The organism is Actinophytocola xinjiangensis (assembly GCF_001921215.1).
GTDB classification, from domain to species: domain Bacteria; phylum Actinomycetota; class Actinomycetes; order Mycobacteriales; family Pseudonocardiaceae; genus Actinophytocola; species Actinophytocola xinjiangensis.
Map to the genome: position 1 here is coordinate 171069 of NZ_MSIF01000011.1, position 57671 is coordinate 228739.

Here is a 57671-nt window from a genome sequence, read left to right on the forward strand (position 1 = left end):
CCGGGCCGCTGCTGTCGATGACCATCCAGGACATCCGCGTCGAGCTGACCGCCGAGGGCGGCACGCTCGTCGCCGACGTGGTGTCGAAGTCGCTGTCCTCCGGGGAGAACGTCACCTACGACGACGTCGAGTTCGCCACCGTCGCGGCCACCGACCTCACCGGCACCGACACCGTCACCGGCGGCCCGTCGGCCACCACCCTCACCGCGGCCGGCGCCCCCGCGTTCGCCGACTTCTACCCCGAGGGCACCGCCCTGGACCCGGTCACGCTCGCGGTCACCACCGCCCCGGAACCGGTGTGGGAGCCGGCCATCACCGCCAGCGCGACCACCGGCCTGGACCCCGACGGTGAGACGATCACCGTGTCCGGCAACGGTTTCGACCCCGCCGCCAACATCGGCACCCGCCCGCCGCTGGCCGACCGGCCCACCGGCGTGTACCTGGTGTTCGCCAAGCTCGGCGACCCGTGGCGGCCCTCGCAGGGCGCGCCGTCGGGCGCCCGCACCGTGCTCGACCAGAAATGGGTACTGCCCGCCGGGTCCCGCGCGGTGCTCGACCCGGCCGGCACCAACCCCGACTACGCGGTACTCGGCGAGGACGGCACCTTCACCGCCACCCTCGACGTCACCGCCACCACCGACGGCGTGGCCGACTGCGCGGTCGACACCTGCGGCGTGATCACCTACGCGGCCGGCGGCCCGGTCAACGCCGCGCACGAACTGTTCGTCCCGCTGGAGTTCGCCGACCCGACCGAACCGACCGAACCGACGGAGCCCACCGAGCCGACCGAGCCCGGCACCCCGCCGCAGGCCGGTGAGGTCACCGACGCCCGGCTCTCCTGGGGTCTCAAGGAGTCGTTCCGCCAGTACGTGCGCGGCCCGATCGCCCACGGCAGCTGGACCCTCGACGGTGTCACCGGCGACGGCCCGTTCCACTGGGAGAACCTGACCGCCGGCACGTTCGACACCGACGGCCCCGAGGGGCTGCTCGACTTCGCCGGCTCGGTGCGGTTCTCCGGCCACGACCAGGGCGCCGGCCCGCTGCTGGACCTGACGATCTCCCAGCCGCAGGTCCGGATCACCGGCGGCACCGCCGAACTGCTGCTCGACGTGCGCAGCAAGGGCCTGGACACCCCCGGCTACGTGGAGCTCGACGACGTGGTGTTCGCCAGCCTCGACCTGTCGGCCGTCACCCCCGAGATCTCCGGCGGCGTGGTCAGCTACGCGTCGGTGCCGGCGACGCTGACCGACGCGGGCGCCGAGGGCTTCGCCGGGTTCTACGAGGGCGGCACCGTCCTGGACCCGGTCAGCTTCACGGTGGCCAGTGACGGCGCCGCACTGCCCCCGGTCCCCGCCCCGCCGGGCGACGGCGGCCAGGACCCGCCGGCGCTGACCGCCCCGGCGAACAACCTCGCCTACACCGGCTCCGACCCCTGGCCCCTGCTCTGGGGCGGCGCCGTCCTCGTCGCTCTCGGCGGCGGCCTACTGCTGTTCCGCCGCCGCCGCGGCAGCATCGTCTGATCCCGCTGCGCCGGCGGTGGTCCCCGACCGCCGCCGGCGCAGCACCACCGCCAGCCCCACCAGCAGCACCAACGCCACCACGAACGGCGCCGGCCCGACCGCGTCCAGCCAGCCGACCAGCGTCGCCTGCACCGACCCGGCCGCCCGCACCACCGGGTCGCCGACCTGGCCGCCGAGGTGGAACAGCCGCAGCTCGTAGAACCCGTAGTAGCCGACGTACGCGCCGGTGAGCACCAGCAGCACACCACCGGCCCTGGTGACGTGGGGCATCGCCCGGCGCACCCCGCCCGCCACCGCCGCACTGGCCACCGCCGCGGCGACCGCCAGGACGGCGACGACCAGCCCCATACCCAGCGCGTAGGCGCCGAACGCCGGCAGCGCCCCGGTCCGCAACGCCACCCCGGCCGCCGCCAGGAACGGCCCGATCGAGCACGACAGCGACGCCACCGCGAACGCCACCCCGTACCCGACCATCGACACCAGTGCCGTGCCCGGCGCGCCCCGCACCGGTGCGGGCACCAGCAACCCGATCTGCCGCCCGGCCACCAGCAGCGCCCCCAGCACGACCATCACGACACCCACGACGACGGTCACCACCGGCAGCCACCGCTGCACCGCCCCCGCCAGCGACGAGCTGAGCAGCCCGAACACCCCGAACACGGCGACGAACCCCACGGTCATCAGCCCGCTGGCGGCCAGCGCCCGCCCCAGCCGCGACCCCCGCGACCCACCGGCGACGACCAGCGTCAGGTAGCCCGGCAGCATCGCGAAACCGCACGGGTTGACCGTCGCCAGCATGCCGGCACCGAGCGCGAAGGCCAGGTCGCCGGCGTTCACCGCAGCGCGTCGACGCGCTGGCGCAGCTCGTCGGGTTCGAGCAGTTCCTTCTCCACCTCGACCGCGCCGTCCGCACTGACGAACGCGTAGGCCGGCTGGTAGTCGACCCCGAACCGCTTCCAGATCGAGGCGTCCCGGTCGGCCAGGTGCGGGAACGTCCCGAGCCCGAACCTGTCGACGAACTCCCGCATCGCCGGCACCTCGTCCTGCGCGGCCACCCCCACGAACCGCACCCCCTCGGTCTTCGCGACCTCGGCGATCGTCGGGGCCTCGGCCTGACAGGTCGGGCACCACGGCGCCCAGAACCACAGCATCGCCGGCGCCCCGTGCAGGTCGGCCCCGTCGAAGGTCTCCCCGTCGATGGTCTTGGCCTGGAACCGCAGCAGCTCCGGCACCTCCCCGGGCACCGGCGCCTCGGACAGCCCGTCCACGCCGTCGGGCCCAGTCGGCGTCGACGCCACCGGCTGCCCACCCTCGGCCGGTCCGGCGGCGTCACCAGCGCCGTCACCGGCCCCGCACCCGGCGATGCCCAGCCCGAACAACACGGCGATCAACACCGGCAACCGGCGAGTCATGGGTCTGCCTCCTCGAAGGGCGTGGTCGGTCCCCCGCATCATGCCCTGCCCCCTCCGGCAACGACCCTTACGAGCCGGTGACGTCCCGGCCCGCCCACTCCAGGCGCTGCGACCAACGGCCCCCGGTACCCATCCGCCACGCACCCCGCCCACTCCAGGCGCTTCGATCCGCAGCCCGGCGCCCGTTCCGGCACCGAGGACCCGTCCGCCCCCGTGCCGGCCCCGGCGCGTCAGACGGCGGAGAAGGCCACGACCGCGCCGGACCGTTCCAGGTGTTCGATCCGCAGCCCGGCCGCCGCGCACCACGCGCGCAGCTCGGCCACGGTCCCGCCCTCGCCGAAGATGCCCAGCCGGCGCAGGGCGGCGATCGCCGCGTCCTGGCGGCGACCGGCTCCCCGCACGATCAGGTCACCCACCAGTCGCCCGCCGGGGGCGAGGCAGCGGGCCAGCTCGCCGACCGCGCCGGCCGGGTCGGGGACGCAGTGCAGGCCGTTGAACGTGACACACACGTCGAAACCACCGTCGGCGAAGGGCAGGCGGGCCAGGTCCGCGGCCACCACGTCGGCGGGCAGGCCGGCGCGTTGCGCGCGCCGGCGCGTCCGGCGCAGCATCGCCTGGGACAGGTCGGCGCCGACGTAGCGCAGGCCCTGACCTGGGCGGAGTCCGCGCAGCGCGACGCCGCCACCGCACGGCGCGTCCAACAGCGAGGTCCCGACGGGCAGGTCGGCCAGCCTCCGGAGCGTGTCGTACAGCGGGCGCACGTCGGCGCCCCAGAGCAGGCGGGCCACCGGGCGCGCCAACCATTCCCGCTCGACACCGAGGTCGTAGGCGGCGCCGAACAGGCGGCTGTCCCAGGCACTCACCCCGCCAGTGTCCACCGCGCCGTTTCCCGGGGCCTTCCACCGTCTACCGCGTCGCCGGTGCCTGCCGCGGCCCGGCAGTGTCTACGCGCCTGTGTCAGTGCCTGCCGCGCGCCGGTGCCCGCGGCCCGATGCCGCTGGCCGAACCGTCGGCGCCGGCGAGCACCGTGCCGGCGCCGGCACGGCCGCGCCGTCCGTGTCTACCGCGCCGTCCGTGTCTACCGCGCCGTCCGTGTCTGCCGGGCCGTCAGTGTCTGCCGCGCGCGACCGCCTCCAGTGCGTGGACCAGGGCCCGCACGTCGTGCGAGGCGAGGCCGTAGCAGCCGTCGATGCCGGCGGTCACGAGTCCGGCGGCGCCGAGGACCTCCAGGTGGTGGAAGATGTCGCCCTCTCCGGTCCGGGCGACGAGTTCGGTGGCCGAGGCGTTGCCGTCGGCGAGGACGAGCAGGACCGCGAGCCGTTGCCGGGACGCCAGCGCCCGGCCGACGTCGTAGAGCCGCTCGTCCAAGGCAACCACCGCGGTCGACGGGAGGCGCCCTTCCGGCCCGGGTGGGGCCGGGGAGGGCGCCGGGTGGTCCAGCGACGTCACTTCCAGCCGAAGTCGGTGAGGTCGAGGATGGTGCTGGCGGCCGGGGTCTGCCCGCCCTTCGGCGCGACCACGACGACCTGCTCGTCCTTGGCCACCGAGTCGATCTTCGCGTCCCCGTTGACGGTGGTCTCGGCAGTGACCGCGTAGGTCCTGGCGAACCCGTCGGCACTGCGCACCGCGACCGACTTCCCGTCGACGGCCGTCACGGTGCCCTTCTGCACCAGCATGGTGGTCGACCCGCCGCCCTCGGTCGCCAGCACGACCTCGGCACGCGAGAGGTCCTCGACGTTGAGCTGGTCCAGCGTTTTGAACAGGCCGCCGGCGCCCCAGCCGCCCTTCCAGTCACCCTTCCCGTCACCGTGCCCGCCGGCCCACGGCGGCCCGTCGTGCTCCTCGGTCGGTGCGGGCTGGGTCGGTGCGGGCTCGGTCGGCTGCTGTCCGCCCGCCGCCGCGGCGATCCCGAAGGCGCCGACGCTGACCACGCCGACCACCGCGACCCCGAGACCGACGCGCCAGCCGAGGCGTCTGGTCCGTTCGCTCATGCTGTCACTCCCCGTCGGTTGTCCGCTGCCATCAATGATCGCGACGGACGGCCCCGCTGACGTCGCCTCGCGGGCGAGACCTCACCTACCGACAGGGCGGTACCCCGACGCCCCCGCCCTACGCCCCACGCGGTACCTCCCTCGGCCGAGTGCCCCGCCGGCAACCCGACCGGGCACCCGACCAACGACCCGACCGGCCATTCAGCCGACGCCTCGGCTCGCCGATCGACCGGCAACCCCAGCCGCCGACACCAGCAGCAACCCCAGCCGAAAACCCGACCGACTACTCCAGCCACCAACACACCAGCCAGCAACAGCCAGCCAACGACACCAGCCAGCAACAGCCAGCGGGCGACACCAGCCAGCAACCCCCAGCCCACAACTCCCAGCCGGCGACTCCAGCCAGCAATCCGGCCCACAACCCCCAGCCGGCGACACCAGCCAGCAACCCCGGCCACAACCCCCAGCCGACGACACCAGCCAGCAACCCCGGCCACAACCCCAACCAGCAACTCCAACCGCCGACACCAGCCAGCAAACCCAGCCGGCCGACCCAGCCGCCGACGCCAGCCGGCGACTCAGCCCGTAACCCAGTTCGCGGCTCAGCTGATGGCTCAGCTGATGGCGATGGCCATGACGCCGGCCAGCACGATGACCGCGCCGCCCAGGCGTCGCGCGGGGTTCGGTTCGCCGAGCAGGAGCCAGGCCCCCACGCTGCCGATCACGATCGACAGTTCCCTGGCCGGCGCGACCATGCTCACCGGCGCGTAGCGCATGGCGAACAGCACGAGCACGTAGGCCAGCGGCGAGAGCACCGCGACCGCGAGCACCGGCGCCCGGTGCCGTGCCCAGATCCCCGCGACCTCGGCCCGCCGCCGGTAGGCGTAGGGCCCCAGCAGCATGGTCTGGACGGCCGACGACCCGGTCATCAGCACGAACGGCGACACGGCCAGCGCGGTCACCGCGTGCGCGTCCCAGACCGTGTAGGTGGCGATCATGGCGCCGCAGCCCAGCCCGTACCCGACGCCGGTCGCCCAGGACCGCCCGCCGCCGGATCCGAGACCGCCGATGACCCACACCCCGACCACGACCCCGGCGGTGCCCAGCAGCACGGCCAGCCCCGGCCGTTCACCGAACAGCAGGATCGCCGCGCCGACCGAGAGCATCGGCCCGGTGCCCCTGGCCAGCGGGTAGACCACCGACAGGTCGCCCACGGCGTACCCGCGTTGCAGCAGCACGAAGTACCCGGTGTGCACACAGCCGCTGACCAGCACGGCGATCCACCACGCCCCGGCCACCCCACCCTCGACGGCGATCGCGACGATCGCCACGGGTAACTGGAAGACCGTCGACCAGACGCCGGTGAGCCAGACGAACAGGGCGCCGCCGTTCGGTACCGCCTTGGCGCACAGGTTCCAGCCCGCGTGCGCCATCGCCGCTCCCAGCACGAGCACCACCGCCGCGACCTGCACCCACCCACACTGCCTGGTTCCCCCCGACCGGATAATGTGATATCACTTTGATAGTAGCTGAGGATTCGCGAGGGGAATCGACATGAACGACACGTTCCAGACCGCCATGCCACCGCCACACATCCGCGAGCGGGTCGCGTTCAACACCTCCGGGATGCCGGTGTTCGCCGCCTCGGCGGTGCTCATGCTGGGTGGGCTCGCCCTGACCCTGATCGGCATCATCGACCTGGCCAACCGCGAGGGCGGGCTGGCGCTGGTGATCATCGGCGGCCTGGCGCTGGTGGCCGGCGTGCTGGTCGCCTCGGGCCTGATCATGGTGGCGCCCCGCGAGGCCAGGGTGATCCAGTACCTCGGCCGGTACACGGGCACCGTGCGCATCGACGGCCTGCGCTGGATCAACCCGTTCACCCTGCGCCGGAAGATCTCCACCCGCATCCGCAACCACGAGACGGCGGTGACGAAGGTCAACGACGCCGACGGCAGCCCGATCGAGATCGCCGCGGTCGTGGTGTGGCGGGTGACCGACACGGCCCGCGCGGTGTTCGAGGTCGACGACTTCCTGGAGTTCGTCAACATCCAGACCGAGACCGCCGTCCGCCACATCGCGACGACCTACCCGTACGACGCCCACGGCGACGAGACGCTGTCGCTGCGCCAGAACACCTCGGAGATCACCGACAAGCTGTCCGCGGAGGTCGGCGCCCGGGTCGAGGCGGCGGGCGTGGAGGTCATCGAGTCACGAATCACGCACCTGGCGTATGCGCAGGAGATCGCCGGTGCGATGCTGCGACGTCAGCAGGCCGGCGCGGTGGTCGCCGCACGACAGCGGATCGTCGAGGGGGCGGTGGGCATGGTGCAGGCGGCCCTGGACGCACTGGCCGAACACGAGGTCGTCGACCTGGACGAGGAACGCAAGGCGGCGATGGTGAGCAACCTGCTGGTCGTGCTGTGCGCCGACCGCGACACCCAGCCCGTGGTGAACACGGGCTCGCTGTACAACTGAGCGACCCGTGTCCGAGCGCAAGAAGATACTCCTGCGGCTCGACCCGGCCATCCACGACGCGATAGCCAGGTGGGCGGCCGACGAGCTGCGGAGTACCAACGCGCAGATCGAGTTCCTTCTCCGCCGGGCGCTGTCCCAGCAGGGCCGCCTCCCCGGCAACGCCGGGGGCCTCCCCCGCCGGGGACGACCCCCCAAGTCCCCACCCGCCGACGACGAGCCCCCGGACCAGTGACCCGCCCCGGCACGCGGCGTGACCGATCCCGCACACCGCCCTGACGCCGACGAGGTCAACGCCGGATGCCCGGGTACACCGCGCGACTGGCGGCGGACGGGCTGACCGAGCTCGGTGTCCGCCGGTGCCGGCGAGGTGCCGGCGAGGTGCCGATAGGTGTCGATGAGTGTCGACACGGTGCCTGTTAGCATGGCTCGTCGTGCCGTGTGGCGTTCCGCCCAGGAGGAAACTCGCTGACCAGCGAGGCCACCCACATCGCGGCACGGACCTTCCGTGATCGACGTCGAGGAGTAACTCGTGGCCAACATCAAGTCCCAGATCAAGCGCATCCAGACGAACGAGAAGGCGCGACTGCGCAACAAGTCCGTCAAGTCCTCGGTGAAGACCGCGATCCGCAAGTTCCGCGAGGCGGCCGACGCCGGCGAGAAGGAGAAGGCCGTCGAGCTGCTCCAGGCCGCCAGCCGCCAGCTGGACAAGGCCGCGAGCAAGGGCGTGATCCACGCCAACCAGGCGGCGAACAAGAAGTCCGCCATGGCCAAGCGCGCCAACCAGCTCTGACCCCAGAACTCCCGACGATGCCGGCCGCTCCCCGCGGCCGGCATCGTCGTGTCCGGGGCCCCCGCCCAGATCGAACGCCCGACGGCGAGCACCGCCAGCTCAGCCCACTGTCGACCCCGGCACGTTCCACCCGGTGATGAACGGGCGGTGCCGGTTGGCCCGGGGGTGTCCGGTGCCGGGGGCGGTGCGAGGATGGCGGGGTGAAGTCACCCGCCGTGACCCCGCCGGCTCTTCAGCTCGTGCTGGGCGAGGAGGAGCTGCTGGTGGAACGCGCGGTTCGCGCCGCGGTCGACGCCGCCAAGCTCGCTGATCCCTCCGCCGAGCTCACCCGGGTGAAGGTGTCCGACATCAGTCCGCCCGAGCTGGCCGAGTTGGTCAGTCCGTCGCTGTTCGCCGAGCGGCGGGTCATCGTGCTGGAGAGCGCGCACGATGCCAACAAGGACATCGCCGCGGCGGTCACCGCGTACATCAGGGATCCGGCGGACGGGGTCCAGCTGGTCGTGCTGCACACCGGCGGCGGACGCAAGCCCGCCAAGGACCTCATCGCCACGTTGCGCTCGGCCGGGGCGAACGTGGTGGACTGCCCGAGGATCACCAAGCCGGGCGACCGGGAAGCCTTCGTACGCAACGAGATCCGCCGCGCCGGCGGCAAGACCGACGCGGAGGCGGTCAGCGTCCTGATCGACTCCGTCGGCTCCGACCTGCGTGAGCTGGCCTCGGCCGCCGCCCAGCTCGTCGCCGACACCAGCGGGCAGGTGACGGCCGAGGAAGTGCGTCGCTACCACCGGGGCCGGGCCGACGTCACCGGGTTCGCCGTGGCCGAGAAGGCTGTCACCGGGGACGTGTCCGGCGCGCTGGAAACGCTGCACTGGGCCCGGCAACTCGGCGTCCCGCACGTCCTGATCGCCGACGCCCTGGCCGACGCGGTCCGCACCGTCTCCCGCGTGGCCGGCGCCGGGCGCGCCGACCCGTTCCGGCTGGCCTCCGAGCTGGGGATGCCGGCGTGGAAGATCCGCAAGGCCCAGTCCCAGTCCCGGGGCTGGCACCCCGCCGGCCTGGTCGCCGCCATGCAGGTCGTCGCCGAGGTGAACGCCGACGTCAAGGGCGTCGCCGCCGACGCGGACTACGCACTCCAACGCGCGGTCCTTCGCGTCACCGAGGCCCGCCGGCTCGACTGACCCCGGCCACGATCCCGCACGACTCCCAGCACGGCTCCCACCGGACTCCCGCCGCGCACCCGAACAGGCGGTGACACGGCGCCTTCGCGGGGTCACCGCCACGAGGCCGGGACGTGGTCGGACGCGGTCGTGGTTCAGTCACGCTGAAGTACCTCTCGAATGATGGACCTCACATTGGCCTCGTCAGCGGGTTGTGCCGTAACGTGTTCGGGAGACAACTGAATACCGCTCATCCAGAGGGGCAGAGGGATCGGCCCGAAGAAGCCCCGGCAACCGGCGTTCGCCATTTCGCACACAGCGAGGACGGCGACGCACACGGTGCCAATTCCGACCCGCACGCGGGACAGATGAGGAGACACCTCGCGATGACAGTCACTGCCCACGCCACCACCACGTTCGACCTCGGGCCGGCGCGCGCGCTCAGCTGCCGGGAGTGCGGCCACCAGGTACCGCTCGCCGCGGAGTTCGCGTGTGTCGAGTGTTTCGGCCCCCTTGAGGTCTCCTACGAGTTCGGTGAGATCACCCGTGCGGCCATCGAGTCCGGCCCCAACTCGATCTGGCGCTACCGCGACCTGCTGCCCGTTCCGTCTGATGTGGACACCCAGCCGAACACCGAGCCGGGGCTGACCCGGCTGGTGAAGGCCGACCGGCTCGCGGCCGCGCTCGGCGTGAAGTCCTTGTGGGTCAAGGACGACACCGGCAACCCGACGCACTCGTTCAAGGACCGGGTGGTCGCCGTCGCGCTCGCCGCCGCCCGCCAGCTCGGGTTCACCGTGCTGGCCTGCCCGTCCACCGGCAACCTGGCCAACGCCGTCGCCGCCGCCGCTGCCCGCGCCGGCTGGGAGTCGGTGGTGCTGATCCCGTCGTCGCTGGAGCGGGCGAAGGTTCTCACCACCGCCGTCTACGACGGTGCCCTGATCGCCGTCGACGGCAACTACGACGACGTGAACCGGCTGGCCACCGAACTCGCCGCCGAACACGAGGACTGGGCGTTCGTGAACGTCAACGTCCGCCCGTACTACGCGGAGGGCTCCAAGACGCTGGGCTACGAGGTCGCCGAGCAGCTCGGCTGGCGGCTCCCCGACCAGGTCGTGGTGCCGGTGGCCTCCGGCGCCCAGTTGACCAAGGTGGACAAGGGTTTCCGCGAGTTCACCGAACTCGGCCTGGTCGAGGCCAAGCCCTACCGCGTGTTCGGTGCCCAGGCGACCGGCTGCTCGCCGGTGTCCGCCGCGTTCAAGGCCGGCCTGGACGTGGTGAGCCCGGTGAAGCCGGACACGATCGCCCGCTCGCTCGCGATCGGCGCCCCCGCCGACGGCCCGTACGTGCTCGACGCGGTGCGCCGGACCAACGGTGCCGTCGAGGACGTCACCGACGAGGAGGTCGTCGAGGGCATCCGCCTGCTGGCCAGGACCGAAGGCATCTTCGCCGAAACCGCCGGCGGCGTCACCGTCGCCACGGCCAAGAAGCTGATCGACACCGGCCAGCTCGACCCGGACGCCGAGACCGTCCTGTTCATCACCGGCGACGGCCTCAAGACGCTCGACGCCGTGCAGGACAGGATCGGCCCGCGCGCCACCGTGCCCCCGTCGGCCGCGGCCGTCCGCAAGGCCCTGGAGTCCTGACCGTCCACGATCCGCGGTAGGCGGACCGCGCGCGTGGCCTCTGGTCGTCGCGCGTGGTCCGCGCTCGCCGGCGACGATCGCCGTGTCGCCGTGGGTGTCGGTGCGCACGATCACCGCGCCGAGGCGTTCGAGCGCCCGCAACGTCGTACGGCTGGGATGGCCGTACCGGTTGCCGGCGCCGACACTCACCACCGCGATCCGGGGCCGGATCGCGGCGAACAGGTCCGGCGAGGTGTACCGACTGCCGTGGTGGGGCACCTTGACCACCTCCGAGGACAGGTCGACGTGCGCGCCGAGCAGGCTGGCCTGGGCCGCCAGCTCCACGTCCCCGCTGAGCAGGATCCGCCCGGCCGGGGTGGCCGCGCGCAGCACCAGCGACGCGTTGTTGATCTCCGTACCCTCGGCGTCCGCCGTGGGCATCAGCTCCTTTCCTGTCGGGGACAACACCTCGATCGTCAGGCCGGGCCACGACAGCTGGCGCCCGGCGTCCAGTTGGACGACCGGCACGCCGGCCGCGCCGGCCGCGTCCCGCACCTCCTTCCACGCCCAGGCCGGTTCCCTGGCGGGACTCACGCCCACCGCGCCGACCTCCCGGTCACCGAGGACCGCGTCCAGGCCGCCGATGTGGTCGGCGTGCAGGTGGCTGAGCACGACCAGCGGCACCCGGGACACACCCAGCCGGTCCAGGCAGCCGGCGAGCGGCCCCGGTTCCGGTCCGGTGTCGACGACGACCGCCCGGCCGGCGTCGCCGGTGGCCAGCACGAGCGCGTCGCCCTGGCCGACGTCGCAGGCGACCATCGCCCACCCGGCCGGCGGCCAGCCGGGCGAGATCACCCGGATCGGGACGACGACCACCAGCGTCCCGGTCAGCAGCGCGCCGACCAGCACCCGCAGCCGGCGGCGCCGTAACGCCGCGACCACCAGCAGCAGGCACGCGACCAGCAGCAGCCCGCCCCACCAGCCGTCGGGCCAGCCGATGGTGGCACCGGGCAGGCCCGCCGCGTGGCGGGCGACCAGGATCAGCCAGTCGGCCTCGGGTCCGGCCAGGCGCACCAGCAGCTCGGCGAGCCACGAGGACGCCGGGGCGACGAGCGCCGCCACGACTCCCAGCACCGTCGCCGGTGCCACCACTGGCGCCGCCAGCAGGTTCGCCAGCACGGCCACCAGGCTGACCTCGCCCACCATGCCGGCCACGACCGGCGCGGTCGCCAGGTGCGCCGCGGCGGGAACCGCCACCGCCTCGGCCAGCCCGCGAGGAACCCCACGGGCCGACAGACCCCGCGCCCAGCGTGGTGCGAGCAGCACCAGCGCCAGCGTGGCCAGCACCGACAGCGCGAACCCGAAGCTCACCGCCATCGCCGGATCCCACAGGACCAGCGTGATCACCGCCGCGCCCAGCGCCGGCAGCGCGGCCCGTTGGCGACCGGCGGCCAGCGCGAGCAGTCCGACCGCGCCCATGACACCGGCCCGCAACACGCTCGGCTCGGCCCCGGCGAGCACGACGAACCCGACCAGCGCGCCCATCGCACCGAGCGCCGCGCCGCGCGGGCCGACCCGCACCGCCTGGAGCAGGAACAGCACCGCCACGCACACGATCGCCAGGTTCGACCCGCTCACGGCGAGCAGGTGCGCCATCCCGGCCGCCTCGAACTCCTCCGCGACCCGCTGGGACAGCCGGTCGGTGTCGCCGACGACCAGGCCCGGCAGCAGCCCGGCCGGCTCGGGGTCCAGGACCGCCGTGGCGTCGCGCAGGCCCGTGCGCAGCGACTGCGCGACCCGCTGCCACCAGGTCGCCTCGCCCAGTTCCTCCGGCGGGCCGCGCACCCGCAGCACGGCGACCGTCAGCTCGCCGGAGCGTGCCGGCACGAGCCGGGCGGTGGCGGTCACGTCCTGGCCGGGCAGCAGCGCCGACCAGCGGTCGACCGGGGCGAGCAGTACCACCCGGCCGGTCGAGGCCACCGGGGCGCCCTCGACCACGGCGTCCCGCACGCTGGCCGGCACGAGGACCGTCCGCACGCCGCCGCGCTGACCGCCGAAGCCGGCGGAGAACACCGGCCGGGGACGTTCGTCGACCGTCACTCGGAACACGCCCTCGGCGCCGGCCGTCGCGAGTGCCCGCAGCGGGTCGTCCTCGGCCGCGCGCAACCGCCCGGCGCCGACGACACCGACCAGCAGACCGCTGACCAGCAACGACCAGCCGACGCCCAGACGCCACCAGCGCGTCACCGGTTCCCGGTGCCGGGCGCGGGCCACCACCAGGACACCCACGCCGACGGCGGCGGCGCCCCCGACGGCGGCCCACCACCAGCCGAGCAGCAGCCCGGCCATCGTGGCGAGCCAGACGGTGAGGGCGGCCGGGGCCAGGCGCCAGTCCGGTGCGTCGGCCGGATCGGCCCAGGCCCTGATCACGCTCACCCGGCCACCACCAGGTCCTGGAGCTTGCCGAACCGGCTGGGGCCGATCCCCTCGATCTCCCGCAGCTGGTCGACCGAGGCGAACCGGCCGTGCTCGGTGCGCCAGTCCAGGATCCGCTGGGCGGTGACCGGTCCGACGCCGGGCAGGGTGTCCAGCGCGGACAGGGACGCGGAGTTCAGGTCGACGCGCGCGGCGGCCGGTTCTCCGCCAGCCTCGGCAGGCGCCTGCGCCCCGGGTGGGGTCGGGACGCCGACGTAGAGCTGTTCCCCGTCGCCGAGCCGGCGGGCGAGGTTGAGGCCGCCCAGGTCCGTGTCGGGAACGGGGTTGCCGGCGGCCTTGAGGGCGTCCGCCACGCGGGAGCCCTCCGGCAGGGTGACCAGGCCCGGGGCGGCGACCCGGCCGACGACGCTGATCACGATCGAACCCTCGTCAGCGGCACTGCTGGGATGTCGCGCTTCGCTGACCGACGCCGCCGGCAGGGCGGCCGGCAGCGCCGGTGGCGGCTCGGGGACCTCGGGTGAGCCGGACAGGGTGAAGACGAACGCCAGGGCGATGCCGATCACGACGCCGGCGCCGGCGAGGACGGCGAGGCGCCACCGCGGTGGGCGCGGCGGCCGGTCGAACCAGTGGTCGGGGAGCCAGCGCTCGGACAGGCGGTCCACGACCCGGCGCCACCAGGGCCGGTCGGTCGGCCAGTTCTCCGGGTGGGGTACCGGGGGCAGGGCGGCGAGGTGGACCGTTGGCGGGTCGTCCGGGGATGGGACGGTGGCCTCCGGCGGCGTGGGTTCGCGGGATCGTCGACGCGTCGACAACCAGGCACCTGACCCAGACACGGACACGGACGACAGATCGAGGCCATCCGAAGGCGGATCAGCGACCTCCAGCGAAGCCGGCTCCCGGGACCGACCACGCGCCGACAACCAAGCACCTGACCCAGACACAGACACGGACGACAGATCGAAGCCATCCGAAGGTGGATCAGTGACCGGAGCGGGTTCGCGGGATCGTCGACGGATCGACAACCAGGCACGTGGCCGGGACTCGCGCGCGGGTGACCGGTCGGGGTCGTCCGGAAACGGCTCTGGAACGGGAAGTGTGCCGCGGAGGGCGGACGAAGCCGGTGGGGGAACTGGGTGAACGTCGGTGCCCGGCGGGGAATCCGGTTCGGGGAACAGGGATGCGGCGAGCGCGGACGCCGGAACGGGGTCCGGTCTCGACGATCGGGCCGGCGCCGGTCCGAACAGCGACCCGACCGGACCCGGCGAACGGCCGGGTGGGGACGGGACGTGGACGTCGATCGAGGGCGAGGTGTCCGGAAAGGACGTGGGCGGTGCGGGGGAAGTGTTGGGCGACAGGACGTGTGGCGGCTCGGTCGGCAGTGGATCCGGTGGCAGGAACCGGGATTCGGGGACTTGTGGACTGGGGTGGGCGGCGGTCAGGAGGGACAGTCGGGTGCTGGGTCGGCGGTCGCGCCGGGTCGTTTCGATCACGCTTTCGACGCTAGGCGGGAATCGCGGGCAGCGGGAGGCGACGGTGCTCCGCTGTGGACAACTCGCGGTGGTGTGGACAAACAAGCGCCGCTGGGGATCGAGCGGAGACGAATGTCGGTGGGGTGTGGGAATCTGGAGGGTTCAGGGTTGCGTCGGGCAGACCACGACGCCGAGCATGCCGGGACCGGTGTGGGCACCGATCGCGGCGCCCAGTTCGGACACCACGCAGCCCGCCGAACCGGCGATGCGTTCGTCGAGACGGGTGGCCAGTTCCACCGCGCGGTCGTGGGCCGCCAGATGGTGGACGGCCAACTCCACCGCGCTCGCGCCGGTCGCCGTCGCGGCCTGTTCGGCCAGGTCCACCAGGCGCAGCATCGCCCGATGCGTCGTGCGGACCTTCTCCAGGGGCTCGATGCGACCCTGCGCCACGTGCAGCACCGGCTTCACCGCCAGCGCCGTGCCGAGCAACGCCGCGGCGGAGCCGATCCGCCCGCCCCGGCGCAGGTACTCCAGCGTCTCCACGACGAAGAAGGTCGTGGTCCCGGCGGCGGCGGAGACGGCGAGTTCCTCGACCTTGTCCGCCGGCGCGCCGTCGATCGCGGCCGACGCCGCGCGCAGAACCGCGAAGCCCAGGCCCATCACCGTCGTTCGCGAGTCGACGACACGGACGAGGTCCTCACCGATCTCCCTGGCCGCCAGGCGGGCCGACTCCCAGGTGCCGGACAGTTCCCGCGACAGGTGCACCGAGACGATGCCCTCGGCGCCCGCGTCGAGCAGCGACCGGTAGACGGCCGCGAACTCGTCCGGGTTGGGCCGCGACGTCGTGACCCGGTGTTTGCCGGCCAGGGCCGCCGCGACCTGGGCCGGGCCGATGTCCACACCGTCCAGACCGGACCTGTCCTCGATCACCACGTGCAGCGGTACGACATGGACCGCGTGCCGGGCGGCGAAACCATCCGGCAGGTACGCACTGGAGTCGGTGACCACGGCGAGCGGCACGGTCGGTCAGCCTACGTGGTGCTCGTCGACTTTCCGCACGACCAACGGCGACACCACGTCAGCCAGCGCGGCGCCCACCCTCGCGTGCGCCTCCCAACCCCAGTGGATGCCGTCCGGGTTGCCGTGCCCGCCCAGCACGTGGTCGCCGGTCAACTCGCCCAGGTCGAGCAGCGGCACCCCCGCCCGCGCCCCCCACGCCCGGATCTCGAACATCGCGTCCGCCCGGCCGGTGTGCACCAGCCCGTAGGACCTCGCCCGGTGCACCGGGGGCAACACGCCGACCGCTGGCAGGTCGGGGCGCAGCGCGCGGATGGACCCCAGGATCCGGTCCAGGTAGTGCACGGTCAGCGTGGGTGGCAGCGCGACCGGCCGGCCGCGGGTCGCCCTGGCCAGCCAGGGCTGCGCGGCGACGTAGCGGTCGCGGACGAACCGGCGCAGCGGCTCGGGGCGCAGGTAGCGCAGGCCCTCCCGCAGGAAGGTCGGCAGCGGTGAGGGCAGCGTGTCCATGCTGCCGACCGCCAGCACCAGCACGTCGGCCTTGGGCAGCGTGGTCCACACCCGGGGGTCGCCGGCCAGCGCCCAGAACGCGTCCCGGGAGGTCCAGCCGAAGCGGGCGAACAGCTCGGTCCTCGCGCCCAGCGCGTTCGCCGCGACGTTGGGCCACAACCGTTCGTCGTCGGACGGGTACGGACCGTCCGGGCCGTGGAAACTCAGCGAGTCGCCGAACATCAACAAGGTTGGCGCGGTCATCGTCTCAGCCGGTGATCCCCGCGTTGTACACGCGCAACCGCCACGCCAGACCGCTCGTGCCGCGCCTGGCCAGCACCGTCCAGTGGCAGTTGCCGATGCCGCCGATCTTCGCCCAGGACGCCACCGGCAGCTCCAGCAGGTGCCCGACGAGCGCGGCGATCAGGCCGCCGTGCGCGCACAGCACCGCGGTGTCCTCGGTCGACTCGTCGAGGTCGCCGACCACCTCGGCGGCACGCGCGGCGACCTCCAGCCGGGACTCGCCGCCGGGCGGGGTCCAGGTCGGGTCGGTCTGCCAGATCTGCCGCGCGCCCGGCCACTGCTCGTCGACCTCGGCGCTGGTCAGGCCCTGCCACAGGCCGAGGTTGGTCTCCCGCAGCCGCTTGTCCACGCGCATCGGAACCCCGGTGACCTGGGTGAACGTGGTGGCCGTGTCCATCGCGCGGCGCAGGTCGGAGGTCACCACGATGTCCGGGGAGAACCGGGCCAGGGCCGGCACCGCGAACCGCGCCTGGTTGCGGCCGACCTCGGTGAGCTGGGAGTCCAGGTGGCCCTGCATCCTGCCGGTCGCGTTGTAGTCGGTCTCGCCATGCCGCCACATCACGAGCCGGCTCAGGGTCACGTCGGACCGCCCTCGACGCCGCCGGAGTCGACGGCCGCCGGGTCCGGGTCGAACTCGATGCGCGGGCAGTCCTTCCACAGCCGCTCCAGGCCGTAGAACGCCCGCTCCTCGGCGTGCTGCACGTGCACGACGACGTCGACGAAGTCCAGCAGCACCCACCGGCCCTCGCGCGCGCCCTCACGACGCACCGGCTTGGTGCCGGCCGCGCGCATCTTCTCCTCGACGTTGTCGACGATCGCTCCGACCAGCCGCTCGTTGGGCGCGGAGGCGATGACGAAACAGTCGGTGATGACCAGTTGCTCGGACACGTCGAGCACGATCACATCGCTGGCCTTCTTGTCGGCCGCGGCATTGGCCGCGACCAGTGCCAGTTCGCGTGCGTGGTGCGTTGCGGCCACGTCACTCCTCGTCGTTGAAACCTGCCTTTTACCAGACCATGAACCACAGAAGCGTACCGGTGTCAGGAAGTGCCTTCCCGGTACAGGTCTGTCTTGGAGATGTACTGAACGACCCCGTCGGGCACCAGGTACCAGACCGGTTGCCCGGCCAGGACCCGTGTTCGGCAGTCGGTGGACGAGATCGCCATGGCGGGGACGTCGACCAGGGTCACCGAGCCCGACGGGAGGTGGTCGTCCTCCAGGACGTAGCCGGGGCGGGTGACCCCGACGAAGTGGGCCAGCGCGAACAGCTCCCCCGCCTCGCGCCAGGACAGGATCTGTTCGAGGGCGTCGGCGCCGGTGATGAAGAACAGCTCGGCGTCCGGGTGGGCTTCGCGCAGGTCGCGCAGGGTGTCGATGGTGTAGGTGGTGCCGCGCCGGTCGATGTCGACGCGGCTGACCGAGAACCGGGGGTTGGACGCCGTGGCGATCACGGTCATCAGGTACCGGTCCTCGGCGGCGCTGACCTCGCGATGGCTCTTCTGCCAGGGCTGGCCGGTCGGGACGAAGACCACCTCGTCCAGCTCGAACCTGGCCTGGACCTCGCTCGCCGCGACGAGGTGTCCGTGGTGCACGGGATCGAAGGTGCCGCCCATGATCCCGATCCGCCGTCTTGACATGGGACGGGAGCCTACGGGGAGATCAGGGCCCTGACCTGCGACACAGCGAACTTTTCGGCGAAAGGTGGACGTGTGGCCCACCCCTGTCCTGGCCGTTGTCGGTGTCATGCGCCACTGTGGGGGCGTGGATGAGCACGCCCTTCGGACATCGGCCGAACAACAACTCCGCGCCCTCGCCGGCGACGGGGCCCGCCTGCGCGAGGACCAGTGGACCGCCATCAGGGCGCTGGTCGTCGACCGCCGACGGGCCCTGGTCGTGCAGCGCACCGGGTGGGGGAAGTCGGCCGTCTACTTCGTCGCGACCTCGCTGTTGCGCCAGCAGGGCCACGGCCCGACGGTGATCGTCTCCCCGCTGCTGGCCCTGATGCGCAACCAGATCGAGGCGGCGGGTCGGGCGGGGGTGCGCGCCGCGACGATCAACTCGGCGAACCTCGACCAGTGGCACGAGGTGCAGGACGACGTGCTCGCCGGGCGTGTCGACGTGCTGCTGGTCAGCCCGGAACGGCTCAACAACCCCGAGTTCCGCGACACCGTGCTGCCCGAACTCACCGCCGCCGCCGGCATGCTGGTGGTGGACGAGGCGCACTGCATCTCCGACTGGGGCCACGACTTCCGCCCCGACTACCGTCGGTTGCGCACGCTGCTCGGTGAGTTGCCGGCCGGGGTTCCGGTGCTGGCCACCACCGCCACCGCCAACGACCGGGTGGTGCGTGACGTCGCCGAGCAGCTCGACCTGGGCACCCGGGACACGCTCGTGCTGCGTGGCCAGCTCGACCGGGAGAGCCTGCGGCTGGGCGTGCTGGCGCTGCCGACCGCGCAGGCCCGGTTCGCGTGGCTGGCCGAGCGGCTCGACGGCCTGACGGGGTCGGGGATCATCTACACGCTGACCGTGGCCGCCGCCCAGGAGGTGGCATCGTTCCTGCGCGAGCGCGGCTATGCCGTGGCGGCCTACTCGGGCAAGACCGAGCCGGCCGAGCGGGAACGCATCGAGCAGGACCTGCTGGCCAACCGGATCAAGGCGGTGGCGGCGACCTCGGCGCTGGGTATGGGTTTCGACAAGCCCGACCTCGGGTTCGTGATCCATCTCGGTGCCCCGGCGTCGCCGATCGCCTACTACCAGCAGATCGGCCGGGCCGGCCGTGGTGTCGAGCGGGCTGAGGTGTTGCTGCTGCCCGGAACCGAGGACAAGGACATCTGGGCGTACTTCGCGTCCCTGGCGTTCCCGCCGGAGCGGGTGGTGCGCCAGGTGTTGGACGTGCTGGCCTCGGCCGACCGTCCGCTGTCGACGGCGGCGATCGAACCGGCGTGCGACCTGTCGCGAAGCCGGCTGGACATGGTGCTCAAGGTGCTGGACGTGGACGGCGCGGTGCGGCGGGTCAAGGGCGGGTGGCTGGCCACCGGTCAGGGCTGGGAGTACGACGAGCAGCGGTATCTGGGCATCGCCGGTTCCCGCCGGACCGAGCAGCAGGCGATGCTGGACTACCAGCGGACCGACGGGTGCCGCATGGAGTTCCTGCTGCGCCAGCTCGACGCGCCGGGGGCGGCGCCGTGCGGGCGGTGCGACAACTGCGCCGGCACCACGTGGAGCGACACGGTGTCCGAGACGTCGGTCGCGCAGGCGCGGCAGCTGTTGAGCCGGCCGGGCGTCGAGATCGGCGAGCGCCGGATGTGGCCCAGCGGCATGGCCGGGCTGGACGTCCCGCTGTCCGGCAAGCTCGCCGCCGGCCAGCGGGCCGAGCCGGGGCGGGCGCTGGGCCGGCTCACCGACATCGGGTGGGGCAACCGTTTGCGTGAGCTGTTCGCGCAGGCCGGCGACGGCCCGGTTCCCGACGACCTGGTCGACGGGTGTGTGCGGGTGTTGGCGTCGTGGGAGTGGGCGGTGCGGCCGGTCGGGGTGGTGACGGTCGGTTCGGTGAGCCGGCCGAAGCTGGTGGCGAGCATCGGCGAGCGGATCTCGACGATCGGCCGGCTGCCGCTGCTGGGCGAGATCGGGGCGGTGGCGGCGGGTGAGCGGCAGGCCAACAGCGCGCGCCGGCTGGCCCAGGTGTGGCGGTCGCTGCGGCTCGGGCCGGAGTTGGCGCAGCGGGTGGCCGGAGTGGACGGTCCGGTGCTGTTGGTCGACGACCGGGTGGACACGGGTTGGACGATGACGGTGGCGGCGAGGTTGCTGCGGGAGGCCGGCGCGCCGGCGGTACTCCCCTTCGCCCTCGCCTCGACGACGTGACCCACTGTCCGTTGAGGACAGTGGGGAGTCGTTGTGGCCCAGGACGTTCGGACCGGCGGCGCGTCAGTCGGACGGTTGGCGCAGGGGCACCAGGTCGTCGGCGTGCACGACCTCGCGGCGGTGTTCGGGAGCGAGGTCGTGGGTCTTGCGGCCGATGATCGCCGGCAGTTCGACGGCGTCGTAGGCGACCATCCCCCTGGCCACCGTCGTGGCGCGGGAATCGGTCAGCTCCACCACGTCACCGGCCTCGAAGTCGCCGTCCACGGCGGTGATACCGGCGGCCAGCAGCGAGCGGCGACGGCCCACGACCGCGGCCACGGCACCGTCGTCCAGACGCAGCCGGCCCTTCGGGTTGGCCGCGTAGGCGAGCCAGAACCGCCGGGGCGTGAGCCTGCGCGGGCTCGCGGCGAACGCCGTGCCCACGTCGGCGGTGTCCAGGGCGCGGGCCGCGTCGGCCGCGGCGGCGATCAGCACCGGCACCCCGGCCGTCGACGACAGCCGCGCCGACGCGAGCTTGGAGGCCATGCCGCCGGTCCCGACCTCGGTCGCCGGCTCGTCGGCGCGGACGTGCTCGACGTCGGCCTCGCCGGCCACCTCGTCGATGCGCCGCGCCCCGCCGAGCCGGGGATCCCCGTCGTAGAGGCCATCCACATCCGACAGCAGGACCAGCGCGTCGGCGCCGACCAGGTAGGCCACCAACGCGGCCAGCCGGTCGTTGTCGCCGAACCTGATCTCCTCGGTGGCCACCGTGTCGTTCTCGTTCACCACCGGCACCACCCCCAGCGCCAGCAGGCGCGACAGGGTGCGCTGCGCGTTGCGGTAGTGCGCCCGCCGCACCACGTCGTCCGAGGTGAGCAGGACCTGACCCACCCGCAGCTGGTAGCGGGCGAACGACGACACGTAGGCGTGCCCGAGCACCAGCTGCCCGACGCTGGCCGACGCCTGCTGGGTCGCCAGGTCACGCGGCCGGCGCCCCAGCCCCAGCGGCGCCAGCCCGGACGCGATGGCCCCCGACGACACCAGGACCACCTGGCTGCCCGCCGCGCGGCGAGCCGCCAGGGCGTCCACCAGACCGTCCAGCAGCGACGGGTCCAACCCGCCCGACGCCGTGGTCAGCGACGACGACCCGACCTTGACCACGATCCGCTTCGCGGCGGCGATCCGTGTTCGCGTGTCGGGCAGGGCGCGGGTCACCGATCCTCCGGCGCGGGCTCGGCCTCCGCGTCCGGCTCGGGGTCGTCGGTCGGACCGTCGGTCTGGCCGTTGGTGAGACCGTTGGTCAGGCCGCGGCGGGCCCGCTTGGCGGCTTTGCGTTCGGCCGCGCCGACCCGGTCGTTGCGGTCCAGGCGCGGGTCCTCGCCGCGCTCGTAGAGCAGGATGTTCGTCCCGGCCGGGGTGGACGGCTCCCAGTCGAAGGTCACGTCGCCGATGGTGACCGGACAGCCCGGTTTCGCCCCGTGGTTGGCCAGCGCCTGCTCGACGCCCAGGCGCGCCAGCCGGTCGGCCAGGTAGCCGACGGCCTCGTTGTTGGCGAACGCCGTCTGGCGCACCCACCGCTCCGGTCGCTCGCCGCGCACGATGAACGCGCCCGGCTCGTCCGGGTCCTCCAGCACGGTGAACCCGGCCTCGTCGACCGCCGGGGGGCGCAGCACGATCCGGCTCGCCTCCATCGACGGGCGGCTGGCCCGGTCCTGCGCGACGATCGCGGCCAGGGCGAACGACAGCTCACGCAGGCCCTCGTGGCTCGCGGTCGACACGGCGAACACCGGCAGGCCCCGCGCCTCCAGCTCCGGGCGGATCATCTCGGCCAGGTCGCGGGCGTCCGGGACGTCGATCTTGTTGAGCACCACCACCCGTGGCCGGTCGGCGAGGCTGCCGCCCAGCGCCGGGGTGTAGCGCGCCAGCTCCCCCTCCAGTGCGTCCACGTCGGACACCGGGTCGCGGTCGGACTCGTAGGTCGCGCAGTCCACGACGTGCACCAGCACCGAGCAGCGTTCGATGTGCCGCAGGAAGTCCAGGCCCAGGCCCTTGCCCTGGCTGGCGCCCGGGATCAGGCCCGGCACGTCGGCGACCGTGAACGTCGACTCGCCGGCGGTGACCACCCCCAGGTTGGGCACCAGCGTGGTGAACGGGTAGTCGGCGATCTTCGGGCGGGCCGAGGACAGCACCGAGATCAGCGACGACTTGCCGGCCGACGGGAACCCGACCAGGCCGACGTCGGCCACCGAACGCAGTTCCAGCACCAGGTCACGCTGGTCACCCGGCTCGCCGAGCAGCGCGAAGCCGGGGGCCTTGCGGGCCTTGGACGCCAGCGACGCGTTGCCCAGCCCGCCCCGGCCGCCGCGCGCGGCGACGAACCTGGTGCCGTTGCCGATCAGGTCGGCGAGCACCTCGCCGTCCTCGGTGAGCACGACCGTCCCGTCCGGGACCCGCAGTTCCAGGGTCTCGCCGGCGGCGCCGTCGCGGTTGCTGCCCTGGCCCTGCTTGCCGTTGGTCGCGTGGGCGTGCGGCCGGAAGTGGAAGTCGAGCAGGGTGTGCACGCCCGAGTCGACCACGAGCACGACCTCGCCGCCGTCGCCGCCGTTGCCGCCGTCGGGGCCACCGAGCGGCTTGAACTTCTCGCGGTGCACCGAGGCGCACCCGTTGCCGCCGCTGCCCGCGGAGACGTGGATGACCACGCGATCGACGAATCGGGACACTGAGAACCTTCCAGAGAAAGCACGGGAGGGGCGGGCCGCAATCGCCGGCCCGCCCCTCCCGTGGGGGTCTTGCGTCAGTCGCCGGGCGTCAGCCCTCGACCGGGACGATGTTCACGGTCTTGCGACCGCGCTTCTCGCCGAACTGGACCGAACCCGCGGCCAGCGCGAACAGCGTGTCGTCGCCGCCACGGCCGACGTTGACGCCGGGGTGGAACTTGGTGCCCCGCTGGCGGATCAGGATCTCGCCGGCGTTGACGACCTGGCCGCCGAACCGCTTCACGCCCAGGCGCTGAGCGTTGGAGTCGCGCCCGTTGCGGGAGCTGGACGCACCCTTCTTGTGTGCCATTGCTGTTCAGCTCCTACTTGGTCTTGATGCCGGTGACCTCGACGCGGGTCAGCTTCTGCCGGTGACCCTGGCGCTTGTGGTAGCCGGTCTTGTTCTTGAACTTGTGGATGCGGATCTTCGGGCCCTTGGTCTGCTCGACGACCTTGCCGGTCACCGACACCTCGGCCAGTGCGGCGGCGTCGGTGGTGACAGCCTCGCCGTCGACGACGAGCAGCGCGGGGAACGTGAGCTCGACGCCCGGCTCACCGTCGAGCTTCTCGACCTCGACGATGTCGCCGACGGCGACCTTGTACTGCTTTCCGCCGGTCTTGACGATCGCGTACATCGGGACGGAACTCTCCTGCTGCTCGATGTTTCTCGACTAGGGCTACGCGGCCGGACTTCGTGGTGGCTCACCCCGAGCCAGCGCCGGTCCCGCGCACGAGTCGACCCACCGCACGGGCGGACCGACCTACAGGTTACGTGGCCTCCGAAATGAGGGTCAAACCGGGGTCAGCCATCGTGGCCCGCGTTCACCGGGGGCCCGGCCGGCCGGGACCCGCCCCGCCGGACGGTCCGCCTGACCGGTGGTGTGACGGCCGGCACGTCCGGCGTGTCGACCGGTTCGGGGGCGCGACCGTTGGCCTGCTCGTGGGCACCGTTGCGCTCACCGGCGGCCAGCCGCACGTCACCGTCACCAGCGCCGTCACCAGCACTGTCACCGACGGGCTCGACGACGACCGTGGACGCCGCCGGCTCACCGGCGGGAACGGTGTGGGTCGCGGCGGCCGGCGCGGCCGGCTGCTCGACGGTGGCACTCGGCGGCGCGGTGCTGCGCCGCGAGCGGCGACGGGTCCGCCCGGTGGTCTGCTCGGCCGGCTGCTCAACCGGCTGCTCGGCCGGCGTCCCACCGGCCAGGGTGGACAGGTCGGCGTCCGGGTCGGTGGCCGACGCGCGGACCACGTCCGAGCGCCCACGCACCGCGGCGACCGGCGCCTCGGCCGTGGTCTCCGCGTCTGACGTCACGTCAGATGTGGCGTCGACTGTGGTGTCGGCGACACCGTTGGACTTGGTGGTCGCGGCGGCGATCCCCCGCACGGCCTTGGCCGCTTCCTTGGCCGCGGTCTCCTTGGCGGAGTCCCGCGAGGAGTCCCGCGAGGACTCCTTCGCCGAGTCCTTCTGGGAATCCTTGGCCGAGTCCTTGGTCGAGTCCTTCTGGGAGTCCTCGTTGCGGTTGCGGTTGCGCCGGCCCCCGCCGCCACCGCCGCCGTGCTGGGAGCCGTGGCCGTTGCCGCCACCGCCGGCCGGCTTGCCGACCGGGTCGATGGAGATCAGCACGCCCCGGCCCTTGCAGTGCTCACAGGTCGTGCCGAAGGCCTCCAGCAGGCCGGTGCCGACACGCTTGCGGGTCATCTGCACCAGACCCAGCGACGTGACCTCGGCGACCTGGTGGCGGGTGCGGTCGCGGCCAAGGCACTCGGTCAGCCGGCGCAGCACCAGGTCACGGTTGGACTCCAGCACCATGTCGATGAAGTCGATCACGATGATGCCGCCGATGTCGCGCAGCCGCAGCTGGCGGACGATCTCCTCGGCCGACTCCAGGTTGTTCCTGGTGACGGTCTCCTCGAGGTTGCCGCCCGAGCCGGTGAACTTGCCGGTGTTCACGTCGATCACGGTCATCGCCTCGGTGCGGTCGATGACCAGGTAGCCGCCCGAGGGCAGCCAGACCTTGCGGTCCAGCGCCTTCAACAGCTGCTCCTCGATGCGGTACTCGGCGAACACGTCGTTGGCGCCGACGTGCTTGCGGACCCGGTCGGCCAGCTCGGGGGCGACGTGACGCACGTAGGCGTCCACGGTCTCCCACGCGCCGGCGCCCTCGATCACCAGCGCCGAGAAGTCCTCGGTGAACAGGTCGCGCACGACCTTGACCAGCAGGTCCGGCTCCTCGTAGACCAGCGCGGGCGCGTTGGCCCGGCGCACGCCGTTGCCGCCCTTGGCCTTGTCCTGGATCACCTGCCACTGCGCCTGCAGGCGGCGCACGTCGCGGGCCAGCTCCTCCTCGCTGATGCCCTCCGACGCCGTGCGGATGATCACACCGGCGTCCTCGGGGACCACGCGCTTGAGCACGTCCTTGAGCCGGCGGCGCTCGTTCTCCGGCAGCTTGCGGGAGATGCCGGTGGCGCCGCCGCCCGGCACGTACACCAGGAAGCGGCCGGGCAGGGAGATCTGGGTGGTCAGCCGGGCGCCCTTGTGCCCGACCGGGTCCTTGGTGACCTGCACCAGGACGCTGTCGCCGGTGGACAGCGCCTGCTCGATCTTGCGCGCCTTGCCCTCCAGGCCGGCGGCGTCCCAGTCGACCTCGCCGGCGTAGAGCACGGCGTTGCGGCCACGGCCGATGTCGACGAACGCGGCCTCCATCGACGGCAGCACGTTCTGCACGCGGCCCAGGTACACGTTGCCGACCAGCGAACCGCTGCCCGAGGAGGTCACGAAGTGCTCGACGAGCACCCCGTCCTCCAGCACACCGATCTGGATCCGGTCGCCGCGCTCCCGCACGACCATCGCGCGGTCGACGGCCTCGCGGCGGGCGAGGAACTCGGCCTCGGACAGGATCGGGGCGCGGCGCCGGCCGGCCTCGCGGCCGTCGCGGCGGCGCTGGCGCTTGGCCTCCAGGCGCGTGGAGCCCCGCACGCTGCGGACCTCGTCGCGGCCGTCGGAGTCGCCGCCCTTGTCCTTGTCGTCGCGGGCCTCGCGGACGTGGACGACCGTGTTCGGCGGGTCGTCCTCGGTCGGGGCGCCGTCCTCGCCGTCGCCGCCCTTGCGCCGGCGGCGACGCCGGCGGCGACGGTTCCCGTCGGAGTCGTCGGACTCCGGCTGGTCGTCCTCGGCGGCCTCCGGCTCCTCGGCCTTGGCCTTGGACCGGCGCCTGCCCTCGGTCTTCTCCGGCTTGTCGGCCGGCTTGTCACCGGACTTCTCGGCGGGGGCCGCGGCGGGCTTGTCCGACTTGTCCGGGGCCGGCTCGTCGTCGCCCGCCTCGTCGGCCTCGTCCTGGCCGCCCTTGCCCCGGCCACGGCCACGGCGGCCACGGCGGCGGCGCGGCCGGGAGTCGTCGTCGTCACCATCGGCGTCGGCCGGGTAGTCCTGGGACTCGTCGGCCGGCTCGTCCTCCTCGACCTCGGCGACGACCGGCTCCGGCTTGCGGACCGGTGCCGGCGCTGCCGGTGGCTCGGGCGGCAGGAACAGCGGAGACGCCGAGGCGAACACCGGGGTCGGCGGTACCCGCCGGGTCGGCTCGGCGGCCGGCGCCTGCTCGGGCTCCGGCTCCGGTTCCGGCTGTTCGACCAGGCCGAACGCCTCGGCGACCCGCAGCGCGGTGTCCCGGTCGATGCTCGACTGGGCGCTGCGCCCGTCGCCACCGAGGTCGCTGACCGCGGTGAGCACGTCCCGGCTGCTGCGGCCGAGCAGTTTGGCCAGCGCGTGCACGCGGATGCGTGCCGGCAGCTCCGCCAGCGCGGCGGAGATGGATGTGGTGGTATCCCCGCCGGCGTCGCCGGCAGGTGTCGTCGTATCCGACATGTAGCTCCTTCGCCCCCGGGCGCGTCCATCCGGACGCGGCCGCGCAGGGGCCTCGTCGTCCTGCCCCACCGTGCTCCGACGGTGAGGCGTTGGTCAGTTCCGCCGCCGGGCGGCGGGAATCCTCGCCTCTCACCGTGTGGCCGCCGAGCGAGCTCGCCGGCCGATCACGGCAGGTCTGTCAACAACGTCACGCCGAGCAGGGCTGTTATCAGCCCTGGGTCACAGCCCTGTCCTGGGCCAACGGGTCAGCCAGGCCTCCGCCGTCGTCGAGCCGGCCCTGGGCCATCCGGGTCGCCTTCGCGGGCACCGGCGGTTCCAGGTCGGCGACGACTCGAAGCGCGCTCAGCACGTCGTCCGGTCGAACGGCAGGAGTTGTCTGCCGGACGACCACCTCGAGTATCCCACACGTGACGTCGGGGGGTGGTGAGTCGGATGCGACTGTGGCGGTCGCAACGGTCGCGTTGACGATCGCCGCGCGGGCGTCGATGGTGCGCATTCCCTGCTTGGTCAACCGTTCGACCTCGACGACCGGGGCCGCCAGCAGTGCGGTCACCGCCGCCGAGAGGTCGCCCGGCGACACGCCGGGCAGTTCGATCCGCCAGCGGCCCGCCTCGACCCGGTCGGCCAGCGCGCCGCCGCCGGGCGCGGCGACGACCGCCTCCAGCAGGTCCAGCCCCGTGGGCATGGCGCGGTCGAGCACGGCCACCAGTTCCGCCGGTTCGACCGGCGTGACCAGCTGGATCTCGACGTACTCCGCCTCGCTCGCCACCCCCGTCGGCGCCGCGCCGATCCAGGAGATCTTCGGATGCGGGTTGAACCCCTGCGAGTAGGCCATCGGCACGTGCGCCCGGCGCAGCGCGCGCTCGAACGCTCGTGCGATATCACGGTGCGAGGTGAACCGCAACCTGCCCCGTTTGGCGTACCGCAGCCGCAGGCGCTGCACCGCCGGGGCCGATGGATTCGGTCGATCCTGCCTGGTCAGCTTTACTCCTTCTGGTGGGATCGGGCTACTCCGGTGGTGCTCACCGGTGCCTGCTGGCACGGTACCCCCAGATCCAATCCACCCGATGAGCTTGTCTGGTCGTCGCCCGAGTGGTTACCGTCCGGACATTGGACAGCCGGTACCCCCGACCGGCCGCCCCCACCACTGGAGGTCAGCCCCGTGCCTCTGCCGCGCCGACTCGCGGTGGCAGCGGTAAGCGCCGTGATGATCGCGACGGCGCTGGTCACGACCGGTGTCACCGGTGTCGCGGCCAGCGCGCAACCAGCCGGCAAGCCGCCCGCGTGCTCGACCTCCCTCCCCGACCCGCGTTACCTGGTGCTGTTCGACGGCGGGACGGCGCGCCCGGCGGCCGCCCAGGAGATCAGCGACGCGTGCGGCACCCTGACCGGGTACTACCCGGAGATCGCGGTGGGCGTCGCCACCTCGGCCGACCCCGAGTTCGACCGGCGCCTGGGTCACGACCGGGCGTTCAGCGCCCAGCGCGCGGTCGAGTCCCAGCGGGGCGAGCCGCGCCAGGACGACACCGGCGCCGACGGCACCCAGGCGATGATCACCACCTCTCCCGCCGCCGTGTCCACCGCCGACCGCACGGGTGAGCAGTGGGACATGGACCTGATCGGCGCCGACCGGGCGCGGCGGGCCAACCCCGGCAGCCGCGACGTCGTGGTCGGCGTGCTCGACTCCGGGATCGACCCGCGTCACCCCGACCTGGAGGCCGCGCTCGCGCCGGCCCTGTCGGCCGGGTGCCTGTCGGGGGTGCCGGACACCTCCCCGGGGGCGTGGGCACCGACCGCGTCGCCGCACGGCACGCACGTCGCCGGGACGATCGCGGCCGCCGACGACGGCCGGGGCACCGCCGGCGTGGCGCCCGGGGTGCGGATCGCGTCGGTCAAGGTCGTCGACGACGACGGCTACATCCTTCCCGAGTACGCGGTGTGCGGGCTGATGTGGGCCAGCGCCACCAGGATGGCCGTCACCAACAACAGCTACTTCGTCGACCCGTGGCTGCTGACCTGCAACCGCGACAACGAGCGGGTGGTGTTCGAGGCCGTGCGGCGCGCCGTCGACCACGCGACCACCCACGGGGTGCTGACCGTCGCCGCCGCCACCAACGAGGCGACCGACCTCGCCGACCCGACCGGCCGCACCGACGGCGTCCGGACCATGGACAGCAGCTGCAAGGTGCTGCCGGCCGGGTTGCGCGGTGTGGTCGCGGTGTCGGCCGTCGGCCCGGACGAGGTCAAGTCCAGCTACAGCGCCTACGGCCTGGGCGTGATCGACCTGGCCGCGCCGGGCGGCGAGTCCAAGACCACGCGGGAGCCGGCCGAGTCCGACCCCGCGCCCGACCAGCCCGACGGGTGCGTGCTCTCGACCGTGCCCGGCGGGTACGACCGGTACTGCGGCACGTCGATGGCCACGCCGCACGTCTCGGGAGTGGCGGCGTTGCTGGCCAGCGAGCACCCGAGCGCCTCGCCGCAGAAACTGGCGAAGCTGCTCACCGAGCAGGCCGACGCCCTCCCGTGCCCGGCCGACTACGACCTCGACGGCACCGGCGCGCAGGACGCCTACTGCGAGGGCTACGCCCCCTACAACGGCTTCTACGGCCACGGCCTGGTCGACGCGGAGGCCGCCGTCGACGACAGCGCTCTGCCCAGGGCCCTGGCCCTGCCCGGCCGCTGAGCCCGGCTCAGTTCACCGGGGTCAGCGGCAGCAGCGTGCGGCCGGTCGGGCCGATCTCGATGTCGGTGCCCATCGCCGGGCAGACACCGCAGTCGAAGCACGGGGTCCAGCGGCAGTCCTCCAGCTCACGCTCGTCCAGCGCGTCCTGCCAGTCGTCCCACAGCCATTCCTTGTCCAGCCCGGAGTCCAGGTGGTCCCAGGGCAGTACCTCGTCCTCGGTGCGCTCGCGGGTGGTGAACCAGGCCAGGTCGACCCCGAGCGGCGCCAGCGCCTCGGCCGCGGCGGTGACCCACCGCTCGTAGGAGAAGTGCTCGCTCCAGCCGTCGAAACGGCCACCGGCACGCCACACGCGCTCGATGACCCGCCCGACCCGCCGGTCGCCCCGGGAGAGCAGGCCTTCGATCAGGCTCGGCTTGCCGTCGTGGTAGCGCATACCGATGTTGCGGCCCAGGTTGCGGTCGGAGTTGACCGCGGCCCGCAGCTTGCGCAGCCGGTCGTCGACGGTGTCCGGGTCGCACTGCGCGGCCCACTGGAACGGGGTGTGCGGCTTGGGCACGAACCCGCCGATGGACACCGTGCAGCGGATGTCCTTGCGCCCGCTGGCCTCCCGGCCCGCGCGGATGACCTCCTTGGCCATCGCCGCGATCTGCAGGACGTCCTCGTCGGTCTCGGTCGGCAGCCCGCACATGAAGTACAGCTTCACCTGGCGCCAGCCGGCGGCGTAGGCGGCGCTGACCGTGCGGATGAGGTCCTCCTCGGACACCATCTTGTTGATCACGCGCCGGATCCGTTCGCTGCCGCCCTCCGGGGCGAAGGTCAGCCCGGAGCGGCGCCCGCCGCGCGAGAGCTCGTTGGCCAGGTCGATGTTGAACGCGTCGACCCTGGTCGAGGGCAGCGACAGGCCGGTGTTGGTGCCCTCGTAGCGGTCGGCCAGCCCCTTGGTGACCTCGGCGATCTCGGAGTGGTCCGCGCTGGACAGCGACAGCAGGCCGACCTCCTCGAAGCCGCTGGCGTCCAGGCCGCGCCGGACCATCTCGCCGATGCCCTCGATGGACCGCTCCCGCACCGGGCGGGTGATCATCCCGGCCTGGCAGAACCGGCAGCCCCGGGTGCAGCCGCGGAAGATCTCCACGCTCATCCGCTCGTGCACGCTCTCCGCCAGCGGCACCAGCGGCTGCTTGGGGTAGGGCCAGGCGTCGAGGTCCATGGTGGTGCGCTTGGCGATCCGCTCGGGCACCCGCTCGCGGTTGGGCCGCACGTACTCGATGCCGCCGCCGCTGGCGGGGTCGAGGTAGCCGACGTCGTAGAAACGCGGCACGTACACGCCGCCGGTCTCGGCCAGGCGGGTGAGGATCTCGTCCCGGCCGCCGGGCGAACCCTCGGCCTTCCAGGCGCGCACCAGGTCGGTGATCTCCAGGACCGCCTCCTCGCCGTCGCCGAGCACGGCGGCGTCGACGAAGTCGGCGATCGGCTCCGGGTTGAACGCGGCGTGGCCGCCGGCGACGACGATCGGGTGCTCGGTGGTGCGGTCGGCGGCGTGCAGCGGGATGCCGGCCAGGTCCAGCGCGGAGAGCAGGTTGGTGTAGCCCAGTTCGGTGGCGAAGCTGACGCCGAGCAGGTCGAACGCGCCGACCGGCCGGTGGCCGTCGACGGTGAACTGCGGCACGCCGTGCTCACGCATCAGCGCCTCGAGGTCGGGCCAGATCGCGTAGGTGCGCTCGGCCAGCACGTCCGGCTGCTCGTTGAGCACCTCGTAGAGGATCATGACGCCCTGGTTGGGCAGGCCGACCTCGTAGGCGTCGGGATACATCAGGGCCCAGCGGACGGTGGTGGCGTCCCAGTCCTTGACGGTCGAGTTGAGCTCCCCGCCGACGTACTGGACCGGCTTGGACACCCTGGGCAGCAACGGCTCGAGCCGGGGAAAGACGGACTCCATAATGCGCCCCAGCCTAGCTCGCGGCCCCGGTGGCTCAGCGCAGCAGGAGGGTGCCCACGCGGCGGGCGGCGATCACGACCCCCAGCGCGGCCATCACGGCGAAGTACGCGAGGTGACCGAGCAGTGACAGGTCGACGAACCCGGAGCTGAGCGCCCGCATGATCTCGATGGCGTGGTAGAGCGGCAGGCAGCGCACCGCGACCTGGAGGACCTCGGGGTAGACGGTCAGCGGGAAGAACGTGGTGGAGAACAGGAACATGGGCATCAGCGCCAGCTGGACCAGGTCGAAGTCCTGCCAGGAGCGCATGAACGTGGTCGCGGCCATGCCGATGGCGGCGAACGCGAACGCGACGAACAACGCGGCCGGCAGCGCCAGCAGCGCCCACGGCGAGGCGATCAGGCCCAGGCCGAGCATCACCGCGAGGAACCCGACCGCGTAGAGCCCGCCGCGCAGCAACGCCCAGGCGATCTCGCCGACGGCGACGTCGACCGGGCCGAGCGGGGTGGCCAGCATGGCGTCGTAGAGCTTGGCGTACTTGAGCTTGGAGAAGATGTTGAACGTGGCGTCGTAGACCGCGCCGTTCATCGCCGAGGCGGCCAGCAGGGCGGGCGCGACGAAGGCGACGTAGCTCATCGGCTCGCCGGTCGGCCCGACGACCTCGCCGACCAGCGCGCCGAAGCCGACACCCATGGCGAGCAGGTAGAACAGCGGCTCGCAGAACCCCGACACGATCGCGAGCCACGCCCGCCGGTTGACCAGCAGCGACCGTTCGACCAGGACCCGGGCGCGGCCCGCGTACAGGCCGGGTGGCAGGACCCGCAGCAGCAGGCCGCCGTGGCGCGCCGGGGCGGTGCGGTCGAGGGTGCCAGTCATGCGCTCAGCCGCCTTCGGTAGCGCCGGGCGGCGATCATCGCCCCGGCGAGGAAGAGTGCGACCAGGAACGCGACGTGGCCGAGGGCGGGCAGCCACTCCAGGGTGCCGAACGCGGCGTCCCGGCCCAGCTCGGTGCCGTGCCACAGCGGGGTGATCCAGGCGATCGGCCGCAGCCACACCGGCAGTTGTTCGACCGGGAAGAACGCCCCGGCGAACAGCGTCATCGGCATCACCACGAACCGGAACAGCGCGGTGAACTGCTGGCCCTCGGACTCGATGGTCGCCGAGAACGCGGCGACCGGCGCGGCGAAGGCCATCCCGGTGAGCACCGCGACCAGCAGCGTGATCAGCACCCCCGGCCCGGTCAGGGTGCCGAGCAGCGCGGCGACCAGCAGGTAGGCGGCCCCGGAGCCGGCCAGGCGGATCGCGACCCAGGTCAGGTGGCCGCCGAGGATCTGCGCCGGGGTGACCGGCGAGGCGGCGATGGCCAGGTAGGTCCGCTGCCACTTGAACGCCGAGAGCACCGGATAGGTGCACTCGAACGCGGCGATCTGCACGGACGTGGCGACCAGCAGCGCGGGCGCGAGGTAGACGACGTAGCTCAGGCCCCCGGTGGCCTCGCTCGGCTCGACCTGCGACCCGAGCCCGAACCCGAGTGCGAGCAGGTACAGCACCGGCTGCACGACACTGGACACGACGGTCGAGCGCCAGTTGCGCCGGTACCACGTCCACATGGCTTCGACCACGATGAACGCGGCGCGCACCGGGCCGAGCACCTGTCCGCTCGCGCGTAGCTCTGCCACCACTCCCGCAGACTAGATCGCCACCCCGACAGTTCGGGTAGTGGTCGGCTCAGGCGCTCCACGGGTCGTACAGGACGACCCGGGTGCCGCTGAAGTCCTTGACGTTGCGGGTGGCCAGGGATGCGCCGTGCCGCCGGCAGATCGCGGCGATCTGGGCGTCGGCCAGGCCGATCGGACGCCCGGCGCGCTCGCGCGCGGTGACGATCCACGCGTAGTGCGCGGCCTCGTCGGCGCCGAAGGGCAGGATCTGGTCGCGGAAGTCCTCGGTGAGCAGGCCGTCGACCCTGGTCGTCATGGTTGTTCGGCGGGCGCCGGCCGGGAGCCGCTCGACGCCGTACCGGAGTTCGGCGGCGGTCACCGCCGTGAGGTACACGTCCTCGGCGGGGACCCGGTCGATCCAGGCGACGACCTCGGGGTCGGGAGATCGCCGCATCAGCTCGGAGACGACGTTGGTGTCGAGAACGATCACTCAGGCAGCTCCGCCGCGCGGGCGGGATCGGTCCTCGGTGGCTGTTCGAGCGCCAGGTCCTCGGCGCCGGCGAACCGCTGGCGGATGCGTGTGCCCATGCCGGGTCCGGCGGCGGGGCGGGTCAGCACCGCGCGCAGGATCTCCCGGACCTCGGCCTCCATCGAGCGACCGTGCTCGGCCGCCCGGATCCGCAGTTCGGCCTTCAGGGTGTCGTCGAAGTCCCGGATCGTCAACGTCGCCATCACACACCCCCTGAGAGCATTGCTGTCAATGCTAGCACTCAGTCGACGAGGGTGCGGCCGGTGAGACGGAGGAAGACGTCCTCCAGGGTGGAGCGGCGGACCAGGCTGGACACCGGGCGCACGCCCCGGCCATGGGCGGCGGCGAGCACGGCCTCACCGTCGGTGGCGTAGAGCAGCAGACGGTCCGGGAGGGCCTCCAGCCGGTCGGCGAGCCCGTCGAGCTGGTCCAGCGGCGGGGCGACGTCGGGCGGGAAACGCAGTTCGAGGACCTCGCGGGTGGAGTAGCGGCCGATCAGCTCGCTCGGGCTGCCCTCGGCGACGATCCGGCCGTCGTCCATCACCACCAGACGGTCACACAGCTGCTCGGCCTCGTCCATGTAGTGCGTGGTGATGATGAGGGTGACGCCGTTCTGCTTGAGCCGGAACAGGCGGTCCCACAGAAGGTGGCGGGCCTGCGGGTCGAGGCCGGTCGTCGGCTCGTCGAGCAGCAGCAGCTCGGGGTCGTTGATCAGCGACCGGGCGATGGTCAGCCGGCGCTTCATGCCGCCGGACAGCGGGTCGACCTCGTCGTCGGCGCGCTCGGTGAGCTGGGCGAAGTCGAGCAGCTCGTCGGCCTTGGCCCGGACGTGGGACTTGGACAGGCCGAAGAACCGGCCGTACACGTGCAGGTTCTGCCGGACGGTCAGCTCGGCGTCGAGGTTGTCCAGCTGCGGCACGACCCCCAGCCGCGCGCGGATCCGGGGGCCGTCACGTTCCGGGTCGAGTCCGAGGACCCGCAGCTCGCCGCTGGTGCGGGGGGACACACAGCCCACCATCCGCATGGTGGAGGACTTGCCGGCGCCGTTCGGCCCGAGGAAGCCGAAGGCCTCCCCGCGCCGGACGTCGACATCGATCCCCCGCACCGCGGCGAAGTCACCGAAGCGCTTGACCAGGTCCCGTGCGTGGACCAGTGATCCGTTGTCAGCCACGTGCGCAGACTAGATCGCCGGACCGACAGGGTCGAAAACTCAGACGCCGGGGAACCACAGGTCGATCTCGCGCTTGGCCGACTCCGGGGAGTCCGAGCCGTGCACGATGTTGTACTGCACCTCGACGGCGAAGTCGCCGCGGATGCTGCCGGTGGCGGACTTGACCGGGTCGGTCGCGCCGGCCAGCTGACGGAACGCGTCGATGGCCCGCTCGCCCTCGACGACCATCGCCACCAGCGGCCCGCCGGTGATGAACTCCAGCAGCGACCCGAAGAAGGGCTTGCTGGCGTGCTCGGCGTAGTGCTGCTCGGCCACCGAGCGCTCCACGTTGCGCAGCTCCAGCGCGACCAGGCGCAGGCCCTTGCGCTCGATCCGCGAGATCACCTCGCCGACCAGACCGCGACTCACACCGTCCGGCTTCACCAGGACCAACGAACGCTCACTCACGACTGCCCCTACTCCTTCACCAGCGATCCCCGCACCCACGTACGAGGTGCGGACAGCATAGTCGCGGCAATCGGGCCTCTTGCCTGTCGGGCGGCCGCAGGGCACGGCCACCTGAGCAACTTCCGGGCAGAACTCGTCGCGCGGCTCGTGGCGTTCCTGGCCGCGCTACCGTGAACGCCGTGCCAGCGGACCTGATCAGGATCGACGACGACTCCGGCCTGCCCCCGTTCGAGCAGGTGCGCTCGCAGTTGGCGCGCCAGATCAGCGACCGCACGCTGGCCGTCGGCACCCGGCTGCCGACGGTCCGGGCGCTGGCCACCGAGTTGGGTCTGGCGGCGAACACGGTGGCGCGGGCCTATCGGGAGCTGGAGGAGGCCGGCATGGTCGAGACGCGGGGCCGGGCGGGCACGTTCGTCAGCGCGTTGGGCGATGCCAGCCGCACGGAGCTGCGGCACGCGGCCACCCGGTACGCGGCGACCGCCAGGGCGTTGGGCATCGGGGCGGACGAGGCGGTGCAGGCCGTGCGCGCGGCGTTGCGCTAGCCGGCGGAGTCCGCGGAATCCTCTGTGGACTGTTGGCTGGGCAGCGTGCCCTGGGCCATCCGGCGGGCGACGTCGAAGCGCATCCACAGCAGCGCCGCCCACACCACGCCGAACACCAGCCCCAGCACGCCCAGCGCCGGCGCGGCGACCCAGCACGCGATGAGCACCAGCTGCAACCCGGCGGCCACCCACAGCCCCCACGGCCGACGCAGGAACGCGCAGGTCACCAGCATGGCCAGGGCGACAACGCCGACCAGCACGCCCTGCCAGGTCGCCAGCCCCGACCCCAGGTTCTCCACCACCGGGATCGACAGCAGCACCACCAGCACCTCGAGCAGCAGCGTCGCGGCCGCCACCCCGGCGAAGGACTTCATCGGATCCGTCGGCTTCGTGCGGTTCACGACGGGTCCTTCCCGAACAGCGCCCGCGCCTCGCCGGCGGTGACCACCGAGCCGGTCACCACGACGCCGACCCCGGAGAGCTGGCCGTCGGCGTCGGACTCGGCCAGTTCGATCGCCGTCTCCAGGGCGTCGTCGAGGCGGGGGCGGACGGTGACCCGGTCGACGCCGAACACGTCGGTGGCCAGGTCGCCCAGATCCTCGGCGGCCATCGCGCGCTCGGTGGAGTTGGTGGTGACCACCACCTCGTGCAGCGCCGGTTCCAGCGCCGACAGGATGCCCCGCGCGTCCTTGTCGGCCATCACGCCGACCACGCCGACCAGCTTGGTGAAGCCGAAGTCGGCCTCCAGCGCGGCGGCCAGCGCGAGCGCGCCGTGCGGGTTGTGCGCGGAGTCGACGAACACGCTGGGCGCCGAACGGACCCGCTCCAGCCGGCCGGGCACCACCAGCGACCCGAAGCCCTCGCGGATCGCCTCGGCGTCCAGGCCGCGTTGCGCTCCGGCGCCGAAGAACGCCTCGACGGTGGCCAGCGCGAGCGCGGCGTTGTCGGCCTGGTGCGGGCCGTGCAGCGGCAGGAAGATCTCGTCGTAGGCGCCGCCGAGACCCTGGAGCTTGAGCATCTGCCCGCCGACGGCGACGTCGCGGCGCAGCACCCCGAACTCCAGGCCGGCGCGCGCCACGGTCGCCCCGACCTGCGCGCAGCGGGTCAGCAGGACCTGGGCGACCTCGGGGGTCTGCTCGGCGAGCAGCGCGATCGCGCCCTCCTTGACCACCCCGGCCTTCTCCTCGGCGATGCCGGCGAGGTCGGAGCCGAGGTACTCGACGTGGTCGACGCCGATCGGGGTGATCGCGGCGACCCGCGAGTCGGCGACGTTGGTCGAGTCCCACCGCCCGCCCAGGCCCACCTCCAGCACGGCGGCGTCGACCGGGGCGTCGGCGAACGCGGCGAACGCCATCCCGGTGAGCACCTCGAACTTGCTCATCGTGACCTCGGCGTCCCGGTCGACCATGGCGATGTAGGGCTCGATGTCGCGGTAGACCTCGACGTAGCGCTGCGCCGAGATCGGCGCGCCGTCCACGGCGATCCGCTCGGTCACCACCTGCAGGTGCGGGCTGGTGAACCGGCCGGTGCGCAGGCCGATCCTGGTCAGCAGCGCGTCGATCATCCTGGTCACCGACGACTTGCCGTTGGTGCCGGCGACGTGCAGCGTCGGGTAGGACTTCTGCGGGTCACCGAGCAGGTCGACCAGCGCCGCGATCCGCGCCAGCGTCGGCTCGATCTTCGTCTCGGGCCAGCGGGTGTTCAGCTCCGCCTCGACCTGGAGCAGGTCGTCCCATGTGGACTCGGGGGTGGACTCGTGGTCAGCCATTCGACATCGCGGACAGCCGCGCGGAGATCCGCTCGATGTCGGCCACGGCGATCTCCCGCCGGGCCGTGATCTTCGCGACGACCGGGGCCGGGGCCTTGTCGGTGAAGTTGGGGTTGCCCAGCTTCGCGTCGCAGCCCGCCAGCTCCTTCTCCGCGGCGGCGAGGTCCTTGGCCAGCCGCTTGCGTTCGGCGTCCAGGTCGACCGTGCCGGACAGGTCCAGCTCGACGGTCACCGTGCCGCCGGCCACCGCGACCTCGATCGACGCGCTGGCCGCGAAGTCATCGCCCGGGTCGTTGAGCCTGGCCAGCGACGCGACGGCCGGGCGCAGCGCCGACAGGCCAGCGTCGTCCACACCGGAGAGCCGGGCGGAGACCCGCTGGCCGGGCTTGACGCCCTGGTCGGAGCGGAACCGGCGGATCTCGGTGACGAGCTTCTGCACGGCGACGACGTGCCGCTCGGCCTCCGGGTCGCGCGGCTGGCCGGAGGCGGCTGGCCAGGGCGCGACGACCACGGACTCGCCGCCGGTCAGGGTGGTCCACAGGCGCTCGGTGACGAACGGGATCAGCGGGTGCAGCAGCCGCAGCACGACGTCGAAGACGTGCCCGAGCACGGCCCGGGTGGCCTCGGCGCGGTCACCGCCCTCGGCGAGCTGGACCTTGGCCAGCTCCAGGTACCAGTCGCACAGCTCGTCCCACGTGTAGTGGTAGAGCGCGTCGGAGAGCTTGGCGAACTGGTACTCCTCGTACAGTCTGTCCACTTCGGACACCAGGGCGTCGGTGAGGCCCAGGATCCAGCGGTCGGCCTCGGTGAGCGTCTCCCGCGCCGGCACCGCGCGCGCGGTGCTCGCGCCGTTCATCAGCGCGAACCGGGTGGCGTTCCACAACTTGTTGCCGAAGTTGCGCGACCCGGCGGCCCAGTCCTCGGCCAGCGCCATGTCGCTGCCCGGGTTGGCACCCCTGGCCAGGGTGAACCGGGTGGCGTCCGCGCCGTAGCGGTCCATCCAGTCCAGCGGGTTGATCACGTTGCCGCGCGCCTTGGACATCTTCTTGCCGGTCTCGTCGCGGATCAGCCCGTGCAGGTACACCTCGTGGAAGGGCTGCACGCCGTCCATCGCGTACAGGCCGAACATCATCATCCGCACGACCCAGAAGAACAGGATGTCGTAGCCGGTGACCAGCACCGAGTTCGGGTAGAACTTCTCCAGGTGCGGGGTCCGCTCCGGCCAGCCCAGCGTGGAGAAGGGCCACAGCGCCGAGGAGAACCAGGTGTCCAGCACGTCCGGGTCCTGGGTCCAGCCCTCGTCCGCGGGTGGCGGCTGCTCGTCCGGCCCGACACACATGACCTTGCCGTTGGGGCCGTACCAGACCGGGATCCGGTGCCCCCACCACAGCTGGCGCGAGATGCACCAGTCGTGCATGTTGTCGACCCAGTCGAAGTACCGCTTCGCCAGCTCCGGCGGGTGGATCCGGGTCCGGCCGTCGCGCACGGCGTCCCCGGCGGCCTTGGCCAGCGGCGCGACCCGCACGAACCACTGCAACGACAGCCTCGGCTCGACGACCGTGTCACACCGTGAGCAGTGCCCGACCGAGTGCACGTAGGGCCGTTTCTCGGCGACGATGCGGCCCTGCTCACGCAGCGCGGCGACCACCGCCGGCCGCGCCTCGAACCGGTCCAGGCCCTCGAACGGCCCGTGCGCGGTGATCACGCCGCGCTCGTCCATGATCGTGATCGCCGGCAGCTCCGCGCGCTGGCCGATCTCGAAGTCGTTCGGGTCGTGCGCCGGCGTGACCTTCACCGCACCCGTGCCGAACTCGGGGTCGACGTGCTCGTCGGCGACGATCGGGATCATCCGGCCGGTCAGCGGCAGCTCGACCTCGGTGCCGACCAGGTGGGCGTAGCGCTGGTCGTCGGGGTGGACGGCGACCGCCGTGTCGCCGAGCATCGTCTCCGCGCGGGTGGTGGCCACCACGATCGACCGGTCGCCGTCGCCGTAGCGGATCGAGACCAGCTCGCCCTCGTCCTCGGAGTGCTCGACCTCGATGTCCGACAGCGCCGTCAGGCAGCGCGGACACCAGTTGATGATCCGCTCGGCCCGGTAGATCAGGCCCTCGTCGAACAGCCGCTTGAAGATCGTCTGGACGGCCTTGGACAGGCCCTCGTCCATGGTGAACCGGTCCCGCGACCAGTCGACGCTGTCGCCGAAGCGGCGCATCTGCCCCTGGATCTGCCCGCCGTACTCGCCCTTCCACGCCCAGACCCGCTCGACGAACGCCTCCCGGCCCAGGTCGTGCCTGGTCAGGCCCTCGCGGGCGATCTCGCGCTCGACCACGTTCTGGGTGGCGATGCCGGCGTGGTCCATGCCGGGCTGCCAGAGCGCCTCGTAGCCCTGCATGCGGCGGCGGCGGGTCAGCGCGTCCATCAGCGTGTGGTCCAGGGCATGTCCCATGTGGAGACTGCCGGTGACGTTGGGGGGCGGCAGCACGATGCAGAACGGCGGCCGGTCGCCGCCGGCGTCGGAGGTGAAGTAGCCGGCGGCCACCCACCGCTCGTACAGCTCCGCCTCTACCGTCGCCGGCTCCCAGGCCGGAGGTAGGTCGGTGGTCGGCTGCGATGCGGTGTCAGTCACGCTCAAAGAGTCTACGAACCGCGCTGACCGGCGTGCATCCGAGTTCCCCCCGACCGGGGTTGTTAACACGCCGAACGGTCCGATCGATGACCTGAGCACCAGAGAGTTCACCTCCTGGTAGGCAGCGGATCCGAACAGAGCACACATTTTGGGGAGCCGGTGAACCCACGTCAGCCGGTCGCGGGCGACGCGGCCGAGGACGCCGAGTGGGCTGACCGCCTGCGCGCGGCGGCCAGCGCGGACGTGCCGCAGCTGCTGCGCACGGCACGTCGGCACCGTCAGGCCCGCTGGCTGGCGGCCGGCCTCACCCTGGTCGTGGTGGCGGCGGTGGTCACCATCCTGCTCCGCGCCGGGACCTTCAGCGGCCTGTTCACCGAGGACACCTCCGGGTCACCGTCGGCCCTGGCGCCCACCCCGACGGCGCGGCCGGCCAGCCCCATGTTCGACCCCGCCCGGCCCTTCGCCTCCACCCCGGCGGCCGACTGGCCCGACGGCGCGTCCGGCATCCTCACCCCCACCCCCCGCCGGGTCGGCGCGTTCAGCCCGGACGAGGTGGCCGCCGCCCTGACCAGGGTCCGGGACGTGCTGGTGGCCAGCCGGCTCGACCACGCGCTGCTGGTCGAGCACGACCCGACCCGCTACCTCTCGCTGCTCGCCCCGGACGCCCGCCGCCAGCTGGAGCCGCTGTTCCACGGCGCGGAGCCGCAGGTGCAGTCGCTGGTCAGCATGGTGGCGCCCGGCTCGCGGCTGCTCGGTGTCGAGCCCAAGGTCAAGGGCGAGATGACCGTGCGGGTCGGTGACGCGGGCGAGCTGGTGGTCAGCACGAACTACGTGATCGTCTACGCCTTCGAGCCCGACGTCGCGCTCAAGCTGGTGGACACGATGAACGCGATCGTGGTGGTGCGCGCGGACGTCGACTACGTGCTGCGGGCCACCGACCGGTGGGCGCAGGGCAGCAAGGGCCTGTGGTACGGCGACGCGACCGGCTACGCGTACTCGATCGGCTGCGAGGCCTACGGGCGCGGCTACCTGGCGCCGGCGATGGCCGAGCGCGCGGTGGCCACCCAGACCGACCAGTCCCGGTCCGGCTACTTCGACCCGGCGAGCCCCGCGCCGCCGCCGAGTTGCCCGGCGAGCTGACGGTCCCGGGGCGGCCCGCGCCACATCGCACGGTCGGAGGGCATTTTCCGGGGCCACCGCACGTTGAAGGCGTCGAGATCCTTTCCGCAGGGAGTGTGAGATGACCCAGGCGCCCGAGACGCTGACGATGTACTCGACGACGTGGTGTGGTTACTGCAGCCGGTTGAAGGCGCAGCTGGAGCGCGAGGGCATCGCCTACCGCGAGGTGAACATCGAGCACGACCCGGACGCGGCGAACTTCGTGATGAGCGTCAACGGCGGCAACCAGACGGTGCCGACGGTGCACTTCCCGGACGGCACCGCGCTCACCAACCCGACGCTGGCCCAGGTCAAGAGCCAGTTGGTGGCCTGAGCAGGGCCATGGCGGCGTTGTGGCCGCCGATCCCGCTGACCCCGCCGCCGCGGCGGGCGCCGCTGCCGCAGAGCAGCACGTTCGCCGTGTCGGTCGCCACACCCCACGGGTCGTTGCTGTCGTCGTTGTCGGCCCACGGCCAGGCGAGGTCGCCGTGGAAGATGTGGCCGCCGGGCATGGCCAGCTCCCGTTCGAGGTCGAGCGGGGTGCGGGCCTCGACGCAGGGCCGGCCGTCGGCGTCGGTGGCCACGCAGTCCTCGATGGGGTCGAGCAGGTGGCGGTCGAGGCCGGTGAGGTAGCGCCGCACGAGCGTGTCGCGCAGCCCGTCGTTGTCCTGGGTGAACAGGTCGGCCGGCAGGTGCAGGCCGAAGAGCGTCAGCGTGTGCGCCGCACCATCCACGATGGACTCGTCGGTGAGCGTGTGGCAGTACGTCTCGCCGGGCAGCGGGTCCGGGATCCGGCCGGAAACACTTGCCTGGTAGGCGTTCTCCAGCTCCGAATAGGACTCGTCGAGGTGGTGGGTGCCGGCGAAGGCCTGCCTCGGGTCGACCCCCGAACGCAACCGGGGCAGCCGGTCGAGCAGGACGTTGATCTTCAGTTGGGCGCCGCGCGGCGCGTCGGCCGCGCGCCCGCGCAGCCGGTCGAGCACGGCCGGCGCCACCCCGGCGAGCACGGTCGCGGCGGCCACCGTGTGCTCGGCCTCACCGGCGACGTACCGGATCTCGGCGTCGACCCCGTCGGCGGACACGGCCGTCACGGTCGCGCCGGTGCGGATCGTCGCCCCGGCCTCCTGCGCCACCCGCACCAGCTCGGCCGTCACCGTGCCCATCCCGCCGACCGGCACCCGCCACTCCCCGGTCCCGTCCCCCACCAGGTGGTACAGGAAACACCGGTTGGCCAGCAGGGTCTCGGACCGTAACGAGGTGTGCGTGCCGATCAGCGCGTCGGTGGCGACCACGCCACGGACCACGTCGTCGGCGAAGGTCTCCTCGATGGCCTGCCCGATCGGGGCCTCGAAGACCTGGTGCCACAGGCGTTCCCCGGCCGCGCCGGCCACCAGCGAACGCACCCGCGCGCGGGTCGGCAGCGGTTCGAGCATGGTCGGCGCGAGCGCCCTGGCCATCGCGGCCAGCGCGTCGTACCAGGCGGTCCAGCGGGCGAACTCGGTGTCCGACCCGGTCAGCGCCCGGAAGGACGCCTCGGTGGCCGGGCCGGGCTCGCGCTCCACCAGCAGCCCGCCGGCCCGCCCGTCCCGCCGGACCGGCGTGTACGACGAGACCGGGCGCGAGCGCAGCGACACCCGCAGGCCGAGGTCGGCGACGATCTCGGCCGGGAGCAGGCTCACCAGGTAGGAGTAGCGCGACAGTCGGGCGGCGACCCCGGGGAACGGGGTCTCGCTGACGGCCGCGCCGCCGGCCTTGGCCAGCCGTTCGAGCACCAGGACGGACTTGCCGGCTCGGGCCAGGTAGGCGGCGGCGACCAGGCCGTTGTGGCCGCCACCGACCACCACCACGTCGTAACGTCGAGTCACCCCCGGCACGCTACTGGACCAGGCGGGCCCGGCGGGACGTCAACGGACGGCGTACCGGTTCCCGCGCGGGCCGGGCCGCCTCGACGGTCCGCCGGTTCGCCGAGGCGGCCTGGGACTCCTCGGCCTCCCGGCGGAAGTCGGCCGCACGGCTGGCGGCGATGATCTGGGCGCTGTACGGGTCCATGACGTTTTCCCTTTCCGGGCAGGGGGTAGCGGGCCGTCGGGGTCGACGGCCTGGTCGTGGGTGAGCTGGGTTCAGTCGGTGGTGTCGGGGGCGACGGTGACGGCGAGGAACACGCTCACCGAGCGGGCGCCCTCGGGCCGCGCCGCGGGGTTGTCCCGGCGGTCGCGGAACTTGTCGGTCAGGTCCCGCACGGCGCCGCGCAGTTCCTCGACCTCCTCGACGGTGAGGAACTCGTGGGCGCCGTCGACGCCGACCGCGGTCCGCCACCCTGGTGCTTCGAGGTGGACCCGGTTGAGGCGCTCGCGGATCTGGTGCAGCTCGTAGTCGAGGAAGGCGCCGGTGGCGGCCCTGGCGGCGAGGGTGCCGTCGGTGTCCATGCCCTCCTCGCTGACCGACATGGCGGTGTCGACCACCCGCCACGGCTTCTCGCGGCCCTGACCGCCCGCGGCCTGCTCGACGAAGTTGTACTTGGCGAGCATGTTCAGGTGGTAGGAGCAGTTCGCGACGCTCTCACCGGTGGCGGTGGCGCAGTGGGTGGCGGTCGCGGTCCCGGCGCGGCTCACGATCTCCATCAGCTGCCAGCGCAGCGGGTGGGCCAGTGCGCGCAGTGCCTTGGGGTCCGTGATCCGGGGTGATGGCTCGACCATGAGAACAACATACCTTTAGCAAGGAACCCTTAGCAAGGTTTCTTTCTAAGGGTTCCTTGTGATGTGGTTCGCGCCCAGCCGAGCCTGCCGGTCGTCCACCCATTCGCGCACCGCCGGCCACGGTCCGTAGCCGGCGTCGGTGTTCAGATGGGCTCCACCGGGAATCACGTCGAGGTCGATCCGGAGCGCGGCGGCCATCGCCACGGCGTCGTCCACCGGGCAGGTCTCGTCGTCCTCACCGACCACCAGCTGGGTCCAGCCGGCGACCCGACGCACCCCACCGGCGTCCAGCGGCGCCGGGGTGAAACCGTGCACGTCGGGGTGGGTCCAGCGCGGCCCGGGCGGCGCCACCAGCAGCACCCGGTCGAAACGCGGCACGGCGTCGCTCCCGGCCGTTCTGGCCGCGTGGTGCAGCCACAGCAGCGCACCGCAGGAGTGGGCCAACAGCACCCGCTCCCCGGCCCGAGGGGCCGCGTCCAGGTGGTGGCGCAGTTCGCCGAGCCAGACCTCCAGGTCGGGCCGGTCGGGGTCGGTCAGCTGCGGGATGTCGACCGCGCCACCGACGTTGGCCAGCTCACCGGCCAGCCAGCTCTGCCAGTGCCGGGGTCCGGAACCGGTGTGTCCGTGCAACAGCAGAACGTAGGGCGTCATGCCCGTGGACCCAGTCTCAGGCGGACTTCTCGCGGCGCTCCCGGCGGGAGGGCTGCCGGGCCACGATCGTCGGGTTCACGTTCTCCCGGACGGTCTGCTCGGTGATGACGACCTTGGCGACGTCGCTGCGGCTCGGGATGTCGTACATCACCGGCTGCAGCACCTCCTCCATGATCGCGCGCAGGCCACGGGCACCGGTGCCACGCAGGATCGCCTGGTCGGCGACGGCCTCCAGGGCGGTCTCGGTGAACTCCAGCTCCACGCCGTCCATCTCGAACAGCTTCTGGTACTGCTTGACCAGGGCGTTGCGCGGCGCGGTCAGGATCTGCACCAGCGAGGGCTTGTCCAGGTTCGTCACGCTCGCCACGACCGGCAGACGACCGATGAACTCCGGGATCAACCCGAACTTGATCAGGTCCTCGGGCATGGTGTCGGCGAAGAAGTCGGCCTCGTCGATGTCGGCCTTCGAGCGGATCTCGGCGCCGAAGCCCAGGCCACGCTTGCCGACCCGGTCCTGGATGATCTTCTCCAGCCCGGCGAACGCGCCGGCCACGATGAACAGCACGTTCGTCGTGTCGATCTGGATGAACTCCTGGTGGGGGTGCTTGCGGCCGCCCTGCGGCGGGACCGAGGCCGTGGTGCCCTCAAGGATCTTCAGCAGCGCCTGCTGCACGCCCTCGCCGGACACGTCACGGGTGATCGAGGGGTTCTCCGACTTGCGGGCGATCTTGTCGACCTCGTCGATGTAGATGATGCCCGTCTCGGCGCGCTTGACGTCGTAGTCGGCGGCCTGGATCAGCTTGAGCAGGATGTTCTCGACGTCCTCGCCGACGTAGCCGGCCTCGGTCAGCGCCGTGGCGTCGGCGATGGCGAACGGGACGTTGAGCAGCTTGGCCAGCGTCTGCGCGAGATAGGTCTTGCCGCAGCCGGTCGGGCCGAGCAGCAGGATGTTGGACTTGGCCAGCTCGACGGACTCCTCGCGGCCCTCGCGCCCCTCCCGGGTCTCCGGGCGGGCACGGTCACCGGCCTGGATGCGCTTGTAGTGGTTGTACACCGCGACCGCGAGCGTGCGCTTGGCCTCGTCCTGGCCGATCACGTACTGGTCAAGGAATTCGTCGATCTCGGCCGGCTTGGGCAACTCGTCGAGCTTGACGTCGCCGGCCTCGGCCAGCTCTTCCTCGATGATCTCGTTGCAGAGGTCGATGCATTCGTCGCAGATGTATACGCCAGGACCGGCGATCAGTTTCTTCACCTGCTTCTGGCTCTTCCCGCAGAAAGAGCACTTCAGCAGGTCTCCGCCGTCACCGATACGCGCCATGACCGCTGACCTCTGTCCCCTCCGACGTACCCGTGAGCACGCCTGGATGTTTGGCTTCTGGACCGGGCCTCGAGTGCCAGTGTTACGCACCGCGCTCCAGGCCCGGTCGAGTGCCTGTTGTCTTTGACGGTACCTGCCAACCCCCACCGAATGGGAGAACCTACTCGTCGAGTTGTCGGATTCGGCCGATCAGGTGGCCCGGGTCCACGGGTGCTGTGACCGCTCGACACAGGGGGTTGACACGCTGCCTCACGGCTTGGTCGCGGACAGCTTCCGGTAGGGCAACACCTCGTCGACGATGCCGTAGTCCTTGGCGTCATCCGCCGTGAGGATCTTGTCCCGCTCGATGTCCTTGCGGATCTGCTCGGCCGAGCGGTTGGTGTGGCGGGCGAGGGTCGACTCCATGAGCCGCCGGACGCGCTGGATCTCGTTGGCCTGGATCTCCAGGTCGGAGACCTGCCCGTAGACGCCCTCCATCGCGGGCTGGTGGATCAGCACGCGGGCGTTGGGCAGGGCGAAGCGCTTGCCCGGGGTGCCGGCGGCGAGCAGCACCGCGGCGGCCGAGGCGGCCTGGCCGAGGCAGTAGGTCTGCACGTCGGGGCGGGCGAACTGCATGGTGTCGTAGATCGCCATCAGGGAGGTGAAGGAGCCACCCGGCGAGTTGATGTACATGATGATGTCGCGGTCGGGGTCCACGGACTCCAGGTACAGCAGCTGCGCCATCACGTCGTTGGCCGAGGCGTCGTCGATCTGCACACCCACGAAGATGATGCGCTCTTCGAACAGCTTGTTGTACGGGTTGGACTCCTTGACCCCGTAGCTGGTCCGCTCCACGAAGGAGGGCAGCACGTACCGGGACTGTGGGAGGTGAAGGTCGCTCACTTTTCAGGTCTCCTCAGGTCTGGTCAGCTGCCGCTGCCGTTGGGGGTCTGGCTGGCGCGGGTGACCACGTGGTCGACGAAGCCGTAGTCGCGGGCCTCGGCCGCGGTGAACCAGCGGTCGCGGTCGGCATCCTCGGTGATCTTCTCCACGGTCTGGCCGGACTGCTCGGCGGTGATCCGGGCCATCTCCAGCTTCCACTTGGCGTAGACCTCGGCGCGGATCGCGATGTCGGACGCGGTGCCCCCGACGCCGGCGGAGGGCTGGTGCATCATGATGCGCGCGTGCGGGAGGGCGTAGCGCTTGCCCGGGGTGCCGGAGGAGAGCAGGAACTGCCCCATCGAGGCGGCCAGGCCCATCGCCCAGGTGGCCACGTCGGGCTCGATGAGCTGCATGGTGTCGTAGATCGCCATGCCGGCGGTGACCGAGCCACCCGGGGAGTTGATGTAGAAGGTGATGTCCTTCTCCGGGTCCTCCGCGGCCAGCAGCAGCAGCTGCGCGGTGATCCGGTTGGCGATCTCGTCGTCGACCTCGGACCCGAGGAAGACGATGCGCTCCCGGAGCAGCCGCTCGTAGACCGAGTCGTTGAGGGTGAGTCCTGCGGTCGTCGACCGCATGTCGGGCGTCCGCAGTGGTTGCGTCACGTCTGCCTGCTTTCTCCGCTCACGCCAGCGCCGGGGCGCTGGTTAGGACGATGATCTGTCTCGTGTTCGACACTAACGAAGCTGGGCGGCGCGGCATGCCCAGGAATGCTCAAGTTCGCTCAGAGCTTCACTGGTCCGCGGCGGCGGGCTCGTCGGCGGCGGCCGGCTGCTCGCGGGGCCCGAACAGTTCTTCGAGGTCGACGGTGTTGCCGGAGGCGTCGGTGACCGTCGCCAGGCGGACCACCGAGGCCAGCGCCTTGCCCCGGCGGACGTCGGCGAAGATCGCGCCGAGCTGGTTGGACTGCTGAGCGCGCTGGACGTACTCGTCCGGGCTGACGCCGAAGCGCTGGGCCTGGTAGATGATGCGCTCGGTGAGCTCGTTGTCGTCGACGGTGAGGTTCTCGGCGTCGGCGATCTGGTCGAGGACCAGCTGGGTCTTGACGGCCTTCTCGGCCTCGGTGCGCACGTCGGTGTCGAACTCCTCGCGGGTCTTGCCCTGCTCGGTGAGGAACTCGTTGAACCGGTCGTCGTCGTGATCGAAGGTGTGCACGGCGTCGTGCTGGCGGACCTCGACCTCGGAGGTGACCACGCCCTCGGGCAGCGGGACGTCGGTGACCTCCAGCAGGGCCTCGAGGACCTTGTCGCGGGCCTGGACGCCCTGCTGCATGCGCTTGACGCGGGTGAGCCGTTCCCGCAGGTCGGCGCGCAGCTCGTCGATGGTGTCGAACTCGGAGGCGAGCTGGGCGAAGTCGTCGTCGGGCTCGGGCAGCTCGCGGACCTTGACGGTGTTGACGGTGACCGTGACCTCGGCGTCGCGCCCGGCGTGCTCGCCGGCGACCAGCTTGGTCGTGAAGACCTTGGACTCGCCGGCGGAGGTGCCGATGATGGCCTCGTCGATGCCCTCGATCATCTCGCCGGAGCCGACCTCGTAGGACAGCCCGGAGGTCTTGGCCTCCTCGACCTCCTCACCGTCGACGGTGGCGGACAGGTCGATGGACACGAAGTCGCCGTTCTCGGCGGCCCGCTCGACCCCGGTCAGCGTCCCGAACCGCGCCCGCAGCTCGTCGAGCTGCTCGTCGACCTCGGCGTCGGCCAGCTCAAGGTCGTCCACGGTGACCGAGAGCTCCCCGAACGCCGGCACGGTGATCTCCGGCCGGACGTCGACCTCGGCCGTGAAGGCGAGGTGGTCGCCGTCCTCGATCTTGGTGACCTCGAACTCGGGGCGACCGAGCGCACGGACCTCCTCGGAGTTGAGGACCTCCATGTACTTGGCCGGGATCGCCTCGTTGACGACCTCGTCCAGAATCGGTGCGCGCCCGATCCGCTGCTCGATGACCCGGGCCGGCGCCTTACCGGGCCGGAACCCGGGGATACGGACCTGGTTGGCGATCTTGCGGTAGGCGCGGTCGAAGTTGGGCTTGAGCTCGTCGAACGGCACCTCGACGTTGATCCGGACCCGTGTCGGGCTCAGGTGCTCGACGGTGCTCTTCAACGTGATCTCCTCGGGCTGGGCTGTCCTGAACACACCCGGGGGCGACCTGAGCCCCGGGGCCGGCCCGAGTCTATGGAACTCGTGCGGTAATGGACTCGCCGGGGTTGACGAGCCGACCTGGTCGGGCTGACAGGATTTGAACCTGCGACCCTCCGCTCCCAAAGCGGATGCGCTACCAAGCTGCGCCACAGCCCGCCGACCACGCCCTCCCGAAGGGGACGCGCCCACAGCGTATCGCGGCACGCTAGGCTGTTTCGCCAGGACGCCCCCAGCGTCCACGCGGGTGTAGCTCAATGGCAGAGCCCCAGCCTTCCAAGCTGGTCATGCGGGTTCGATTCCCGTCACCCGCTCCACAGTTCTCTCGCAGGTCAGAGACGGGCAGACCGTCTCCCTGAGATGTCATCTCCGACCGCCAATCCGCTTCCTCAGGTTCACCGAACCCAGGCACCTGTCACTCCGGCAGCAACGTCAGTGAGTGCACGTGGCGGGGGCGGACAACCGTGAAGTGGCGCCTGTCGAGTGTCGCTACCTCGGTGATGTTCAGACGTTCCGCGAGCGCGACCACTGACGCGTCTGACGTGCCCAACGGGAGATCGGCGTACTGGTTCACCAGGGCTGCCATGCGCTCGTAGTCATCGGCGAGCAGTTCCACGGGGGTGAAGTCGCCGGCGGCCACCGACTGGAGGAACCTCGCTTCGACGTGAGCACCGGCTTCTCGCGCCAAAAGGTAGCCGACCTCGGCGATGATCGGGGCCGGGAGCAGCATCTCCCGGTTGGCGAGCCGTAGGCTCGTGAACAGGTCCACGCAGCGGCGATGGTCAGGATCGCGGAAGAGAGCCGCGGCTACCAGAGGAGCCGTGTCGCAAACGATCACAGGGCACGTCAGCGACCGAACCCCTCACGGAGCAGGTCATCCGCACGGTCGGCGATTCGCGTGCCGTCGCCGGGAGTGCTGGTGAAGAAGCCAGGGCCACGGGCGGTCCTTGACCAAGTGGAGGTGCCGACGGACGTCGGCCAATGCTTGAGGAACCTGGTCCTCGGGGCAATTCCTGGACCAGGCGCAGTAGCTCGTCACGCTCGGCGCTCACACACCCGGTGTGCCGCTGCTACCTCCGCGATCGTGCCGATCATCGGGTTGCGATGGGCCGGGGCGACAGACGCCTACGAATCACCGCCGGTTCAGCTTTCGACACCCCAGCGCCGCCCGCGCGTCATCCAGGTCGTCGACCAGGCGGTCGGTGGTCTCCACCCGAAGACTCTCGGTGATGTAGGTACGAAACCTTCAGATCCTCGACCAGGTCGTCCCAAGACGTCGTCGGAGCGCCTCCGTCTCACCATCGGGCGTATCACAAATCCGCCTCGCCTGGTCTCGGCTTGGCTCCGCACGGGGACGAAGGCGATCGCCCACGGGTCGTCGACCTGGGGTGATCACCTTCGCCTACCCGAACGCGGGAACCGTAATGGCGCCAGGCAAGGAGGCCTCGACACAGACGCTGCGATTCCGCCCGGATCGCCGACGCGGGAACCCGAAGTACGTCTTGCGCGGTCTACTGCATCTCCCGCACCTCGATGCGGATGCCCAACACCTCGGAGGCCTGCCCCGCCCACGTCAGCGCGGCGTCGAGGTCGGCGACGTCGATCACCCAGAAACCGCCCACATATTCCTTGGCCTGAACGAACGGCTCGTCACGTACGACGGTCTCACCGGAGGTCACCTCAACAGTCTTGGCCGTCGACGGCGGGTGCAGGCCACCCGCGTAACGGAACGCGCCGGCGTCCTTCAACGCCGTGTTGAACCCGTCGACGCGGGCGATCAGGGCCTCCATCTCGACCGGGTCCATCTCGGCCATCGATTCCATGGTCGGCTCGGTGGCGGTGTCGTGCGGAACGGTCAGGAAGTACTCGGTCATCACTGGATCCTGTTCATCTTCGGGGTGGTTCTGCTGTCCGAACACCTCTGCGTCGAACGACGATGCCGGCAGATCGACACCTCACCGGGAAGAACTTTGCGCACTCGTACGAACACGAACAGTCAACCCGAAGCGTCGGTGTTGCCGCACGGACCGACCTGGTGGGACTTCCCGTCTCGCTGGCCGACGTAACTCCTCCGCGCACGCGGATGTGCGTTGGTGCTGGACGAGTTCGCCAGCACAGCGGCGCCACCCGGAGGCTAGAGGGCCGGGCGCCTGGGAACCGGTCCGGTGACCACGTGGACGGTCTCGGCGGCGATCAGGCAGGTCGTGGGTGTTGGGCCGCCGGCGTCGGCCTCGAAGGCGACCAGGACGGGTGGGGGGTCGCCGAGGTTGGCGGTCACGGTCGCCGACTCCTCGGGGGTCGGGGGGCGGAAGACCGGGTCCTGGAAGGACGTGGGGCAGGCGATGAACGTCGGGTCCTGGAAGACCAGTTCCAGGTCGTGGTGGTAGGTCAGGTCGTGGCCGGCGCCCAGGACCAGACGGGCCGGGTCGCAGGTGATCACTTCCCAGTCCCACCATGACCCTGGAGGGAGGTGTACACCCTCGGTCACGGCCTGGGGGTCATTGGGGGACATTGGGCTCTTCCGGGTCGGGACTCGTTACACGGGAGATTATGCAGCGTCTCACGGTACGGCCGCGCCGGCACGCGGGGATTGACCGGCGGAATCCCGCCTCACCCTGCGGCGGCACGGTCGAACATGGGCACGACGGGACACTTTACGCATATTCAGCGCCACTTCGCGGTCGACGCTCACCGACCGGCAGTACCGGGAATCGATATGGCAAAACGGATGGCGCATTACCAGAATTTCGGAGCAGGGACAGCGGAGGCCAGAGACCGGACAGGAGGGACGGACATCCCACCACCGCCCCGGATCGGCGCCAGCACGGCCCGCTGAGAGTTGAGGAGTCCGGGTGTTCACCGGTAAGCAGCACACCAGAAACAACACCGTGTAATTATGCGCCGACGGCTGAATTCCGATAGGCAATTCGTCGCAACGGATCACTGTAAGTACAACATTGGTTGCGGAGCGCTTCCGCAGCCAGACAAATCGGGTGCGCATTCTGTGAGAGGGATCCGGAACCCCCTCCGAGATAGCCTTGCTGGGAAAAACCGCAAATGACAAGACGCTGGTTTACGCCACTAAACTGGAGTACCGATGGAACTTGTCGAGCACAGCGATTCTGTCGGCCGCGAAACCGCTGGTGAACCTCGTGCCGGAAAGTCTCTTGGCGATCTTTTCCTGGACGAGGTCCGGCGGCAACCCGACCGCATCGCCGTCGTTCGGGATGGGGAGAGTCTTACCTACCGTGAGCTTGGGGAGCGGGCGGCCGGGGTCGCGGCTCAGCTGCGTGAGCTCGGGCTCCGCGCCGACGACCGTATCGGGCTGTTCGTCGAGCCGTCGGTCGAGCTGATGGTCGGTGCCTGGGGGATTCTGCTGGCCGGCGGCGCCTACCTGCCGCTTTCGCCCGAGTACCCGGAGGAGCGTCTCCGCTACATGATCGAGGACGCCCGGGTGACGATCGTCCTCGCCCAGGAGGAGCTCACCGGTCGGGTGGCCGAACTCGCGCCGGCCGGCACGACCGTACTCACGCCGGGTGACGGACCACCGGGGGCTCCGCCGACGGTCAGCGACCGGGACCTGGCCTACGTCATCTACACCTCGGGCAGCACCGGCAAGCCCAAGGGCGTGATGATCGAGCACCGCAGTGTGGTCAGCCAACTGCGCTGGCTGTCCGACACCCACGGGCTGGGCGCGGGCACCGTCGTGCTGCAGAAGACGCCGATGAGCTTCGACGCGGCCCAGTGGGAGATCCTCGCGCCTGCCCGGGGCGCGACCGTCGTGATGGGATCCCCGGGGGTCTACCGCGACCCGGAGCGTCTCATCGAGACGATCCGCGCGCACGGGGTCACCGCCATCCAGTGTGTTCCGACCCTTCTCCAGGCGCTGTTGGACACCGAGGAGTTCACCGAGGCCACCTCGCTGACCCAGATCTTCAGCGGCGGCGAGGCCCTGTCCCGCACCCTGGCCACCCAGTGCCTCGACGCCCTCCCCTGGTGTGACCTGATCAACCTGTACGGGCCGACCGAGTGCACCATCAACTCCTCGGCCCACGTCGTCGACCCCGCCACCGTGGCGCAGGGCCCGTTGACCGTCTCGATCGGCGCGCCGGTGACCGGCACGACCTACGCCGTGCTGGACGCGCAGCAGCGGCCGGTGTCGGTCGGTGAGGTCGGCGAGCTGCACATCGGCGGGATCCAGCTCGCGCGTGGCTACCTGCACCGGCCGGACCTGACCGCCGAGCGGTTCGTCGACATCACCGTGCCGGGCACCGGGCACACCCGCTGGTTCCGCTCCGGTGACCTCGTCTCCTGGAACGCCGACGGCACCGTCGGGTTCGTCGGCCGCGCCGACAACCAGGTGAAGCTGCGCGGTTTCCGCGTCGAGCTGGACGAGATCCGGCTGGCGATCGAGGAGCACGACTGGGTGCGCAACGCGGCGGTCATCGTCCGCCAGGACGAGCGCAGCGGATTCCAGAACCTCATCGCCTGCATCGAGCTCAACCCCAAGGAAGCCGCCCTGATGGACCAGGGCAACCACGGCGCGCACCACCAGTCCAAGGACAACAAGCTCGCCGTACGCACCCAGCTGTCCAACCCGGGGCGGCGCACCGCCGAGGACCTGGCCGGGCGCCCGTCGGTCGAGCTGCCGGGGCGGGACGCGACGGCGTTGCAGCGCCGGTGGGTGTTCCAGCGCAAGACCTACCGGTTCTTCGAGGGCGGCCCGGTCAGCCGCGACGACGTGGTTGGCCTGCTCGGGCGGCGGCCCGCCGGGTCGGAGTCGCGGGAGGTGTCGTCGCTGACCTTCGAGGGCTTCGGCGAGATCATGCGCAGCTTCGGCGACTGCATCAGCGGCGAACGCCTGCTGCCCAAGTACGCCTACGCCTCCCCCGGCTCGCTGTACGCCACCCAGCTCTACGTGGAGGTCAACGGGATCGGCGGCCTCGACCCCGGCTTCTACTACTACCACCCCGGCGACCACCGGCTGGTGCTGATCACCCCGACCGCCGCGGCCGGGCAGCCGTACGTGCGGGCGCACTTCCTCGGCAAGCGCGGCGCCATCGAACCGGTGTACAGCAACAACATCCAGGAAGTCCTGGAGATCGAGACCGGGCACATGGTGGGGCTGTTCGAGGAGTACCTGCCGCTGTTCGGCCTCACGTTGCGCGAACGCGAGTTCACCCCGGCGGTCAGGAACGACCTGGACTGCGCCGAGGACGACTTCTACCTCGGCTCGTTCGAGTTCGCCCCCTACGAGCGCAACCGCCCCGACGACGACCTCGACCTCTACGTCCAGGTCCACCCCGGCAAGGTCGCCGACCTGCCCGCCGGGCACTACCACTTCCACGGCGGCGAGCTGACCCGCATCTCCGACGAGCTGGTGCAGAAGAAACACGTCATCGCCATCAACCAGCACGTCTACGACCGGTCCAGCATCGGCGTCACCGTCATCAGCCGCACCGGCCACGACTGGCTCAACTACATCGACCTGGGCCGCATCCTGCAACGATTACAGATGAACGAGCTCAACCTCGGTTTCATGTCCTGTGGCTACAGCTCCAAGACCGGCTACGACCTGCCCGCCGCCAAACGGATCCGGGCGATCCTCACCGAGTCGGGGCACACCGACGGGCCGTCCTACTTCTTCGTCGGCGGCCGGGTCAGCGACGAGCAGATCTTCGACCGGGGCATGCGCGAGGACGTCGTGCACATGAAGGGCCCGGCGGAGATGGTCCGCGACGACCTGGTCAACTTCCTGCCCGACTACATGATCCCCAACAAGGTCGTGGTGTTCGACCGGCTGCCGCTGACGGCGAACGGCAAGATCGACGTGCGGGAGCTGGAGGCGTCGCCGAGGACCGAGGTGAACAGCAAGGACCGGCCCTTCGCCGCGCCGAGGACCAACACCGAGCACCGGGTGTGCGCGCTGTGGAAGAAGGTTCTCAAGCTGGAGACCGTGTCGGTCAACGACGACTTCTTCTCCTGCGGCGGCAACTCGCTGGTCGCGGTGCGGCTGGTGAAGGAGCTGAACAAGGAGTTCGGCGGGGCGCTGCCGTTGCAGGTGCTGTTCGAGTCCTCCACGGCCGAGAAACTGGCGCGGCGGATCGACGAGGACGCCGAGGCCGCCTCCCGGCTGGTGCCGCTGTGTTCGGGCGGGCCGGGTGAGCACCGGCCGGTGTACTGCTGGCCGGGTCTGGGCGGCTACACGATGAACCTGCGGCTGCTCGCCGGCTCGGTCGAGCTGGACCGGCCGGTGTACGGGGTGCAGGCGCACGGCATCAACCCGGGCGAGGTGCCCTACCCGACGATCCGGGAGATGGCCGCGCAGGACGTCCGGATGATCCGCGAGCGGCAGCCTCATGGCCCGTACACGCTGTGGGGCTACTCCTTCGGCGCGCGGGTGGCGTTCGAGTCGGCCTACCAGCTGGAGCGGGCCGGGCAGCGGGTGGACAACCTGTTCCTGATCGCGCCCGGCTCGCCGAAGCTGCGCGAGAGCGGCGACGGGTCCCACGGCTACGCCAACCGGGCGTTCCTGACGATCCTGTTCTCGGTGTTCGCCGGCACCATCGAGGGTCCGGTGCTGGCGCGGTGTCTGGAGTCGGTGACCGACGACGAGAGCTTCACCGCGTTCGTCACCAGCCGTTTCCCCGAGCTGGACGGGGACGTGGTGGCGCGGATCGTGGCGATCGTGCGCCAGACCCACGAGTTCACCTACTCCTTCCACGAGCTGGCCCAGCGCCGCATCGACGCGCCGATCACGGTGTTCCGCGCCAGCGGCGACGACTACTCGTTCCTGGAGAACAGCAGCGGCTACTCGGCGACCGCGCCGCTGTTCGTCGACCTGGCCGCCGACCACTACAGCCTGCTCAAGGAGGCCGGGATCGGTGAGCTGGTCGGCCTGATCCGCTCCCGCCTCGGCGCCGACCAGCACGACCAGCACGACCAGGCTGCCTGACGCACACACCGCAACGGCCTCCGCGAATCACTTCGCGGAGGCCGTTGCGGTGGAACGGGGTCAGCTGACCGAGGCCAGCTCACGCTCCGGGGCCTTGCGGTGGGTGCCGACGGTGAACAGCAGCGACGCGGCCACCAGGATGATGCCGAACCACACGACGCTGGAGATGCCGGCGTTGTCCGCGAACAGTCCGGCGAAGAACGCGCCCAGCGCGATGGAGGTGTTGTAGGCCAACGTGTTCAGCGACATCGCCGCCTCGAACGTCTCCGGCGCCGACACCTGGGTCATGGTCAGCTGGCTGAGCTGCATGACGCCGTAGGCCACGCCCCAGGCGATCAGCGCGATCAGCGCGCCGGCGGCGCTGGCACCGGCGGCCATCAGCAACAGCAGCGACGCCAGCATGATCACCGCGCCGACGGCGAAGCTGCCGACCAGGCTCTTGCCGACGGTGCGCCCGGCGACGAAGTTCCCGATCGCCCCACCGACACCGAAGATGATCAGGCACACGGTGATGAACGTGGACGACGCGGAGGACTCGCTCTCCAGGAACGGCCGCACGAACGTGAACGCCCCGAAGTGGCCGAGCACGAACAGCACGACGGTGACCAGCACCAGCCGCAGTCGCACGTTGGACCTCGGCAGGCTGAAGACCTCCCGGATGGACACCGCGTTCGCCGAGGGCAGCGAGGGCACCAGCAGCGTGACGGCCAGGAACACCAGCACGCTCAGCCCGCTCCAGATGAAGAACGTGGTCTGCCAGTCGGTGGCGTTCTCCAGGATCGTGCCCAGCGGGATGCCGACCACGGTGGCGATCGAGATGCCCGACATGACCACGGCGGCGGCGCGGCTGGCGTGCTTGCCCTCGACGATCCGCATGGCCATGCCGATGCCGATCGCCCAGAACGCGCCGTTGGCGAAGCCCATGACCAGGCGGGTGGTGAGAACCAGCGGGTAGCTGGGGGCCAGCGCGGTGATCAGGTTGCCCACCGCCAGGACCACCAGCAGGATCGACAGCAGCAGCCGCCGGTTGACCCGCCTGGTCCAGGCGACGATGAACGGCACCCCGAGCCCGGCCGACAGGCCGTAGAGGGTGACCATCAGGCCCGCGGCGCCCACCGAGATCTCCAGGCTGGAGCTCAGCGGGGTGAGCAGACCGACGGGCATCAGCTCCGTGGTGAGGAAGACGAACAAGCTGGCTGTGATCGCGGCGACACCCAGCCAACCCCGCAAGGCCGAGTGCGTGTGCTCATCGTGAGTGACCATTTCTTCTCTCTGCCTTGGGTGTCGGGTGGTTCAACGTCGTGGGGTGACCGGACGCGGTCACGGTCCCAGTCTTCTGACC

Annotated in this window: 52 protein-coding genes, 2 tRNA genes, 1 pseudogene and 1 riboswitch (1 of these 56 only partly in view); of the genes and pseudogenes, 13 read left to right on the forward strand and 42 right to left on the reverse strand. The window is 71.6% G+C overall.

What is annotated here, in order from left to right; translation table 11 throughout:
• Nucleotides 1-1520, forward strand: the 3' portion of a protein-coding gene (locus BLA60_RS22520; protein WP_075134941.1) for an HtaA domain-containing protein. 331 nt of this gene lie to the left of the window's left edge; 1520 of the gene's 1851 nt are visible here — the last part of the coding sequence; its start codon lies beyond the left edge, outside the window; the stop codon is at nucleotides 1518-1520.
• Here the strand turns inward: BLA60_RS22520 and BLA60_RS22525 are convergent.
• From BLA60_RS22525 to BLA60_RS22550, 6 genes are all read right to left on the reverse strand, one after another.
• Entirely contained in the window at nucleotides 1482-2357 is an 876-nt protein-coding gene (locus BLA60_RS22525) for a cytochrome c biogenesis CcdA family protein (protein WP_245812092.1), read from the reverse strand. The two genes, BLA60_RS22520 and BLA60_RS22525, sit on opposite strands and share 39 nt — an antisense overlap.
• A complete protein-coding gene (locus BLA60_RS22530; RefSeq protein ID WP_075134942.1) occupies nucleotides 2354-2932 on the reverse strand; it encodes a redoxin family protein in 579 nt (192 codons plus the stop codon). The genes BLA60_RS22525 and BLA60_RS22530 overlap by 4 nt, the downstream gene beginning before the upstream one ends.
• Nucleotides 2933-3162: 230 nt before the next feature.
• Nucleotides 3163-3795 carry a class I SAM-dependent methyltransferase gene (locus tag BLA60_RS22535; protein ID WP_075134943.1) on the reverse strand — a complete coding sequence of 211 codons (633 nt, stop codon included), beginning with the start codon at nucleotides 3793-3795 and terminating at the stop codon, nucleotides 3163-3165.
• A 244-nt stretch (nucleotides 3796-4039) separates the two neighbouring features.
• The gene (locus BLA60_RS22540; protein WP_154814520.1) at nucleotides 4040-4309 is read right to left on the reverse strand and encodes an ArsR/SmtB family transcription factor; all 270 of its coding nucleotides are present in this window, start codon (nucleotides 4307-4309) and stop codon (nucleotides 4040-4042) included.
• A 68-nt stretch (nucleotides 4310-4377) separates the two neighbouring features.
• On the reverse strand, nucleotides 4378-4923 hold the full coding sequence (locus tag BLA60_RS22545) for a hypothetical protein (protein ID WP_075134945.1): 546 nt from the start codon (nucleotides 4921-4923) through the stop codon (nucleotides 4378-4380).
• A gap of 614 nt (nucleotides 4924-5537) precedes the next feature.
• Nucleotides 5538-6395, reverse strand: a complete 858-nt coding sequence (locus BLA60_RS22550; protein WP_075134946.1) for an EamA family transporter — start codon at nucleotides 6393-6395, stop codon at nucleotides 5538-5540.
• An 82-nt stretch (nucleotides 6396-6477) separates the two neighbouring features.
• On the opposite strand from BLA60_RS22550, the gene BLA60_RS22555 reads away from it, so the two are divergent.
• From BLA60_RS22555 to thrC, 5 genes are all read left to right on the forward strand, one after another.
• Entirely contained in the window at nucleotides 6478-7398 is a 921-nt protein-coding gene (locus BLA60_RS22555) for an SPFH domain-containing protein (RefSeq protein WP_075134947.1), read from the forward strand.
• 7 nt (nucleotides 7399-7405) lie between these two features.
• A complete protein-coding gene (locus BLA60_RS22560) occupies nucleotides 7406-7630 on the forward strand; it encodes a type II toxin-antitoxin system antitoxin (RefSeq protein WP_075134948.1) in 225 nt (74 codons plus the stop codon).
• 297 nt (nucleotides 7631-7927) lie between these two features.
• Nucleotides 7928-8188, forward strand: coding sequence for a 30S ribosomal protein S20 (rpsT, locus tag BLA60_RS22565; RefSeq protein WP_075134949.1), 261 nt, complete (start codon nucleotides 7928-7930; stop codon nucleotides 8186-8188).
• 200 nt (nucleotides 8189-8388) lie between these two features.
• A complete protein-coding gene (gene holA, locus BLA60_RS22570; protein WP_075134950.1) occupies nucleotides 8389-9366 on the forward strand; it encodes a DNA polymerase III subunit delta in 978 nt (325 codons plus the stop codon).
• Between the two features lie 226 nt (nucleotides 9367-9592).
• Nucleotides 9593-9720: riboswitch (SAM riboswitch) on the forward strand.
• A gap of 11 nt (nucleotides 9721-9731) precedes the next feature.
• The gene (thrC, locus tag BLA60_RS22575) at nucleotides 9732-10988 is read left to right on the forward strand and encodes a threonine synthase (RefSeq protein WP_075134951.1); all 1257 of its coding nucleotides are present in this window, start codon (nucleotides 9732-9734) and stop codon (nucleotides 10986-10988) included.
• A 147-nt stretch (nucleotides 10989-11135) separates the two neighbouring features.
• Here thrC and BLA60_RS22580 read toward each other — a convergent pair.
• The 7 genes and pseudogenes from BLA60_RS22580 to nadD form a co-directional block, all read right to left on the reverse strand.
• Nucleotides 11136-13316: pseudogene (locus tag BLA60_RS22580) on the reverse strand (ComEC/Rec2 family competence protein); the annotation flags it as partial.
• An 83-nt stretch (nucleotides 13317-13399) separates the two neighbouring features.
• Nucleotides 13400-14215: a ComEA family DNA-binding protein gene (locus tag BLA60_RS22585; protein WP_245812093.1), complete on the reverse strand. Its 816-nt coding sequence runs from the start codon at nucleotides 14213-14215 to the stop codon at nucleotides 13400-13402.
• A gap of 819 nt (nucleotides 14216-15034) precedes the next feature.
• Entirely contained in the window at nucleotides 15035-15892 is an 858-nt protein-coding gene (locus BLA60_RS22590; RefSeq protein WP_075134952.1) for a DegV family protein, read from the reverse strand.
• Between the two features lie 6 nt (nucleotides 15893-15898).
• Nucleotides 15899-16642, reverse strand: coding sequence for a diglucosylglycerate octanoyltransferase (gene octT, locus BLA60_RS22595; protein ID WP_075134953.1), 744 nt, complete (start codon nucleotides 16640-16642; stop codon nucleotides 15899-15901).
• Nucleotides 16643-16646: 4 nt separating this feature from the next.
• Nucleotides 16647-17261 carry a histidine phosphatase family protein gene (locus BLA60_RS22600; protein ID WP_075134954.1) on the reverse strand — a complete coding sequence of 205 codons (615 nt, stop codon included), beginning with the start codon at nucleotides 17259-17261 and terminating at the stop codon, nucleotides 16647-16649.
• Nucleotides 17258-17659, reverse strand: coding sequence for a ribosome silencing factor (gene rsfS, locus BLA60_RS22605; RefSeq protein WP_075134955.1), 402 nt, complete (start codon nucleotides 17657-17659; stop codon nucleotides 17258-17260). The genes BLA60_RS22600 and rsfS overlap by 4 nt, the downstream gene beginning before the upstream one ends.
• A gap of 62 nt (nucleotides 17660-17721) precedes the next feature.
• Nucleotides 17722-18318, reverse strand: a complete 597-nt coding sequence (gene nadD / locus BLA60_RS22610) for a nicotinate-nucleotide adenylyltransferase (protein WP_075134956.1) — start codon at nucleotides 18316-18318, stop codon at nucleotides 17722-17724.
• A 124-nt stretch (nucleotides 18319-18442) separates the two neighbouring features.
• On the opposite strand from nadD, the gene BLA60_RS22615 reads away from it, so the two are divergent.
• Entirely contained in the window at nucleotides 18443-20542 is a 2100-nt protein-coding gene (locus BLA60_RS22615) for a RecQ family ATP-dependent DNA helicase (protein WP_425427079.1), read from the forward strand.
• 63 nt (nucleotides 20543-20605) lie between these two features.
• Here the strand turns inward: BLA60_RS22615 and proB are convergent, their stop codons facing one another.
• The 6 genes from proB to BLA60_RS22645 form a co-directional block, all read right to left on the reverse strand.
• Nucleotides 20606-21724: a glutamate 5-kinase gene (proB, locus tag BLA60_RS22620; RefSeq protein WP_075135033.1), complete on the reverse strand. Its 1119-nt coding sequence runs from the start codon at nucleotides 21722-21724 to the stop codon at nucleotides 20606-20608.
• Between the two features lie 8 nt (nucleotides 21725-21732).
• On the reverse strand, nucleotides 21733-23241 hold the full coding sequence (gene obgE, locus BLA60_RS22625) for a GTPase ObgE (RefSeq protein ID WP_075134958.1): 1509 nt from the start codon (nucleotides 23239-23241) through the stop codon (nucleotides 21733-21735).
• A gap of 88 nt (nucleotides 23242-23329) precedes the next feature.
• Nucleotides 23330-23587 carry a 50S ribosomal protein L27 gene (gene rpmA, locus BLA60_RS22630; protein WP_075134959.1) on the reverse strand — a complete coding sequence of 86 codons (258 nt, stop codon included), beginning with the start codon at nucleotides 23585-23587 and terminating at the stop codon, nucleotides 23330-23332.
• 13 nt (nucleotides 23588-23600) lie between these two features.
• Entirely contained in the window at nucleotides 23601-23912 is a 312-nt protein-coding gene (gene rplU / locus BLA60_RS22635) for a 50S ribosomal protein L21 (RefSeq protein WP_075134960.1), read from the reverse strand.
• 167 nt (nucleotides 23913-24079) lie between these two features.
• Nucleotides 24080-27142, reverse strand: a complete 3063-nt coding sequence (locus BLA60_RS22640) for an Rne/Rng family ribonuclease (RefSeq protein WP_075134961.1) — start codon at nucleotides 27140-27142, stop codon at nucleotides 24080-24082.
• A 208-nt stretch (nucleotides 27143-27350) separates the two neighbouring features.
• Nucleotides 27351-28085, reverse strand: a complete 735-nt coding sequence (locus BLA60_RS22645) for a TIGR03936 family radical SAM-associated protein (protein ID WP_075134962.1) — start codon at nucleotides 28083-28085, stop codon at nucleotides 27351-27353.
• A 264-nt stretch (nucleotides 28086-28349) separates the two neighbouring features.
• On the opposite strand from BLA60_RS22645, the gene BLA60_RS22650 reads away from it, so the two are divergent.
• Nucleotides 28350-29825: a S8 family peptidase gene (locus BLA60_RS22650; protein ID WP_154814528.1), complete on the forward strand. Its 1476-nt coding sequence runs from the start codon at nucleotides 28350-28352 to the stop codon at nucleotides 29823-29825.
• Nucleotides 29826-29832: 7 nt separating this feature from the next.
• Here the strand turns inward: BLA60_RS22650 and BLA60_RS22655 are convergent, their stop codons facing one another.
• From BLA60_RS22655 to ndk, 7 genes are read right to left on the reverse strand one after another with little or no spacing between them, the layout of a single operon-like run.
• A complete protein-coding gene (locus BLA60_RS22655) occupies nucleotides 29833-31761 on the reverse strand; it encodes a TIGR03960 family B12-binding radical SAM protein (RefSeq protein ID WP_075134963.1) in 1929 nt (642 codons plus the stop codon).
• A 34-nt stretch (nucleotides 31762-31795) separates the two neighbouring features.
• Nucleotides 31796-32635, reverse strand: a complete 840-nt coding sequence (locus BLA60_RS22660) for an ABC transporter permease (RefSeq protein ID WP_075134964.1) — start codon at nucleotides 32633-32635, stop codon at nucleotides 31796-31798.
• Nucleotides 32632-33438 carry an ABC transporter permease gene (locus BLA60_RS22665; RefSeq protein WP_245812094.1) on the reverse strand — a complete coding sequence of 269 codons (807 nt, stop codon included), beginning with the start codon at nucleotides 33436-33438 and terminating at the stop codon, nucleotides 32632-32634. Before BLA60_RS22665 ends, BLA60_RS22660 begins: the two co-directional genes overlap by 4 nt.
• Nucleotides 33439-33487: 49 nt before the next feature.
• A complete protein-coding gene (locus tag BLA60_RS22670) occupies nucleotides 33488-33907 on the reverse strand; it encodes a type II toxin-antitoxin system VapC family toxin (RefSeq protein WP_075134966.1) in 420 nt (139 codons plus the stop codon).
• On the reverse strand, nucleotides 33904-34149 hold the full coding sequence (locus BLA60_RS22675; RefSeq protein ID WP_075134967.1) for a FitA-like ribbon-helix-helix domain-containing protein: 246 nt from the start codon (nucleotides 34147-34149) through the stop codon (nucleotides 33904-33906). The genes BLA60_RS22670 and BLA60_RS22675 overlap by 4 nt, the downstream gene beginning before the upstream one ends.
• A gap of 38 nt (nucleotides 34150-34187) precedes the next feature.
• Nucleotides 34188-35117, reverse strand: coding sequence for an ABC transporter ATP-binding protein (locus tag BLA60_RS22680; RefSeq protein ID WP_075134968.1), 930 nt, complete (start codon nucleotides 35115-35117; stop codon nucleotides 34188-34190).
• Nucleotides 35118-35156: 39 nt separating this feature from the next.
• The gene (ndk, locus tag BLA60_RS22685; RefSeq protein WP_075134969.1) at nucleotides 35157-35564 is read right to left on the reverse strand and encodes a nucleoside-diphosphate kinase; all 408 of its coding nucleotides are present in this window, start codon (nucleotides 35562-35564) and stop codon (nucleotides 35157-35159) included.
• A 179-nt stretch (nucleotides 35565-35743) separates the two neighbouring features.
• Between ndk and BLA60_RS22690 the strand changes: the two genes are divergently transcribed.
• Nucleotides 35744-36106, forward strand: coding sequence for a GntR family transcriptional regulator (locus tag BLA60_RS22690; RefSeq protein WP_425427080.1), 363 nt, complete (start codon nucleotides 35744-35746; stop codon nucleotides 36104-36106).
• On the opposite strand, the gene BLA60_RS22695 is transcribed toward BLA60_RS22690, so the two are convergent.
• Genes BLA60_RS22695 through BLA60_RS22705 form a run of 3 tightly spaced genes read right to left on the reverse strand, consistent with a single transcriptional unit; the run spans nucleotide 36103 to nucleotide 40500 of the window.
• Entirely contained in the window at nucleotides 36103-36507 is a 405-nt protein-coding gene (locus BLA60_RS22695; protein ID WP_245812095.1) for a DUF4233 domain-containing protein, read from the reverse strand. The two genes, BLA60_RS22690 and BLA60_RS22695, sit on opposite strands and share 4 nt — an antisense overlap.
• On the reverse strand, nucleotides 36504-37874 hold the full coding sequence (gene folC, locus BLA60_RS22700; protein ID WP_075134970.1) for a bifunctional tetrahydrofolate synthase/dihydrofolate synthase: 1371 nt from the start codon (nucleotides 37872-37874) through the stop codon (nucleotides 36504-36506). Before folC ends, BLA60_RS22695 begins: the two co-directional genes overlap by 4 nt.
• Nucleotides 37867-40500 carry a valine--tRNA ligase gene (locus BLA60_RS22705; protein WP_075134971.1) on the reverse strand — a complete coding sequence of 878 codons (2634 nt, stop codon included), beginning with the start codon at nucleotides 40498-40500 and terminating at the stop codon, nucleotides 37867-37869. The genes folC and BLA60_RS22705 overlap by 8 nt, the downstream gene beginning before the upstream one ends.
• Nucleotides 40501-40659: 159 nt before the next feature.
• Between BLA60_RS22705 and BLA60_RS22710 the strand changes: the two genes are divergently transcribed.
• The gene (locus BLA60_RS22710; RefSeq protein WP_075134972.1) at nucleotides 40660-41640 is read left to right on the forward strand and encodes a hypothetical protein; all 981 of its coding nucleotides are present in this window, start codon (nucleotides 40660-40662) and stop codon (nucleotides 41638-41640) included.
• 100 nt (nucleotides 41641-41740) lie between these two features.
• Nucleotides 41741-41992: a mycoredoxin gene (locus tag BLA60_RS22715; RefSeq protein WP_075134973.1), complete on the forward strand. Its 252-nt coding sequence runs from the start codon at nucleotides 41741-41743 to the stop codon at nucleotides 41990-41992.
• Here the strand turns inward: BLA60_RS22715 and BLA60_RS22720 are convergent.
• The 9 genes from BLA60_RS22720 to BLA60_RS22755 all read right to left on the reverse strand — a co-directional run bounded on the left by BLA60_RS22720 (nucleotide 41970) and on the right by BLA60_RS22755 (nucleotide 49533).
• Nucleotides 41970-43523, reverse strand: coding sequence for a phytoene desaturase family protein (locus BLA60_RS22720; RefSeq protein WP_075135036.1), 1554 nt, complete (start codon nucleotides 43521-43523; stop codon nucleotides 41970-41972). The genes BLA60_RS22715 and BLA60_RS22720 overlap by 23 nt on opposite strands.
• A 10-nt stretch (nucleotides 43524-43533) precedes the next feature.
• Nucleotides 43534-43707 (reverse strand): hypothetical protein, encoded by a 174-nt coding sequence (locus tag BLA60_RS43495; protein ID WP_154814521.1) that lies wholly within the window; start codon nucleotides 43705-43707, stop codon nucleotides 43534-43536.
• Between the two features lie 71 nt (nucleotides 43708-43778).
• On the reverse strand, nucleotides 43779-44354 hold the full coding sequence (locus tag BLA60_RS22725) for a helix-turn-helix domain-containing protein (RefSeq protein ID WP_075134974.1): 576 nt from the start codon (nucleotides 44352-44354) through the stop codon (nucleotides 43779-43781).
• Between the two features lie 45 nt (nucleotides 44355-44399).
• Nucleotides 44400-45005, reverse strand: a complete 606-nt coding sequence (locus BLA60_RS22730; protein WP_075134975.1) for an RBBP9/YdeN family alpha/beta hydrolase — start codon at nucleotides 45003-45005, stop codon at nucleotides 44400-44402.
• A 16-nt stretch (nucleotides 45006-45021) separates the two neighbouring features.
• Complete coding sequence (gene clpX / locus BLA60_RS22735) at nucleotides 45022-46323, reverse strand: ATP-dependent Clp protease ATP-binding subunit ClpX (RefSeq protein ID WP_075134976.1); 1302 nt, start codon at nucleotides 46321-46323, stop codon at nucleotides 45022-45024.
• A gap of 249 nt (nucleotides 46324-46572) precedes the next feature.
• Complete coding sequence (locus tag BLA60_RS22740) at nucleotides 46573-47205, reverse strand: ATP-dependent Clp protease proteolytic subunit (protein WP_075134977.1); 633 nt, start codon at nucleotides 47203-47205, stop codon at nucleotides 46573-46575.
• A gap of 23 nt (nucleotides 47206-47228) precedes the next feature.
• The gene (locus BLA60_RS22745; protein WP_075134978.1) at nucleotides 47229-47819 is read right to left on the reverse strand and encodes an ATP-dependent Clp protease proteolytic subunit; all 591 of its coding nucleotides are present in this window, start codon (nucleotides 47817-47819) and stop codon (nucleotides 47229-47231) included.
• Nucleotides 47820-47973: 154 nt separating this feature from the next.
• Nucleotides 47974-49338, reverse strand: coding sequence for a trigger factor (gene tig / locus BLA60_RS22750; protein ID WP_162292997.1), 1365 nt, complete (start codon nucleotides 49336-49338; stop codon nucleotides 47974-47976).
• 118 nt (nucleotides 49339-49456) lie between these two features.
• Nucleotides 49457-49533: transfer RNA gene (locus BLA60_RS22755), tRNA-Pro, on the reverse strand.
• Between the two features lie 84 nt (nucleotides 49534-49617).
• Between BLA60_RS22755 and BLA60_RS22760 the strand changes: the two genes are divergently transcribed.
• Nucleotides 49618-49691 (forward strand) — tRNA-Gly (locus BLA60_RS22760).
• A 98-nt stretch (nucleotides 49692-49789) separates the two neighbouring features.
• On the opposite strand, the gene BLA60_RS22765 is transcribed toward BLA60_RS22760, so the two are convergent.
• The 3 genes from BLA60_RS22765 to BLA60_RS22775 all read right to left on the reverse strand — a co-directional run bounded on the left by BLA60_RS22765 (nucleotide 49790) and on the right by BLA60_RS22775 (nucleotide 51814).
• A complete protein-coding gene (locus BLA60_RS22765; RefSeq protein WP_075134980.1) occupies nucleotides 49790-50212 on the reverse strand; it encodes a type II toxin-antitoxin system VapC family toxin in 423 nt (140 codons plus the stop codon).
• Nucleotides 50213-50885: 673 nt separating this feature from the next.
• On the reverse strand, nucleotides 50886-51248 hold the full coding sequence (locus tag BLA60_RS22770) for a YciI family protein (RefSeq protein ID WP_075134981.1): 363 nt from the start codon (nucleotides 51246-51248) through the stop codon (nucleotides 50886-50888).
• Between the two features lie 260 nt (nucleotides 51249-51508).
• A complete protein-coding gene (locus BLA60_RS22775; protein WP_075134982.1) occupies nucleotides 51509-51814 on the reverse strand; it encodes a hypothetical protein in 306 nt (101 codons plus the stop codon).
• 657 nt (nucleotides 51815-52471) lie between these two features.
• On the opposite strand from BLA60_RS22775, the gene BLA60_RS22780 reads away from it, so the two are divergent.
• The gene (locus tag BLA60_RS22780) at nucleotides 52472-56329 is read left to right on the forward strand and encodes an amino acid adenylation domain-containing protein (protein ID WP_075134983.1); all 3858 of its coding nucleotides are present in this window, start codon (nucleotides 52472-52474) and stop codon (nucleotides 56327-56329) included.
• Nucleotides 56330-56389: 60 nt separating this feature from the next.
• Here the strand turns inward: BLA60_RS22780 and BLA60_RS22785 are convergent, their stop codons facing one another.
• On the reverse strand, nucleotides 56390-57592 hold the full coding sequence (locus BLA60_RS22785) for an MFS transporter (RefSeq protein ID WP_075134984.1): 1203 nt from the start codon (nucleotides 57590-57592) through the stop codon (nucleotides 56390-56392).
• Nucleotides 57593-57671: the final 79 nt, after the last annotated feature.

Coding starts and splice junctions, on each gene's coding strand:
- rpmA (WP_075134959.1), bottom strand. CDS start 23,587: ATGGCACACAAGAAGGGTGCGTCCAGCTCCCGCAACGGGCGCGACTCC.
- thrC (WP_075134951.1), top strand. CDS start 9,732: ATGACAGTCACTGCCCACGCCACCACCACGTTCGACCTCGGGCCGGCG.
- BLA60_RS22655 (WP_075134963.1), bottom strand. CDS start 31,761: ATGGAGTCCGTCTTTCCCCGGCTCGAGCCGTTGCTGCCCAGGGTGTCC.
- BLA60_RS22715 (WP_075134973.1), top strand. CDS start 41,741: ATGACCCAGGCGCCCGAGACGCTGACGATGTACTCGACGACGTGGTGT.
- BLA60_RS22640 (WP_075134961.1), bottom strand. CDS start 27,142: ATGTCGGATACGACGACACCTGCCGGCGACGCCGGCGGGGATACCACC.
- BLA60_RS22770 (WP_075134981.1), bottom strand. CDS start 51,248: ATGACCGAGTACTTCCTGACCGTTCCGCACGACACCGCCACCGAGCCG.
- BLA60_RS22555 (WP_075134947.1), top strand. CDS start 6,478: ATGAACGACACGTTCCAGACCGCCATGCCACCGCCACACATCCGCGAG.
- BLA60_RS22780 (WP_075134983.1), top strand. CDS start 52,472: ATGGAACTTGTCGAGCACAGCGATTCTGTCGGCCGCGAAACCGCTGGT.
- BLA60_RS22675 (WP_075134967.1), bottom strand. CDS start 34,149: ATGGCGACGTTGACGATCCGGGACTTCGACGACACCCTGAAGGCCGAA.
- BLA60_RS22785 (WP_075134984.1), bottom strand. CDS start 57,592: ATGGTCACTCACGATGAGCACACGCACTCGGCCTTGCGGGGTTGGCTG.
- BLA60_RS22745 (WP_075134978.1), bottom strand. CDS start 47,819: ATGCGGTCGACGACCGCAGGACTCACCCTCAACGACTCGGTCTACGAG.
- octT (WP_075134953.1), bottom strand. CDS start 16,642: ATGACCGCGCCAACCTTGTTGATGTTCGGCGACTCGCTGAGTTTCCAC.
- rplU (WP_075134960.1), bottom strand. CDS start 23,912: ATGTACGCGATCGTCAAGACCGGCGGAAAGCAGTACAAGGTCGCCGTC.
- BLA60_RS43495 (WP_154814521.1), bottom strand. CDS start 43,707: ATGGACCCGTACAGCGCCCAGATCATCGCCGCCAGCCGTGCGGCCGAC.
- BLA60_RS22660 (WP_075134964.1), bottom strand. CDS start 32,635: ATGACTGGCACCCTCGACCGCACCGCCCCGGCGCGCCACGGCGGCCTG.
- nadD (WP_075134956.1), bottom strand. CDS start 18,318: ATGTCAAGACGGCGGATCGGGATCATGGGCGGCACCTTCGATCCCGTG.
- BLA60_RS22730 (WP_075134975.1), bottom strand. CDS start 45,005: ATGACGCCCTACGTTCTGCTGTTGCACGGACACACCGGTTCCGGACCC.
- folC (WP_075134970.1), bottom strand. CDS start 37,874: ATGGCTGACCACGAGTCCACCCCCGAGTCCACATGGGACGACCTGCTC.
- BLA60_RS22650 (WP_154814528.1), top strand. CDS start 28,350: ATGATCGCGACGGCGCTGGTCACGACCGGTGTCACCGGTGTCGCGGCC.
- BLA60_RS22545 (WP_075134945.1), bottom strand. CDS start 4,923: ATGAGCGAACGGACCAGACGCCTCGGCTGGCGCGTCGGTCTCGGGGTC.
- BLA60_RS22530 (WP_075134942.1), bottom strand. CDS start 2,932: ATGACTCGCCGGTTGCCGGTGTTGATCGCCGTGTTGTTCGGGCTGGGC.
- clpX (WP_075134976.1), bottom strand. CDS start 46,323: ATGGCGCGTATCGGTGACGGCGGAGACCTGCTGAAGTGCTCTTTCTGC.
- BLA60_RS22725 (WP_075134974.1), bottom strand. CDS start 44,354: ATGGTCGAGCCATCACCCCGGATCACGGACCCCAAGGCACTGCGCGCA.